56 protein-coding genes and 1 pseudogene are annotated in these 55,117 nt (G+C 63.3%); 29 read left to right on the top strand and 28 right to left on the bottom strand.

All coding sequences use genetic code 11. The features are described from left to right. The first annotated feature begins 105 nt into the window (after nt 1-105). On the top strand, nt 106-1,482 hold the full coding sequence (gene hglS / locus AC07SI_RS19375; RefSeq protein ID WP_495006302.1) for a 2-oxoadipate dioxygenase/decarboxylase HglS: 1,377 nt from the start codon (nt 106-108) through the stop codon (nt 1,480-1,482). Nucleotides 1,483-1,635: 153 nt separating this feature from the next. Here the strand turns inward: hglS and AC07SI_RS19370 are convergent, their stop codons facing one another. Further along, nucleotides 1,636-1,860, bottom strand: a complete 225-nt coding sequence (locus tag AC07SI_RS19370) for a DUF465 domain-containing protein (RefSeq protein WP_495006301.1) — start codon at nt 1,858-1,860, stop codon at nt 1,636-1,638. A 174-nt stretch (nt 1,861-2,034) separates the two neighbouring features. Here AC07SI_RS19370 and tkt point away from each other — a divergent pair, with 174 nt between their 5' ends. Next, complete coding sequence (gene tkt, locus AC07SI_RS19365) at nt 2,035-4,092, top strand: transketolase (protein ID WP_495006300.1); 2,058 nt, start codon at nt 2,035-2,037, stop codon at nt 4,090-4,092. A 38-nt stretch (nt 4,093-4,130) separates the two neighbouring features. On the opposite strand, the gene uvrA is transcribed toward tkt, so the two are convergent. The 8 genes from uvrA to AC07SI_RS19325 all read right to left on the bottom strand — a co-directional run bounded on the left by uvrA (nt 4,131) and on the right by AC07SI_RS19325 (nt 16,424). Then, nucleotides 4,131-6,647, bottom strand: a complete 2,517-nt coding sequence (gene uvrA / locus AC07SI_RS19360) for an excinuclease ABC subunit UvrA (protein WP_495006299.1) — start codon at nt 6,645-6,647, stop codon at nt 4,131-4,133. A gap of 8 nt (nt 6,648-6,655) precedes the next feature. After that, nucleotides 6,656-8,356 (bottom strand): ATP-binding protein, encoded by a 1,701-nt coding sequence (locus tag AC07SI_RS19355; protein ID WP_495006298.1) that lies wholly within the window; start codon nt 8,354-8,356, stop codon nt 6,656-6,658. 125 nt (nt 8,357-8,481) lie between these two features. Continuing rightward, the gene (locus tag AC07SI_RS19350; protein ID WP_495006297.1) at nt 8,482-11,574 is read right to left on the bottom strand and encodes an error-prone DNA polymerase; all 3,093 of its coding nucleotides are present in this window, start codon (nt 11,572-11,574) and stop codon (nt 8,482-8,484) included. Beyond that, a complete protein-coding gene (locus AC07SI_RS19345) occupies nt 11,550-12,962 on the bottom strand; it encodes a Y-family DNA polymerase (RefSeq protein WP_065907694.1) in 1,413 nt (470 codons plus the stop codon). The genes AC07SI_RS19350 and AC07SI_RS19345 overlap by 25 nt, the downstream gene beginning before the upstream one ends. A 7-nt stretch (nt 12,963-12,969) precedes the next feature. Further along, on the bottom strand, nt 12,970-13,584 hold the full coding sequence (gene imuA / locus AC07SI_RS19340; RefSeq protein ID WP_495006296.1) for a translesion DNA synthesis-associated protein ImuA: 615 nt from the start codon (nt 13,582-13,584) through the stop codon (nt 12,970-12,972). Further along, a complete protein-coding gene (lexA, locus tag AC07SI_RS19335; RefSeq protein ID WP_213554380.1) occupies nt 13,584-14,201 on the bottom strand; it encodes a transcriptional repressor LexA in 618 nt (205 codons plus the stop codon). Before lexA ends, imuA begins: the two co-directional genes overlap by 1 nt. Nucleotides 14,202-14,958: 757 nt before the next feature. Continuing rightward, complete coding sequence (locus AC07SI_RS19330) at nt 14,959-15,546, bottom strand: NUDIX domain-containing protein (protein WP_120450760.1); 588 nt, start codon at nt 15,544-15,546, stop codon at nt 14,959-14,961. Nucleotides 15,547-15,578: 32 nt separating this feature from the next. After that, nucleotides 15,579-16,424 carry an SDR family NAD(P)-dependent oxidoreductase gene (locus AC07SI_RS19325; RefSeq protein WP_495006295.1) on the bottom strand — a complete coding sequence of 282 codons (846 nt, stop codon included), beginning with the start codon at nt 16,422-16,424 and terminating at the stop codon, nt 15,579-15,581. A 162-nt stretch (nt 16,425-16,586) separates the two neighbouring features. Between AC07SI_RS19325 and AC07SI_RS19320 the strand changes: the two genes are divergently transcribed. Next, on the top strand, nt 16,587-17,513 hold the full coding sequence (locus tag AC07SI_RS19320; protein ID WP_065907690.1) for an alpha/beta hydrolase: 927 nt from the start codon (nt 16,587-16,589) through the stop codon (nt 17,511-17,513). A gap of 192 nt (nt 17,514-17,705) precedes the next feature. On the opposite strand, the gene AC07SI_RS19315 is transcribed toward AC07SI_RS19320, so the two are convergent. Next, complete coding sequence (locus AC07SI_RS19315) at nt 17,706-18,866, bottom strand: alpha-hydroxy acid oxidase (RefSeq protein ID WP_065907689.1); 1,161 nt, start codon at nt 18,864-18,866, stop codon at nt 17,706-17,708. Between the two features lie 121 nt (nt 18,867-18,987). Here AC07SI_RS19315 and AC07SI_RS19310 point away from each other — a divergent pair, with 121 nt between their 5' ends. Further along, nucleotides 18,988-19,773, top strand: coding sequence for a DeoR/GlpR family DNA-binding transcription regulator (locus AC07SI_RS19310; protein ID WP_495006294.1), 786 nt, complete (start codon nt 18,988-18,990; stop codon nt 19,771-19,773). Here AC07SI_RS19310 and AC07SI_RS19305 read toward each other — a convergent pair. Genes AC07SI_RS19305 through AC07SI_RS19295 form a run of 3 tightly spaced genes read right to left on the bottom strand, consistent with a single transcriptional unit; the run spans nt 19,738 to nt 21,130 of the window. Next, on the bottom strand, nt 19,738-20,475 hold the full coding sequence (locus AC07SI_RS19305) for a DUF72 domain-containing protein (RefSeq protein ID WP_495006293.1): 738 nt from the start codon (nt 20,473-20,475) through the stop codon (nt 19,738-19,740). The genes AC07SI_RS19310 and AC07SI_RS19305 overlap by 36 nt on opposite strands. Beyond that, nucleotides 20,472-20,903, bottom strand: coding sequence for a DNA methylase (locus tag AC07SI_RS19300; RefSeq protein WP_495006292.1), 432 nt, complete (start codon nt 20,901-20,903; stop codon nt 20,472-20,474). The genes AC07SI_RS19305 and AC07SI_RS19300 overlap by 4 nt, the downstream gene beginning before the upstream one ends. 2 nt (nt 20,904-20,905) lie before the next feature. Continuing rightward, nucleotides 20,906-21,130, bottom strand: a complete 225-nt coding sequence (locus AC07SI_RS19295; RefSeq protein WP_106803553.1) for a hypothetical protein — start codon at nt 21,128-21,130, stop codon at nt 20,906-20,908. Between the two features lie 198 nt (nt 21,131-21,328). On the opposite strand from AC07SI_RS19295, the gene AC07SI_RS19290 reads away from it, so the two are divergent. Then, nucleotides 21,329-21,832 (top strand): DUF4142 domain-containing protein, encoded by a 504-nt coding sequence (locus AC07SI_RS19290; RefSeq protein ID WP_065907683.1) that lies wholly within the window; start codon nt 21,329-21,331, stop codon nt 21,830-21,832. A 30-nt stretch (nt 21,833-21,862) separates the two neighbouring features. Further along, a complete protein-coding gene (locus tag AC07SI_RS19285) occupies nt 21,863-22,423 on the top strand; it encodes a type 1 glutamine amidotransferase domain-containing protein (protein WP_106803552.1) in 561 nt (186 codons plus the stop codon). 60 nt (nt 22,424-22,483) lie between these two features. Here AC07SI_RS19285 and AC07SI_RS19280 read toward each other — a convergent pair whose 3' ends face one another. Continuing rightward, the gene (locus AC07SI_RS19280) at nt 22,484-22,690 is read right to left on the bottom strand and encodes a PLDc N-terminal domain-containing protein (protein WP_495006291.1); all 207 of its coding nucleotides are present in this window, start codon (nt 22,688-22,690) and stop codon (nt 22,484-22,486) included. A gap of 139 nt (nt 22,691-22,829) precedes the next feature. On the opposite strand from AC07SI_RS19280, the gene AC07SI_RS19275 reads away from it, so the two are divergent. The 4 genes and pseudogenes from AC07SI_RS19275 (at nt 22,830) to AC07SI_RS19260 (ending at nt 24,690) form a co-directional block, all read left to right on the top strand. After that, on the top strand, nt 22,830-23,387 hold the full coding sequence (locus AC07SI_RS19275; RefSeq protein ID WP_065907679.1) for an ATP-dependent Clp protease proteolytic subunit: 558 nt from the start codon (nt 22,830-22,832) through the stop codon (nt 23,385-23,387). Nucleotides 23,388-23,576: 189 nt separating this feature from the next. Then, nucleotides 23,577-24,053: a PA2171 family ribosome-binding persister protein gene (locus AC07SI_RS19270; protein WP_065907677.1), complete on the top strand. Its 477-nt coding sequence runs from the start codon at nt 23,577-23,579 to the stop codon at nt 24,051-24,053. 170 nt (nt 24,054-24,223) lie between these two features. Continuing rightward, nucleotides 24,224-24,331, top strand: a pseudogene (locus AC07SI_RS19265) (con-10 family general stress protein); the annotation flags it as partial. Between the two features lie 80 nt (nt 24,332-24,411). Beyond that, nucleotides 24,412-24,690 (top strand): hypothetical protein, encoded by a 279-nt coding sequence (locus AC07SI_RS19260; protein ID WP_495006290.1) that lies wholly within the window; start codon nt 24,412-24,414, stop codon nt 24,688-24,690. Nucleotides 24,691-24,694: 4 nt separating this feature from the next. On the opposite strand, the gene AC07SI_RS19255 is transcribed toward AC07SI_RS19260, so the two are convergent. Continuing rightward, complete coding sequence (locus AC07SI_RS19255) at nt 24,695-26,011, bottom strand: OprD family porin (RefSeq protein ID WP_495006289.1); 1,317 nt, start codon at nt 26,009-26,011, stop codon at nt 24,695-24,697. A 203-nt stretch (nt 26,012-26,214) separates the two neighbouring features. Further along, on the bottom strand, nt 26,215-26,610 hold the full coding sequence (locus AC07SI_RS19250; RefSeq protein ID WP_495006288.1) for a winged helix-turn-helix transcriptional regulator: 396 nt from the start codon (nt 26,608-26,610) through the stop codon (nt 26,215-26,217). Between the two features lie 91 nt (nt 26,611-26,701). Between AC07SI_RS19250 and AC07SI_RS19245 the strand changes: the two genes are divergently transcribed. Continuing rightward, nucleotides 26,702-27,604, top strand: a complete 903-nt coding sequence (locus AC07SI_RS19245; RefSeq protein WP_495006287.1) for an aromatic alcohol reductase — start codon at nt 26,702-26,704, stop codon at nt 27,602-27,604. Here AC07SI_RS19245 and AC07SI_RS19240 read toward each other — a convergent pair. Then, nucleotides 27,579-28,124, bottom strand: coding sequence for a putative natural product biosynthesis protein (locus tag AC07SI_RS19240; RefSeq protein ID WP_495006286.1), 546 nt, complete (start codon nt 28,122-28,124; stop codon nt 27,579-27,581). The genes AC07SI_RS19245 and AC07SI_RS19240 overlap by 26 nt on opposite strands. A gap of 62 nt (nt 28,125-28,186) precedes the next feature. Next, the gene (locus AC07SI_RS19235; RefSeq protein WP_065907665.1) at nt 28,187-28,570 is read right to left on the bottom strand and encodes a DUF2946 domain-containing protein; all 384 of its coding nucleotides are present in this window, start codon (nt 28,568-28,570) and stop codon (nt 28,187-28,189) included. A 164-nt stretch (nt 28,571-28,734) separates the two neighbouring features. Here AC07SI_RS19235 and AC07SI_RS19230 point away from each other — a divergent pair, with 164 nt between their 5' ends. The 3 genes from AC07SI_RS19230 (at nt 28,735) to AC07SI_RS19220 (ending at nt 31,856) form a co-directional block, all read left to right on the top strand. Further along, a complete protein-coding gene (locus AC07SI_RS19230) occupies nt 28,735-29,340 on the top strand; it encodes an SCO family protein (RefSeq protein ID WP_065907664.1) in 606 nt (201 codons plus the stop codon). Further along, nucleotides 29,340-29,807 (top strand): copper chaperone PCu(A)C, encoded by a 468-nt coding sequence (locus AC07SI_RS19225; RefSeq protein WP_065907662.1) that lies wholly within the window; start codon nt 29,340-29,342, stop codon nt 29,805-29,807. The genes AC07SI_RS19230 and AC07SI_RS19225 overlap by 1 nt, the downstream gene beginning before the upstream one ends. 426 nt (nt 29,808-30,233) lie before the next feature. Continuing rightward, nucleotides 30,234-31,856 (top strand): argininosuccinate lyase, encoded by a 1,623-nt coding sequence (locus tag AC07SI_RS19220; RefSeq protein ID WP_495006285.1) that lies wholly within the window; start codon nt 30,234-30,236, stop codon nt 31,854-31,856. Nucleotides 31,857-31,888: 32 nt separating this feature from the next. Here the strand turns inward: AC07SI_RS19220 and AC07SI_RS19215 are convergent, their stop codons facing one another. Then, nucleotides 31,889-33,103, bottom strand: a complete 1,215-nt coding sequence (locus AC07SI_RS19215) for a cation:dicarboxylate symporter family transporter (protein WP_495006284.1) — start codon at nt 33,101-33,103, stop codon at nt 31,889-31,891. A gap of 117 nt (nt 33,104-33,220) precedes the next feature. On the opposite strand from AC07SI_RS19215, the gene AC07SI_RS19210 reads away from it, so the two are divergent. Beyond that, nucleotides 33,221-34,150 (top strand): LysR family transcriptional regulator, encoded by a 930-nt coding sequence (locus AC07SI_RS19210; RefSeq protein WP_106803544.1) that lies wholly within the window; start codon nt 33,221-33,223, stop codon nt 34,148-34,150. 98 nt (nt 34,151-34,248) lie between these two features. Here AC07SI_RS19210 and AC07SI_RS19205 read toward each other — a convergent pair whose 3' ends face one another. Continuing rightward, on the bottom strand, nt 34,249-34,719 hold the full coding sequence (locus tag AC07SI_RS19205) for a GNAT family N-acetyltransferase (RefSeq protein WP_495006283.1): 471 nt from the start codon (nt 34,717-34,719) through the stop codon (nt 34,249-34,251). Between the two features lie 174 nt (nt 34,720-34,893). On the opposite strand from AC07SI_RS19205, the gene AC07SI_RS19200 reads away from it, so the two are divergent. Then, a complete protein-coding gene (locus tag AC07SI_RS19200) occupies nt 34,894-35,229 on the top strand; it encodes a hypothetical protein (protein WP_201145036.1) in 336 nt (111 codons plus the stop codon). Here the strand turns inward: AC07SI_RS19200 and AC07SI_RS19195 are convergent. Continuing rightward, nucleotides 35,219-36,832 carry an ATP-binding response regulator gene (locus tag AC07SI_RS19195; RefSeq protein WP_065907650.1) on the bottom strand — a complete coding sequence of 538 codons (1,614 nt, stop codon included), beginning with the start codon at nt 36,830-36,832 and terminating at the stop codon, nt 35,219-35,221. The genes AC07SI_RS19200 and AC07SI_RS19195 overlap by 11 nt on opposite strands. 114 nt (nt 36,833-36,946) lie before the next feature. Between AC07SI_RS19195 and AC07SI_RS19190 the strand changes: the two genes are divergently transcribed. After that, complete coding sequence (locus AC07SI_RS19190) at nt 36,947-37,549, top strand: LuxR C-terminal-related transcriptional regulator (RefSeq protein ID WP_106803541.1); 603 nt, start codon at nt 36,947-36,949, stop codon at nt 37,547-37,549. Here AC07SI_RS19190 and AC07SI_RS19185 read toward each other — a convergent pair. Then, nucleotides 37,546-37,980 carry a GNAT family N-acetyltransferase gene (locus AC07SI_RS19185; RefSeq protein WP_495006282.1) on the bottom strand — a complete coding sequence of 145 codons (435 nt, stop codon included), beginning with the start codon at nt 37,978-37,980 and terminating at the stop codon, nt 37,546-37,548. The two genes, AC07SI_RS19190 and AC07SI_RS19185, sit on opposite strands and share 4 nt — an antisense overlap. Before the next feature lie 216 nt (nt 37,981-38,196). Here AC07SI_RS19185 and AC07SI_RS19180 point away from each other — a divergent pair, with 216 nt between their 5' ends. Genes AC07SI_RS19180 through argE form a run of 4 tightly spaced genes read left to right on the top strand, consistent with a single transcriptional unit; the run spans nt 38,197 to nt 41,793 of the window. Further along, a complete protein-coding gene (locus AC07SI_RS19180) occupies nt 38,197-39,528 on the top strand; it encodes a flavin-containing monooxygenase (RefSeq protein ID WP_495006281.1) in 1,332 nt (443 codons plus the stop codon). Nucleotides 39,529-39,552: 24 nt separating this feature from the next. Then, a complete protein-coding gene (locus AC07SI_RS19175; protein ID WP_010171793.1) occupies nt 39,553-39,963 on the top strand; it encodes a RidA family protein in 411 nt (136 codons plus the stop codon). Between the two features lie 10 nt (nt 39,964-39,973). Further along, the gene (locus AC07SI_RS19170) at nt 39,974-40,651 is read left to right on the top strand and encodes a DUF1028 domain-containing protein (protein ID WP_106803538.1); all 678 of its coding nucleotides are present in this window, start codon (nt 39,974-39,976) and stop codon (nt 40,649-40,651) included. Next, nucleotides 40,648-41,793: an acetylornithine deacetylase gene (gene argE / locus AC07SI_RS19165; protein ID WP_495006280.1), complete on the top strand. Its 1,146-nt coding sequence runs from the start codon at nt 40,648-40,650 to the stop codon at nt 41,791-41,793. The genes AC07SI_RS19170 and argE overlap by 4 nt, the downstream gene beginning before the upstream one ends. Before the next feature lie 405 nt (nt 41,794-42,198). Here argE and AC07SI_RS19160 read toward each other — a convergent pair whose 3' ends face one another. Then, nucleotides 42,199-43,110 (bottom strand): LysR substrate-binding domain-containing protein, encoded by a 912-nt coding sequence (locus AC07SI_RS19160; protein WP_065907639.1) that lies wholly within the window; start codon nt 43,108-43,110, stop codon nt 42,199-42,201. A gap of 218 nt (nt 43,111-43,328) precedes the next feature. Here AC07SI_RS19160 and AC07SI_RS19155 point away from each other — a divergent pair, with 218 nt between their 5' ends. From AC07SI_RS19155 to AC07SI_RS19140, 4 genes are all read left to right on the top strand, one after another. Next, nucleotides 43,329-44,744, top strand: coding sequence for a purine-cytosine permease family protein (locus tag AC07SI_RS19155; protein ID WP_065907637.1), 1,416 nt, complete (start codon nt 43,329-43,331; stop codon nt 44,742-44,744). A 446-nt stretch (nt 44,745-45,190) separates the two neighbouring features. Then, a complete protein-coding gene (locus tag AC07SI_RS19150; protein ID WP_065907635.1) occupies nt 45,191-45,682 on the top strand; it encodes a GNAT family N-acetyltransferase in 492 nt (163 codons plus the stop codon). A 70-nt stretch (nt 45,683-45,752) separates the two neighbouring features. Next, nucleotides 45,753-46,139 carry a hypothetical protein gene (locus AC07SI_RS19145; protein WP_495006279.1) on the top strand — a complete coding sequence of 129 codons (387 nt, stop codon included), beginning with the start codon at nt 45,753-45,755 and terminating at the stop codon, nt 46,137-46,139. Then, nucleotides 46,120-46,542 carry a GNAT family N-acetyltransferase gene (locus AC07SI_RS19140; RefSeq protein ID WP_495006278.1) on the top strand — a complete coding sequence of 141 codons (423 nt, stop codon included), beginning with the start codon at nt 46,120-46,122 and terminating at the stop codon, nt 46,540-46,542. Before AC07SI_RS19145 ends, AC07SI_RS19140 begins: the two co-directional genes overlap by 20 nt. Here AC07SI_RS19140 and AC07SI_RS19135 read toward each other — a convergent pair. Together AC07SI_RS19135 and AC07SI_RS19130 are read right to left on the bottom strand one after the other, a co-directional pair. Further along, nucleotides 46,529-47,059: a GNAT family N-acetyltransferase gene (locus AC07SI_RS19135; RefSeq protein WP_495006277.1), complete on the bottom strand. Its 531-nt coding sequence runs from the start codon at nt 47,057-47,059 to the stop codon at nt 46,529-46,531. The genes AC07SI_RS19140 and AC07SI_RS19135 overlap by 14 nt on opposite strands. A 57-nt stretch (nt 47,060-47,116) precedes the next feature. After that, nucleotides 47,117-47,674: a hypothetical protein gene (locus AC07SI_RS19130; protein ID WP_083221467.1), complete on the bottom strand. Its 558-nt coding sequence runs from the start codon at nt 47,672-47,674 to the stop codon at nt 47,117-47,119. 125 nt (nt 47,675-47,799) lie between these two features. On the opposite strand from AC07SI_RS19130, the gene AC07SI_RS19125 reads away from it, so the two are divergent. Continuing rightward, nucleotides 47,800-48,477 (top strand): class I SAM-dependent methyltransferase, encoded by a 678-nt coding sequence (locus AC07SI_RS19125; protein WP_106803524.1) that lies wholly within the window; start codon nt 47,800-47,802, stop codon nt 48,475-48,477. A gap of 5 nt (nt 48,478-48,482) precedes the next feature. Here the strand turns inward: AC07SI_RS19125 and AC07SI_RS19120 are convergent, their stop codons facing one another. Both AC07SI_RS19120 and dapF read right to left on the bottom strand, forming a co-directional pair. Next, entirely contained in the window at nt 48,483-49,700 is a 1,218-nt protein-coding gene (locus AC07SI_RS19120; RefSeq protein WP_495006276.1) for a TPM domain-containing protein, read from the bottom strand. Between the two features lie 45 nt (nt 49,701-49,745). Beyond that, nucleotides 49,746-50,555, bottom strand: coding sequence for a diaminopimelate epimerase (dapF, locus tag AC07SI_RS19115; protein ID WP_495006275.1), 810 nt, complete (start codon nt 50,553-50,555; stop codon nt 49,746-49,748). Nucleotides 50,556-50,672: 117 nt separating this feature from the next. On the opposite strand from dapF, the gene AC07SI_RS19110 reads away from it, so the two are divergent. Then, the gene (locus AC07SI_RS19110; protein ID WP_495006274.1) at nt 50,673-51,707 is read left to right on the top strand and encodes an alginate lyase family protein; all 1,035 of its coding nucleotides are present in this window, start codon (nt 50,673-50,675) and stop codon (nt 51,705-51,707) included. A gap of 166 nt (nt 51,708-51,873) precedes the next feature. Here AC07SI_RS19110 and AC07SI_RS19105 read toward each other — a convergent pair whose 3' ends face one another. Further along, nucleotides 51,874-53,475, bottom strand: a complete 1,602-nt coding sequence (locus AC07SI_RS19105) for a L,D-transpeptidase family protein (protein WP_495006273.1) — start codon at nt 53,473-53,475, stop codon at nt 51,874-51,876. Between the two features lie 39 nt (nt 53,476-53,514). Between AC07SI_RS19105 and AC07SI_RS19100 the strand changes: the two genes are divergently transcribed. Together AC07SI_RS19100 and AC07SI_RS19095 are read left to right on the top strand one after the other, a co-directional pair. Continuing rightward, a complete protein-coding gene (locus AC07SI_RS19100) occupies nt 53,515-54,228 on the top strand; it encodes a murein L,D-transpeptidase catalytic domain family protein (protein ID WP_065907619.1) in 714 nt (237 codons plus the stop codon). 29 nt (nt 54,229-54,257) lie between these two features. Next, nucleotides 54,258-55,004, top strand: coding sequence for a creatininase family protein (locus AC07SI_RS19095; RefSeq protein ID WP_065907618.1), 747 nt, complete (start codon nt 54,258-54,260; stop codon nt 55,002-55,004). The last annotated feature ends 113 nt before the right edge of the window (nt 55,005-55,117 follow it).

Here is a 55,117-nt window from a genome sequence, read left to right as displayed (position 1 = left end):
TTGCAGAATGAAGTCCAGAGGAATCTTCGTTTGCAACCTCACCTGCAGCTCAACAAAATCCAGCGAACGGTCACCTTCATCGGCAAAGCCATCAGGAATTTTTCTATGCACACCAGCGCACATGTCAGCCCCGACGAGATCCGCAAGGGCTTTTCCAAGGCCATGTCCGATATGTACCGAGATGAAGTTCCGTTGTATGGGGCGCTGATGGAGCTGGTGGCCGAGACCAATACCCGCGTATTCGAGCGCGAACCGGCCCTGGCGCAACAGCTGCAGCGCACCGGCGAAATCCAGCGCCTGGACCAGGAGCGTCACGGCGCCATCCGCCTGGGCACTGCTGCGGAGCTGGCGACCATCAGCCGCCTGTTTGCGGTGATGGGCATGCAACCGGTGGGCTACTACGACCTGACGCCCGCCGGCGTGCCGGTGCATTCCACGGCGTTTCGCGCGGTACATGAAAGCGCGCTGCAAACCAGCCCGTTTCGCGTATTCACCTCGCTGCTGCGCCTGGAGCTGATCGAAAGTCCTGAACTGCGCGCCTTCGCCGAAACGGCCCTGGCCAAGCGGGCGATCTTTACCCCCGGCGCCCTCGCGCTGATCGAACAAGCGGAGCAGGACGGCGGCCTCGACGCCAACGATGCGGAGGCCTTCATCCGCCAGGCCCTGGAGACCTTTCGCTGGCACCACACCGCCACCGTCACCGCCGCGCAGTACCAGCAACTCAGCGACCAGCACCGCCTGATCGCCGACGTGGTGGCCTTCAAGGGCCCGCACATCAACCACCTGACCCCGCGTACGCTGGATATCGATCAGGTGCAGGCCGCCATGCCCGGCAAGGGCATCACGCCCAAGGCCGTGATCGAAGGCCCACCCCGCCGCCGTTGCCCGATCCTGCTGCGCCAGACCAGCTTCAAGGCCCTCGACGAACCCATCGCCTTCACCGACGCCCAAGGCAGCCACAGCGCGCGCTTCGGTGAAATCGAACAACGCGGCGTCGCGCTCACCCCCAAGGGCCGTGCGCTGTACGACCAACTGCTGAACGCCGCTCGCGACGAACTCGGCGCTTTCCCCAATGAGGGCAACGCCGCACGCTATATGCAATTGATGGAGCAACACTTCCAGGCCTTCCCGGATGACCACGCGCAGATGCGCGAACACGACCTGGCGTACTTCCGCTACTTCGCCACGGACAAGGGCCTGGCGGCACGCGGCCACGCTGATCAGCCGCGTACGCTGCCAGCGCTGATTGCGGCCGGTCATGTGGACGTGGAACCGTTGGTGTATGAGGATTTCCTGCCAGTGAGTGCGGCGGGGATATTTCAGTCAAACCTGGGGGACGCGGCGCAGAGCCACTACGCAGCCAATTCGAACAAGGCCGAGTTCGAGAAGGCGCTGGGGCGTCAGACAATCGATGAATTGCAGCTGTACGGCGAGACGCAGCAGCGCTCTATCGATGACTGCACCCGCACGCTGCTGGGGTAAAAAGACCGAGTGCCCACCCGGCTCACCAGCGCCATCCTGGCGCCGCAACAGTCCCCAGAGCCGGGTGGGCGGTCGGCATCATAAGCAGCGAAGTGGAAGATGTCCCCCAGACAATTCTGAACAAAAATTACCGTTTCGTTGCAAGCACACGGCTTATCCCAGCCGCCCCACGATCTCATCTTTGACCACCAAGCGTTTCTTCTTCAGCTTCTCCACGTCCTCATCGCTGGCACTGGCAGACTCCGCCTTGAGCACCGCGGCGTCGGCTGCGTCGTATTGACTGAACAGCGAGTCCAGGCGTTTGTCGCTGGCCCTGCGTTCGTGAACGACTTCCTTGGTAAAACCCAAGTCCTGGTATAGGTCGTGTTTCACTGGCATGGCGTACCTCCGCAAGTTGATCAATGGCTACAGCCTTGAAGCTAGCCCATTCCAAGGGGTCTTGTCATGTCCGGGGTCAAACCATCCCCGTTCGTCGCAACGCCGGCGATGCGATCAAACCTTTGCCGTGCCCTGCCCTCCACTGTAGATCGCACCCTGAGGGAGACCGGTTTCATGACTCACGCTGCCACTGCTGTCGACACCCAATGCATCAATACTATTCGCACCCTGGCCATGGACGCTGTGCAGAAGGCCAATTCCGGCCATCCGGGGACGCCCATGGGCCTGGCGCCGGTGGGATACACGTTGTGGAGCCGCTTCCTGCGCTACCACCCGGACCATCCCGACTGGCCCAACCGTGACCGCTTCGTGCTGTCGGTAGGGCATGCGTCGATGCTGCTGTATTCGCTGTTGCACCTGGCCGGCGTGGTCGAGATCGATGCGCATGGCAAGCGCTCGGGGCAACCGGCGATCAGCCTGGACGACATCAAGCAGTTCCGGCAAATGAGCTCCAAGACCCCGGGCCATCCCGAGTACCGCATGACCACCGGCGTGGAAACCACCACCGGTCCCCTCGGCCAGGGCTGCGCCAACAGTGTCGGCATGGCCATGGCCGAACGCTGGCTGGGCCAACGCTTCAACCGCGATGGCAAGGTGCTGTTCGACTACAACGTCTACACCCTGTGCGGTGACGGCGACATGATGGAAGGCATCAGCAGCGAAGCCGCCTCGATGGCCGGGCACTTGAAGCTGGATAACCTGTGCTGGATCTACGACAACAACACCATCAGCATCGAAGGCCATACCGAACTGGCCTTCAGCGAAGACGTGATCAAGCGCTTCCAGGCCTATGGCTGGCACACCTTGCACGTGACCGACGCAAATGACTTGCAGGCCCTGAGCACCGCCCTGGAGACCTTCAAGGCCAACACCGGCGCACCGACCCTGATCGTGGTCGACAGCGTGATCGGCTACGGCTCGCCCCACAAGCACAACACTGCCGCCGCGCACGGCGAGCCGTTGGGCGACGAGGAAATCCGCCTGACCAAGGCTGCATACGGCTGGCCGCAGGATTCCAGTTTCCTGGTGCCCGATGAAGCGCGCACAGTGCTGCGTGATGCGCTGCTGGAGCGCAGCCGGCCACTGTATGACGCCTGGAAGCAGCACCTGACGCACCTGGAGCAATATGAACCGGAGCTGGCCGATGAACTGCAGCGCATGCGCGCCGGTGAAATGCCCGAGCATTGGCAGGACGGCTTGCCCAGCTTCGACACCGACGCCAAGGGAGTGGCCAGCCGCGCCGCCGGTGGCGAAGTGCTGAACGCGTTTGCCCAGCAGATTCCGTGGTTGCTCGGCGGTTCGGCGGACTTGTCGCCCTCGACCAAGACCAACCTCACCTTCGACGGTGCCGGACGTTTCAGCGCCGACGACTACAGCGGGCGCAACCTGCATTTCGGCATCCGCGAGCATGCGATGGGCGCGATCGCCAATGGCATGGCGCTGTCTTACCTGCGGCCGTACACCTCGACGTTCCTGGTGTTCAGCGACTACATGAAACCGCCGATCCGCCTGGCGGCGATCATGGAGCTTCCGGTGGTGTTCGTGTTCACCCACGACTCGATTGGCGTCGGCGAGGATGGGCCGACGCACCAGCCCATCGAGCATTTGACCCAACTGCGCGCCACACCGGGGTTGCTCACCCTGCGCCCAGGCGATGCAAATGAAACCCTCGAACTGTGGAAAGTTGCCCTGGCACAAACCCATCGTCCGAGTTGCGTGGTGTTGTCGCGCCAGCCGCTGCCGACGCTGGATCGGTCAAAGTACGCGCCCGCATCCGGAGCGGCCAAGGGCGCGTATGTGCTGGCCGGGGCTGAGCAGCCTAAAGTCCTGCTGTTGGCGACGGGCAGCGAAGTCAGCCTGGCCGTGGCGGCCTATGAGCAGCTCAAGGCTGAGGGGATAGCCGCGCAAGTGGTCTCGATGCCGAGCTGGGAACTGTTTGAAGAGCAGGACCAGGCCTACCGCGACAGTGTATTGCCGCCCGCCGTGAAAGCACGCGTGGTGGTCGAACAGGCAGGCCCGCTGGGTTGGGACCGCTATGTCGGCCAGACCGGCACCAAGGTGGTGATGAACAGCTTCGGCGCGTCGGCGCCGTTGGCGAAGCTGCAGGAGAAGTTCGGCTTTACCGTGGAGAATGTGGTGAAGCAGGCCAAGCAACAGATCCAGCAAGCCTGACACGGAAGGCGCCCGGCTTGCCGGGCGCCTACAGGGGGTCAGAGCTCCTTGGCGAGGAAGGCGGCGGTGCGGCTTTTCTTGCTTTTCGCGACCTTCTGCGGCGTGCCGCTGGCAACCACCTTGCCGCCCAAATCCCCGGCCCCGGGCCCGATATCAATCACCCAGTCACTCTGGGCCACCACGCGCATTTCATGCTCCACCACGACCACCGTATGCCCCGCGTCCACCAGATGGTTCAACTGGCTGAGCAGGCGGTCGACATCCCGTGGGTGCAAGCCGGTTGTCGGCTCATCCAGCACATATAACGTGGCGCCGCGCGCATTGCGTTGCAGCTCGGTGGCAAGCTTGATGCGCTGCGCTTCACCCCCCGACAGCTCGGTCGCCGGCTGGCCCAGGCGCAGGTAGCCCAGGCCGATATCGCGCAGTACTTGCAATGAGCGCAGTACGCCAGGCTCCTCGGCAAATACCTCTACCGCCTGTTCCACCGTGAGCCCCAGCACCTGGGCGATGCTCAGGCCTTGCCATTCGATCGCCAGGGTCTCGGGGTTGTAGCGCGCGCCGTGGCAGGTCGGGCATGGCGCGTACACGCTGGGCATGAACAGCAATTCAACGCTGACAAAACCCTCGCCTTCGCAGTTCGGGCAACGGCCCTTGGCGACATTGAAAGAGAACTGCCCGGCATCGTAATGGCGTTTCTTCGCCGCCGGAGTGGCCGCGAACAGTTTGCGCACGTGGTCGAACAATCCGGTGTAGGTCGCCAGGTTGGAACGCGGCGTGCGGCCGATGGGTTTCTGATCGACCTGCACCAGGCGGCGGATCTGCTCCAGCCCGGCACTGATGCGCCCGCCGCTGGTTTGCGGTGCATCGTCTTCCAGGCTGGGTTCCTCGTCGGTTTCCACCCGGCTGCCGAGGCCGCCACTCACCAGCTCCAGCAACGCCTGGCTGACCAGGCTGGATTTGCCCGAGCCGGAGATGCCCGTCACCGCCGTGAAGCAGCCCAACGGAAACTCCACCGCCAGGTCCTTGAGGTTATTGCGCGTCACGCCTTCCAGCTGCAACCAGCCGCTGGGCTGGCGTTGCGCTGCGCTCGACGGGCGCCGTGCGGCGAACAGGTAGTCACGGGTCTGCGAGGCCTCGACCTTGGCCAAACCCGCCGGTGGCCCGCTGTACAGCACGTGGCCGCCATGCTCGCCGGCCGCCGGGCCGACGTCGATCAGCCAGTCGGCGCGGCGCATGGTTTCCAGGTCGTGTTCCACCACAAACAGCGAATTGCCCGCCGCCTTCAAGCGATCCAGCGCAGTGAACAGTGCTTCGCCATCCGCCGGGTGCAAGCCCGCCGAGGGCTCGTCCAGCACATAGATCACACCGAACAACTGCGAGCCCAATTGCGTGGCCAGGCGCAGGCGCTGCAACTCGCCGGACGACAACGTCGGCGTGCTGCGCTCCAGGGACAGGTAACCCAGCCCCAAGTCGGTCAACGTGCTCACGCGTTCGAGCAAATCCTGGGCAATACGCTGGGCGGCCAGGCGCTTTTCCACCGACAGCTTCATCGTGTCCTGCCCCGCCGCTACCGGGCGCAGCACTTCGGCCAGTTGGGTCAGCGAACGTTGCGACAATTCACCGATATCCAGCCCGGCAAACTTCACCGACAGCGCGGCCTTGGTCAGGCGCTTGCCCTCGCACAGCGGGCAGGCGCTGCCCTGCATGAACTGTGACACGCGTTTTTTCATCAGCGCGCTTTGGGTGTGGGTGAAAGTGTGCAGGATATAGCGCCGCGCGCCGCTGAACGTGCCCTGGTAACTCGGCTCCAGTTTGCGTTTCAACGCCTCGCGGGTCTGCTGTGGGGTGAAGCCGGCGTACACCGGCACGGTCGGGGTTTCTTCGGTAAAGAGGATCCAGTCGCGCTGCTTTTTCGGCAGGTCGCGCCATGGAATGTCGACGTCATAGCCGAGGGTCACCAGGATGTCGCGCAGGTTCTGGCCCTGCCACGCCAGCGGCCACGACGCCACGGCGCGCTGGCGGATGGTCAACGAAGGGTCCGGCACCATCAGCGCCTCGGTTACCTCGTACACCCGACCCAGGCCATGGCATTGCGGGCACGCGCCCTGCGGCAGATTCGGTGAGAAATCCTCGGCATACAGCATCGCCTGGCCCGCCGGATAGCTGCCGGCGCGCGAGTACAGCATGCGGATCAGGCTCGACAAGGTCGTGACGCTGCCCACCGAGGACCGCGCGCTCGGCGTGCCGCGCTGCTGTTGCAGGGCCACGGCCGGAGGCAGGCCTTCGATGGAGTCCACATCCGGCACGCCGACCTGATCGATCAGGCGCCTCGCATACGGCGCCACCGATTCGAAATAACGCCGCTGGGCCTCGGCATACACCGTGGAAAACGCCAGCGACGACTTGCCCGAGCCGGACACGCCGGTGAACACCACCAAGGCATCGCGCGGGATGTCCACATCGACGTTCTGCAGGTTGTGTTCGCGGGCGCCGCGCACCCGGACGAAGCCTGGTCGCTGGGCAGTGAGGGCGGGGATGTCGCGCTGTGAAGTCATGGTCAACCTTATCGAGCGGTGAGCACGCTGCGCACCCGTTGCGCCAGGGCTTCGGGGCTGTAGGGCTTGCTCAGCAGATGAATGTCGGGGCTCAGCAGGTGATTCCCGGAAAGAATGTCGCGGGTGTGGCCGGAGGTGAACAGCACCGCGATCGGTGGCTCCTGGGCGCGGGCCCAGTTGGCCAGGTCGGTGCTCTTGACCCGGCCGGGCATCACGACATCGGTGAAGATCAGCTCGGGCAACACGCCCGACTGCAGCAGGTGCATCGCCTGGTCGCCGTCTTCGGCGGTGAGCACGGTGTAGCCCGCCTGTTCGAGCAGCTCGACGACCGTCACGCGCACGTCTTCGTTGTCTTCGACCACCAGCACCGTCTCATGCCCGTTGGCCGGCAGCACCGGTTCGGCGTGGGTGTCCTGGCTCTCTTCACCCAGGTTGCGCGGGAAATACATCTGCACCACGGTGCCCTTGCCCTCTTCGCTCCACACGTCGACATGCCCGCCGCTCTGGCGCACGAAACCGAACACCATGCTCAAGCCAAGGCCGGTGCCGTGGCCACTGCGCTTGGTGGTGAAGAACGGTTCGAACACCCGCGCCAGGATCGCCGGCGGCATGCCCACGCCGATATCCGTGACCGCCAGGCGCACATACTCGCCCGGCTTGATGCTTTTACCCACGCACTCGGCAGGGTTGAGAATGATATTTTCGCCGGTGATGCGAATCACGCCCTCGCCCTGCATGGCATCACGGGCATTGATCGCCAGGTTGAGCAGCGCGTTTTCCAACTGGTTGCGGTCGACATTGATGCACCAGGAATCCTGGGGCAATTGCACGTCGATATGGATGGTTTCGCCCAGCGCGCGCTGCAGCAGCTCGCCCAGGCCTGCGTAGATGCGCTGCGGGTTGTACACCGCCGGTGACAGCGGTTGGCGCCGCGCGAAGGCGAGCAGTTGCGAGGACAGCTTGGCGCCCCGCTCCACCGCCGCAATGGCCGCCGTGACGCGGCGCTGTACCTGGGGATTGTCCGGCTCATGACGGGCCAGCAGGTGCAGGTTGCCGGCGATCACTTGCAAAAGGTTGTTGAAGTCGTGGGCGACGCCGCCGGTCAGCCCGCCGATGGCTTCGAGCTTTTGCGCTTGGCGCAGTTGCTCTTCGGCGGCGGAACGCGCCTGCACTTCGGCGGCGACGCGTTGCTCCAGGTTATGCGTGAGTTCCTGGCGCACTCGTTCGGATTTCACGTGCTCGGTGGTTTCGTTCACGATCACCAGGACCCCGGCAGGTTGCTGGTGGTCATCGGCGATGGGGCTGTAGGTCAGGTCCATCCAGACCTCTTCCGGCACGCCGTTACGCAGCAACTCCAACGGAAAATTGCGGTAGGACAAAGTGCCGCCCGCCAGGCACGTATCCAGCACATGCCGGTTGAAATCGGCGACCTCAGGCCAGCCCAGTTCCACCGCCGTGCCCAGCAGGTAGGGATGCCGGCCGCCGGCAAACACCGAATAGCTGTCGTTGTAAATCATGTAGCCCGCCTGCCCCCACAGCATCACCATCGGCATGGGCGAGGCCAGCAGCATCTGCACGCTGCTGCTCAGGCTGCAGGGCCATTTCTCAATCGGCCCAAGCTCGGTCGAAGACCAGTCGAAGGCGCGGATCCGCTGGGCCATTTCACCGCCCCAACCTTCACAACCGTGGGTATTGGATAAAAACTGCATGGTGGGCTCTTGGCGAACGGCTGGGTGAATGGGTGGGGCGCTAGCCGTGATAAAACCTTGGAGCCCGGCAGCCGTGAAACGTTTCATTGCATATAACGTATCCGCAGCGGCGGCGGCAACTCCCCTCAGTGAAAATCCCGACTCCGCACCGTGATCCCCTCCAGCAGCGGCGTCAGGTCGGTCAGGCGCCCGGCAATCAGGTGCCGGACCTCGCCCACCGCTTCCCAGCGCCCGTCCACCTTGAGCAGCCGCGAGCCGACCAGGGCCTGGCGCTGGCGCTCGGCCAGGTCGCGCCAGACCACCACATTGAGGTTGCCGAACTCATCTTCCAGGGTGACGAACGTGACGCCACTGGCGGTGCCAGGACGCTGGCGACCGGTGACCAGCCCGGCGATGCTGACGTTGCGCCCATGCTCCACCGCAAGCAATTCCTGCGAGCTGCGGCAGCGTCGTCTGCGCAGCTCCGCGCGCAGCAGCGCCAAGGGATGCGGGCCGAGAGTCGTGCCGACGGTGGCGTAATCGGCGTGCAGGTCCTCACCCACCGTGGGTGCAGGCAGCTCCACTTGCGCCTCGTCGGGGCTCGGCAAACCGGCGAACAACCCCAACTGTTTATGCACCCCGGCCACGTCCCAGCGCGCCTTGTGCCGGTTGCCGGCCAGGGCGCGCAAGGCCCCGGAATCCGCCAGCAAGGCCTGGGCGCGGGGATCCAGCCCGGCGCGTTCGTCCAGGTCGGCGATGTCACTGAAGGCCCGACGCTGGCGCGCCGCCTCGATGCGCCGCGCATCCTCTTCGCGAAACCCCGAGATCATGCGCAAGCCCAGGCGAATCGCCGGCTGTTCGCCGTCGCTCGGCTCCAGGCTGCAATCCCAGTCACTGGCCTGCACGTCCACCGCACGGACCTGCAGGCGATGGCGTCGCGCGTCCTGCAGGATCTGGTCCGGGCTGTAGAAACCCATTGGCCAGCTGTTGATCAGCGCGCAGGCGAAGGCCGCCGGCTCATGGCATTTGAGCCAGCAACTGGCGTAGGTCAGCAAGGCAAAACTGGCCGCATGGGACTCGGGAAAGCCATAGCTGCCAAAGCCCTTGATCTGCTCGAAAATCTGCGCGGCAAACGCCTCGCTGTAGCCATTCTTGAGCATGCCGGTACGCAGGCGCTGCTGATGCGGTTCCAGGCCGCCGTGGCGCTTCCAGGCGGCCATCGAGCGGCGCAGTTGGTCGGCCTCGCCGGGGCCGTAGTCGGCGGCGACCATGGCAATCTGCATCACCTGCTCCTGGAACAGCGGGATACCCAGGGTGCGTTTGAGCACCGCTTCGAGCTGCGGCGACGGGTAGGTTTCCGGCTCTTCCTTGTTTCGCCGCCGCAGGTACGGATGCACCATGCCGCCCTGGATCGGCCCCGGCCGCACAATCGCGACTTCGATCACCAGGTCGTAAAAGGTCTTTGGCTTGAGCCTTGGCAACATCGACATCTGCGCCCGCGACTCGATCTGGAACACGCCGATGGTGTCGGCCTTGCTGATCATCGCGTAGGTGGCCGGGTCTTCCTTGGGGATCGTCGCCAGGGCCAGGTCACGATTGCGATGACGGCGCAGCAGATCGAAACAGCGGCGGATCGCGCTGAGCATGCCCAGCGCCAGGATATCCACCTTGAGCAGGCCGACGGCGTCGAGGTCGTCCTTGTCCCACTGGATGATGGTGCGCTCGGCCATGGCGGCGTTTTCCACCGGTACCAGGGTGTCCAGCGGGTACTCGGAAATCACGAAGCCACCAGGGTGCTGGGACAAGTGCCGGGGGAAGCCGATCAGTTGCTGCGTGAGGGTGAGCACGCGGCGCAGGATCGGGCTGTGCGGGTCGAAACCACCTTCGCGCAGGCGTTCCAGTGGCGGTGCATCATCGCTCCAGCGCCCGCAGCATTCGGCCAGGGCGTTGATCTGGTCCGGCGGCAAGCCCAGGGCCTTGGCCACATCGCGCACCGCGCCGGCCGCGTGGTAACTGCTAACCACCGCCGTCAGCGCCGCGCGGGTGCGGCCGTAGCGCTGGAACACGTACTGCAGCACTTCTTCGCGGCGTTCGTGTTCGAAGTCGACGTCGATGTCCGGCGGCTCGTTGCGCTCCTTGGACAGGAAACGCTCGAACAGCATGTCGGTCAGGCTCGGGTCGATCTCGGTGATGCCCAGGGCAAAACACACCGCCGAGTTGGCCGCCGAGCCTCGGCCCTGGCACAGGATCGAACGGCTGCGGGCGAAGCGCACGATGTCGTGCACCGTGAGGAAGTAACTTTCGTAGCCCAGGTCGCTGATCAATTGCAGCTCGTGATTGATCTGCTGCAAGGTCTTGGCGTCTACCCCGTGCGGCCAGCGCTGGGCGATGCCTTCTTCGGTCACGCTGCGCAACCAGGACCTGGCGTCATGGCCCTCGGGCACCAGCTCGCGCGGGTAGTGATAGCGCAGCTGGCTCAAGTCAAAAGTGCAGCGGCGCGCGATGTTGAGGGTTTCATCGCGCAGCGCTGGCGGGTACAGCGCGGCCAGGGCATCGAGGCTGCGCAAATGCCGCTCGCCATTGGGATGCAGGCGCGTGCCGGCTTCGGCTACCGGTACGTGATGACGGATCGCGGTCATGGTGTCTTGCAGGGCGCGGCGACCGCGCGCATGCATGTGCACATCGCCGCAGGCCACTGCCGGGATCTGCAGGCTGGCAGCCAGTTGCAGGCGCTGCTCCAGGTGGCGTGCATCGTCCTGGCCGCAGTGCAGGTGCACCGCCAGCCACAGGCGCTCGGCAAAGGTGCGGCGCAGCCATTGGACCGAGGCCTGGGTGTCCTGGTCGTCGGCGACCCACAGCGCCAGCAGGCCGGGCAGCGGTTGTTCGAAGTCTTCCAGCAGCAGTCGGTACTGGCCCTTTTCGGCCCGGCGCCGCGCCAGGGTAATCAGCCGGCACAGGTGCTGGTAGCCGCTGAGGTCCTCCACCAGCAACACCAGTTTCGGGCCGTTCTCGATGCGCATCTCGCTGCCGATGATCAGCGGCAACTCCACCGCCTTGGCCGCCTGCCAGGCGCGCACGATGCCCGACAAGGTGCACTCGTCGGTAATCGCCAGGGCGCTGTAGCCCTCGCGCTTGGCCCGCTCGAACAACTCCAGCGCACTGGAGGCACCGCGCTGGAAGCTGAAGTTGGACAGGCAATGCAGCTCGGCGTAACTCATGCGAACCAGCCTTGCAGCCACAACCCATCGCTTTGTCCCACGGTGCGATAGGCCCAGCCTTGCTGGCCGGCACGGGTCTGGATCAGGTAGTAGTCGCGGCGAATATCGGCGCCATCCCACCAGCCGGACTCGATGCGTTCCGGGCCCATCAGGATGTGCACCGCCTGCTCAGCCAGCAACGTCGGTTCGTTGAGCAGCCAACCGGGGCGTTGCACCTTGCTCAAGGTCGGGCATGCGCGACTGTCAGCCGCGGCTTGCCAGGCGCACTCGGGGCGATGATCGGCGTGAAAACGCAGGCCTTGCACCGCGTCATCCCCCAGGCGCGCACGCAAGCGTTCGCGCAGTTGCTCCCACGGCAAGGTCTGCTGCGGACGGTCATCGAACAGGTCCTGGCGTTGCGGGACGAAGACCGGCAAGTCCTGGGCCACCAGGCGAAAACCGCGCACCGGTGACGTCACTTGCACCTGCTCCAGGCGCCCGCGGGCCAGTTCGAAGAGCATCGCCGGCTCGCGCTCGGCACTCAGCAGGCCGACCTTGATCACACTGTCGGGCGCCTGGGCATGTTCCAGGTGCAGGTCGAAACGCTGCACGCCACTGTCGCGGCCGCAGAGGAAGGCGGACAGGTCGCCGGTCAAGCGGCGCAATGGAAATAGCAAGGCCTGGTGGGATTGCACGTCGAAATTCAACTCGATGCGCACATCGAACTGGTCCGGCGGCTGATAGAACGCCAGCGCCAAGGGCCGCTGCCCGCTCAACGCATCCAGGTGCTTGAGCAGGCTGGCGTCAAAGCGCCGCGCCAGGGTATGCCGGGGCAGCGCCTGCACCTGGGCCAGGCTGCGCAGGCCCATGCGCGACAAGGCAGTGGCCGCCGCAGGGTCGAAGCCGGCGCGGTCGATAGGCAGCGGCGCCAGGGCCTGCATCAACCCCTCATCGTTGACGGCCAGGCCATCGTAGATATTCGCCAGCACCCGCGCCGCCGCCGGGTTGGGCGCAGCGACGATACGGTGGCGAAAACCCAGCTCGGTCAGCTCCGTGCGCAAGCGTGCCTCGAACTGCGCCCACGGCCCGAACAGCCCCAGGCTCGACTCAATCTCGAACAGCAAGGCGCGTGGGTAATACACACTGACCTGGGAGCTGAAGCGGTAGGCCCAGGCGGCGAGGAACTGTTGCCAGCGTTCTATTTCAGCCGGGTCGTATTCGGCGCAGGTGAAGGTCTTGGCCAGCGCATGCGCGGCCGTCAGGGATTGGCCGGGGCGCAGGCCCAAGGCGCGCGCAGCGTCATTGACGGTCTGCAGCACGCGACGCTGCGGCGTGCCGGCCAGCAGCGCCAGCGGTTGATCCGGTTCGGGATACAGGCGCTGCACCCCGTCCAGCGCCAATTGCGGGAAGACAATACACACCCAGCGCATGGCAACCTCAGTGCCCCGCCAGTGCAATCGGTGCCGGGTGGGCCAGGCCGCCCCGGCATTTGAGCACCCGCACCTGCGCCGGCCTGGCTTCGACGACCAGGCGCAAGGCGGCGGGCGAGGCGTTGATTGCTTCACTCAAGGCACGCCAGGCAAATGCCAGGGTCTGCCCGGTTTCCGCCGCCACCTGCAAGCGGCGCAGCGCGCGATCATCGGCCTTGCGCGGCCAGCACAGCACCGCGCCGCAACTGCCGGAGCGCAGGCATTGCTCCACGGCCCACAGGGCATCGCGTTCCTCGGCCTGGATCACCGAGAGCTGACGCAAATCCACTCCGGCGTTCTGCCAGGCATGCGGATACGGCGTGTAGGGCGGCGCCACCAACACAATACGCTCGCCCGCCGCCGACAGCCGCGCCAGGGTCGGCAGCACCAGCTGCAGCTCGCCTACACCTTCCTTGGCCATGAGGATTTCGCTCAAGGCCGACTCCGGCCAGCCGCCCGTCGGCAACACCGCATCCAACGCCGCCAGCCCGGTGGGCTGCACGCTGGCCGGAGGCGCGGCAGGTCGGCCCTTCCAGACACGGCCGCCATTGAACAGCGTATCCAACGCAACCACGGCGCCCATCAGCCTTGCCTCACCAGGCCGCAAAACACCCCTTCGATGGCCAGGTCCTGATCGGGCCCGACCACGATAGGTTGATACGCAGGATTGCGCGGCAGCAAGCGCACATGCTCGCCGTGACGTTCGAAGCGCTTGATGGTGACTTCGCCGTCCAGGCGCGCCACCACAATCTGCCCATTCAACGCCTCGGCACTGCGCCGTACGCCCACAAGGTCACCGTCGAGAATGCCATCCTCGATCATCGAGTCGCCCTGCACCCGCAACAGATAGTCCGGGGTTTTCGCGAAGGTGGCGGGGTCGAGTTGCAGGCGGCTGTGCACGTCGGCATCGGCACCGATGGGCGAGCCCGCGGCGACTCGGCCGAGGACCGGGATGTCCAGCCACTCGGGGCGTGCCGGTTGGTTGAGCAGGCGAATACCACGGGCCTGGTTGGGATTGACCTCGATAAAACCGGCTTCGGTCAGGGCCAGCACGTGTTTACGCGCCACGCTGCGAGAGGCGAAGCCAAACGCCTCGGCGATCTCGGCGAGGCTCGGAGGCTGGCCTTGCTGCGCGATACGGTCGCGGATAAAGGTCAGGATGGCGGTACGGCGGGGAGTGAGAGTCGTCATGGAGTACATTTGTACTCCTGTGGGAATTTTCTGACAATAGCCGCCAGTCTGAAGGTGGGCTTGCCCGCGAAGGCGCCAGACCAGTCACCCTCTGCAGCAACTGACCCACCGCTTTCGCGGGCAAGCCCGCTCCCACAGTTTTGATCGCTGTTCGGGCTTGGGATTCGGGGTGCTGCACCAGCATTTGAGCGGACGGCACAACCCGGCTCCAACCTTGAAATACACCCCAAGTGTGGGAGCGGGCTTGCCCGCGAATGCGCCAGACCAGCCACCCTCTCCAGCGACTGACCCACCGCTTTCGCGAGCAAGCCCGCTCCCACAGTTTTGATCGCTGTTTGGGCTTGGAATTCGGGGTGCTGCACCGGCATTTGAGCTGAAGGCACAACCCAGCTCTAACCTTGGAATACACCCCAAATGTGGGAGCGGGCTTGCTCGCGAATGCGCCAGACCAGCCACCCTCTCCAGCGACTGACCCACCGCTTTCGCGGGCAAGCCCGCTCCCACAGTTTTGATTGCTGTTCGGGCTGGGATTCGGGGTGCTGCACCGGCAGTTGAGCTGGCAGTACAACTGGGTTCCAACCTTGAAATACATCCCAAATTTGGGAGCGGGCTTGCCCGCGAAGGCGCCAGACCAGCCACCCTCTCCAGCAACTGACCCACCGCTTTCGCGAGCAAGCCCGCTCCCACAGTTTTAACCGAGTTCGACAGACAACACCGAACAACTCCAAGGCCGCCATGTTACTGAAGAAGTGGAAAGCTCACCGCCTCACCAGCCCTCTTTCAACATCCGCAACTCCAGGTGCTGCAGTAGCAGGATGGTCTTCCCATCCACAATCTCCCCGGCCTGCACCATCGCCAGCGCCTGTTCGAATCCCAGCTCCAACACTTCGATATCCTCGCCCTCTTCTTCCAGCCCGCCGCCATCCCCCATCCGGTCACCCGGCTGATATTCGCCGATAAAGAAGTGAATCCGCTCAGTCACCGACCCGGGGCTCATGAACGCCGCATAGACCTTCTCCACCTGCCCCACGCGGTAGCCGGTCTCTTCCTCCGCTTCCAGTCGAATGCGCTCCTCGGGGCTGGCATTGTCCAGCAGCCCGGCCGCCGTCTCGATCAAGTAGCCGGGGTAATCGTTGACGAACGTTGGCATGCGGAACTGGCGAATCAGCAGCACCGTGCGCTGTTCGCGGTTGTACAACAGGATCGTCGCGCCATTGCCCCGGTCATACACCTCACGGGTCTGGGCCTGCCAACTGCCATCACGGCGGCGCAGGTCGAAGCTGTATTTCTTCAGGATGTACCAGTTGTCCGAAAGGGTCTCTTCGGCCGTGATGCGAACGGGGCTGTTGTCCATGGTCAGGTCTTTGCTCAAGGGAGTCATCGGGTTCACGCCTGTTTGATGCGAGGCCACGCGGCGGCGACAGCTTCGGCGCTGTCCGCCTTGATCCGGGCGAGATTGCGCGGGTACTCCACGCCGGGATTTTCAGTGAAGCGCGTGGCAGTGAATTGGCCATTGCTGGCGCGCAGGATGTAGCCCGTGTCCTCGCACTGCGCGGAGGCCAGGAAGACCACGCCCGGCGTCACCCACTCCGGCTTGAGTTCGTCTGGCTCCTCGGTGACACCCCACATGCGCGTCTTGGCCACCGGCGAAATTGCGTTGACGCGGATCCCGGCCTCGGCGCCCTCATGGCTCAACGCGTTCATGATCCCCAGTTGCGCCATCTTGCCAGCGCTGTAGGCCACCAGGCCGGTCTGCTCGTACTGCGCGTACATCGCGCGGTCGGACGTGGTGAGGATGATGCGCGGCGCGGCGGATCGCAGCAGGTGTGGCCACGCGTACTTGCACAGCCACAGCGGCGCGTAGAGGTTGATGTCCATGGCGCGCTGCAGGAACGCGGCATCCAGGTCGGCAATGTTCTGGTAACCGACCCAACCGGCATTGTGGATGAGGATATCGAGCTGCCCGAACGCCTCGATGGCCGAGGCGATCAGTTGCCGGCTGCCTTCTTCGGTGGACAGGTCACCCGCGTGACCGATCACCTGCAAGCCTTCGGCCTGCAAGGTCCTGGCCGCCGACTCGACCACCGTGACGTCGTTGCCGGCGCCGACCGGGTCGGCACCAATGTCGCTGATCACCACGCGCGCCCCGCCCAAGGCCAGCGCCCGTGCATAACTGAGCCCCAATCCGCGGGCACCGCCGGTGACAATCGCGGTTTTGCCTGTGAAATCCATGTGCTTGCTCTCCTGTGTAGCCGCCCACCCTAACAACCGGTGCAGGGGTAATTCAATGCTGTAACACTTTGCAAGCAATCGCCGTGGACGGCTGTCGAATTAATTCCTGCCTGCGCGGGCCATCTGGTAAAACCCGTGCTTCACCTTTGTCCTGGAACCTTCATGTCTTCTCGTTTTCTGTCTCGCCTGGGCCTGCGCTGGTTTCCCCTGCTGTGCATGGCGCTGCTGATCGTCGGCCTGCCGGTGGGGTGCGCCGTGCTGCAACACAAGGAGCGCGAGCTGGTGTTTCGCATAGAGCCGGGGACTGCCAGCTGGTACAGCGGTTTGCCCAAGGCAGTGCAGGAGTTCGAACTCAAGCCTGCCAGTTTCAAGTCCGGGCAGAACATCCATGGCTGGTGGTACCCGGCGGCCAAGGCCGACGCGCCGGCGATCCTCTACCTGCACGGCGTACGCTGGAACCTGACAGGGCAGCTGTTTCGCATTGAGCAGTTGCACGCCCTCGGCTACTCGGTTCTGGCCATCGACTATCGCGGGTTTGGCCAAAGCCACGGCGAGCTGCCATCGGAAACCACCGTGTACGAAGACGCCCGCATCGCGTGGGAGCGTTTCCAGGTGCTGCAACCGGACCCGAGCAAACGCCTGATCTACGGACATTCCCTGGGCGGCGCGGTGGCCATCGACCTGGCCGCCGAACTGGGCAAGCAAACGCCGTTGCCGGTGCGCGGGTTGGTAATTGAATCGACCTTCACCTCCCTGGCGGATGTGGCTACGGCGGTGGCGAATACCTCGTTGCCGGTACGCTGGCTGCTGTCACAGAAGTTCGATTCCATCGACAAGATCGCCGCTATCCATATGCCCCTGCTGGTGGTCCACGGGCTGGCCGATCAATACGTGCCGCCGCGTTTCAGCCAGCAGCTATTTGAAGCCGCCCAAGAACCCAAACGGCTGTTGCTGGTGCCCGGCGCCACGCACAACAACAGCATGAGCCTGGCCGGTCGCAATTATGGCCAGGCACTCGATAGCCTGATGCAAGCGAAGATGCCGCCGCAGGTTGTCACCCACTCCACAGCGCGCAACGGCGACTCATAAAAGCGCTTTTCGGCACTGGGTTCGCGCTTGCGTGTCAAGCGCAAACCCTGCCCATACTGGCCCGCGTCGAAAGTTGATCAAATATTAACCGAGGGTTAAATCACCAACCCTGCCGGGCCTTCGCAAAGTTATCCACAGAGATACCCACGGTTTTCGTGGACAACTCTTTTTATTTTTTTACGATTTTTTTGCTCAGTAAACGTTTTCGGGAAATGTACCGGGCAACAAAATCTCGCGATTCACATCGCGTATATCGTTATAGCCGCACAACGCCATCGACACGTCCAGCTCACGCGCAATGATCTGGAGTGCCTTGGTCACGCCCGCCTCGCCCATCGCGCCCAGGCCATACAGGTGCGGGCGACCGATCATGGTGCCCTTGGCGCCCAATGCCATCGCCTTGAGCACGTCCTGGCCGGAGCGAATGCCGCCGTCGAGCCACACTTCGATGCGCTCGCCTACCGCGTCGACAATCGCCGGCAACTGGCTGATGCTCGACGGTGCACCGTCCAGCTGACGGCCACCGTGGTTGCTCACCACCAGTGCATCGGCACCGGAATTCGCCGCCAGGCGCGCGTCCTCTACATCGAGGATGCCCTTGATGATCAGCTTGCCGCCCCAGCACTTCTTGATCCACTCCACATCGTCCCAGCTCAGGCGCGGGTCGAATTGCTGGGCGGTCCACGACGACAACGAACTCATGTCCGCCACACCCTTCACATGCCCGACAATATTGCCGAAGCCGCGCCGCTGGGTGCCGAGCATGCCCATTACCCAGCGCGGTTTGGTCGCCATGTTGAGGATATTCGGCAGGGTCAGCTTGGGCGGCGCCGACAGTCCGTTGATCAAATCCTTGTGGCGTTGGCCGAGGATCTGCAGGTCGAGGGTCAGCACCAGCGCATCCACGCCAGCGGCCTTGGCGCGCTCGATCAATTGCTCGACAAACGCGCGATCACGCATCACATACAGTTGGAACCAGAATGGCTGGCCGACGTGTTCGGCGATATCTTCCAGCGAACAGATGCTCATGGTCGACAAGGTGTAGCGCAGGCCAAACGCGGCGGCGGCGCGAGCGGTGAGAATCTCGCCATCGGCATGCTGCATACCGGCCAGGCCGGTGGGTGCGAGGGCGACCGGCATGGCCATGTCCTGGCCGATCATGCGGGCGCGGATCGAGCGCTCATCGATATTGCGCGCGACCCGCTGGCGGAATTTGATCCGCGCGAAATCGCTTTCATTCGCCCGGTAGGTGCTCTCAGTCCAGGAGCCGGAATCGGCGTAATCGTAGAACATCCGTGGGACACGTTTTTGCGCCAGCTTGCGTAAATCTTCGATGGTTGTGATCAACGACATCTAGGTCACCTCTCCCTGAACTGAACACAGAGAGTAACCGCCCATCGGCTGCGCAACCAGCCATTGCGTTTAGATGGGCAGGAGACTAATCTCGCACAAACCCGCAAAAAAGCGCAAAAACATGCACACCACTCATCAAGCCATTGACCTGCCTTCGTTGCGCAAACAAAAGATCCTGTTGCTGCTCGAGCGCGATGGCAAAGTCACCGCCGCCGACCTGGTAGAGCATTTCGCCGTGTCCCAGGACACCATCCGCCGCGACCTCGGCGAACTCGCGGCTGCTGGCCTTCTGCAACGCGTGCATGGCGGCGCCCTGCCCCGGCCCAAGGACACCGGCAAGGACTTCTTCACCCGGGTCGGCGAGACCAACGACGCCAAGCGTCACCTTGCCCACCGGGCCGCCAACCTGGTGGAAGATGGCCAGATCGTGTTGTTCGATTCCGGCTCCACCACACTGCAGATTGCCCAGTCGTTGCCGCGCTCGATCCGCCTGACCGTAGTCACGCCGTCGCCGATGATCGCCATCGCGCTGGCCGATCATCCCGAAGTGAAGGTGATCCTGGCCGGTGGCCAACTCAACCCAGCGACCTTGTCCACCACGGGCCAGGACGCCGTGCGCTTGATCCAGAGCGTCAAGGCCGACGTGCTGTTCACCGGCGTATGCGCACTGCATCCGCAGGTGGGTATCAGCTCGCTGCATTTTGATGAAGTGGCGGTCAAACAAGCCCTGCTCGACAGCGCCTCGCACGTGGTGGCAGTGACCATGGCCGACAAGCTCGGTGCGGTGGAGCCGTTTGTGGTGGGGCCATGTGAGCGTATCCACACATTGATTACCGAGTGGCACGTGCCGAGCGTCGAAGCGTACCAACGGTTAGGCCTGGAAGTGCTGCAGGTGGAGGTCGAGTAGGTACAGTGAATCCGCCAGCGCATGACCACTGGCGGTGTTATCGAAGATGCACCAGGTGCAAATACCCTCTTCGACAGAGGCTCTCAGCTGCTGCAAATAGGCCCGGAGCCGTTCCGGCCCATATGCGCTGTGATAGATACGTGGCGACCCATGCAGACGCCAATAGCGCACGCCCTGCCAACCGCCCGGTGCCTCACCGGTGTCGATGACCGGGGGATCTGCAGCCACGCGCCCAATGTGCAGGTCCTGCAACAATGCTTCAGCCTCAAGCCAGCTGGCATGACGCGGCTCCAGCACCACCACGCCCGCATAGCGTTGTCGCAGGGCGCGAAAAAACGTCGCGGCGACAGTGGGCTCATAGCGCAGCGAAGGGGGCAGTTGCACTAGCAGGCAGCCCAAGGTTTCACCCAATTGCAGGCATTGCTGAAGAAACTCATCCAGTGCTGTTTCGCAGTGCTGCAAGCGCAGTTCGTGGGTAATGCGCTTGGGTACCTTGACCGAAAAACGAAAGGTGGCTGGCACGGACTGTGCCCAACGCTGGTAAGTCTTGGGCAAGTGAGGACGATAGAACGAACTGTTGATTTCAACTGCCTTCAGGCGCGAGGCATAACGCTGAAGGTGCGTACCTTCCCCCTCAAATGCAGACCATTGTTCACGGGGCAAACTCCAACCGGCGCACCCCACATACAGAGCTGCTGTCAAAACAGCACCTCAGCCGCATCGCGCATGAAAATCTCAATGGTCTTGGGCCCCACTCCGTCAAATTCCCCCAGGCGTTTTTCGAACGCCTGGCGGTCTTTGCTGGCACTGCGCATGTGGGTGATCTTGCCGGCGTATTCGGCGTTGAGCTTGGCGCTGAGGTCGAGAAGGCGCTGCGCGGTGCTCTCGTCATAACGCACGTAATGCGCACGCCCGAGCATCGAGACCAGCTCACGCGATGTGCAGTGCTGCAACTTGCCCGGCGTGTCGCGGCCCTGCTCTTCGACGATCACCTTATAGGCCTGTGCCGCGATGGGCGCCTGGATGCGCTTGCCCATCAGGAAACTGGCGACAAACCATTTGAACAGGCTGGCGTCATCCGCAGGCTTGAGATCAATCCCCAGTTCCGACGCGGAAATTGCCTTGGCCATGTTCAGTGGCCCAGCTTGCGCTCGGCCTTGGCGGCCTGCTCGTTGATCGCATCGGTCTGACGCTCGGTGTCCTTGATCGAGGTCGGCGTGAGCACCTTGTCGACGGTTTCGGTCTTGGGGTTCGGGCGCTCCAGCGTCTCGCCCTTGGCGGCGGTGCCGGCACCTTTCTGCGCCTGTTCGGAGCTGATGGGGTCAGGGGTTTTATCGGCGGTCTTGTGATCGGTCACGGTGTCTCTCCTGGCAGTTGAAGGCGTGCAAGAAAATCGCACGCACCTGTGCAGCAGAGGCCAACGGATTTCGATAGTTCAAGGAATTTGCCAGTCATGCCCGCTGGTGAGAAAAGCGCGAATTAATTTAAACCTTTTGCAGTTGGGCCGGCTCAACACTCAGGTAACGGCATCCCGCCATGTTCAAGGAGATCCACCATGACCACGCAACTGATCAAACAGATGGGCCTGACTTTCGTGCTGGTTGCCGGCTCGATTTCCACGGCCATGGCCGCGACGTCCAACAGCTTCGTAGAAGACGCGGCACAAGGCGGCATCACTGAAGTCGAGGCCGGCAAACTCGCCCTCGAAAAAAGCAGCTCGGCCGATGTGAAAACCTTTGCCCAGCACATGGTCACCGACCACACCAAGGCCAACCAGGAACTGGCAGCCCTGGCGAAAAAACTCGATATCGAAGTGCCGGACGATGCCGCGCTGACCGACAAGGCCAAGAAAGCCATCCTCGAACTGCGCGATGAATCGTTCGACAAGGCCTACGCCAACAACCAGGTGGCGGCCCATGAAAAAACTGTCGAACTGTTCCAGAAAGAAGCCGCTTCCTCGGACAACGCCGAGCTGAAAGCCTTCGCCACCAAGACCCTGCCGACCCTTGAAGCCCATTTGAAAATGGCCAAGGAACTGCAAGCCAAACACGACCATTAATCTACCCCTGACCCAAGGAGACACTCGACCATGAGCGCGCAACTCAACGGCAAGCACATCCTGATCATCACCTCCAACACCGGCATCGAGCGCGACGAGCTGGTCAAGCCGCTGGAAGCGCTGCGCGGGTTCGGCGCCACCGTAACCCACGCATCCAGCAAGGGCGGCACCACCCAGACGTTTGTCGGCGATACCGAGAAAGACAAGACGGTGGAATCCGACGTGCAACTGTCGGACGTGGTCAGCAGCGAATTCGATGCACTGGTCATCCCTGGCGGCACTGTCAACGCCGACACCCTGCGCCAGGATGCAGCGGCGCTGCGGGTGATCAACGACTTCGTCAAGGCCGGCAAGACCGTGGCCGCGATCTGTCACGGCCCATGGGCGCTGATCGACGCCGGCGTGATCAAGGGCAAGACGCTGACCTCCTACAAAAGCGTGCGCATCGACCTGGAAAACGCCGGTGCCGCCGGTTGGGTGGATGCCGAGGTCAAGGAGTGCAAGGCCAATGGCTGGACCTTGATCACCTCGCGGACACCGGATGACTTGCCGGCATTCAACCAAGCCATCGCCAAGGCCCTGGCGGGTTGATAGCGATGGGCTGAAACGCAAACAGGCGCCTCTCGGCGCCTGTTTTTTTACCTGTGGACCTTAGCTTCTGCGCTGCTGCGCCATCTCTCGCTTGGGACCGAATATCGCCCAGGCAATCAGCCCCAACAGCGGCACGAAAATCAGCACTACCACCCACAGCCCCTTGGTTTCCCAGCCACCGGTGCTGCGCAATACGACGTTGATCGCCCACAATTCCAACAGCAGCAAAATCACCGCCAACGCGATCCAGATATATTCTATTTGCATGGTTCACCTCCTGAGGTCTATGCATTAGGTCAAGCATCTGGCCCGAGGGTTCCATCCGATTTGCACCCGGGCACATCGCGGGCAACCTTCTAGACTCAACCTCAGTCACCCCTCTTGCACTGAATTCCGGAGGTTCAGGATGACCGAGCATGTTATCCACTTTCACTGCCAGATCGACCAAGGCACCACCGAGCGTTTTCGCGACTGCTGCCTGGATGCGATCGACGAAGGCGCCAGTTCGCTGCTGCTGAACCTGTCGACCACGGGCGGCAGCACCAACTTCGGGTTTACCCTCTACACCTTCCTCAAGGCGCTGCCGGTGCCGCTCTGCGCGATCAACGCGGGCAATATCGAATCCATGGGCATCATCATGTTCCTGGCAGCGAACCGGCGTATCACCACGCCGCATTCGCGCTTTCTGATCCATCCGATGAACTGGTACTTCAGCCAGAGTTCGGTGGACCACCAACGGCTGCGCGAGTACCTGTCGAGCCTGGATAACGACCTGGCCCGCTACGTGAAAATCTATGAACTGGAGACGTCCCAAGCCGACACCCAGCTGGATATTTTCAAGTGCCTGTCAGCCGAGGAAAAGGTCATTGCCGCGCACGAATCGCTCGCCTACGGGATTGCCCATGAGGTCAAGCAGGTGGTGTTCGCTGAAGACATCAAGCATTGGAAAGTCAGCGGCGGCTAGGGACGGCGTAATGCAACCCAAACCTTGCACGACCATGCAAGCTGCACGACCGCCACACTCACGATCTCAAGATAAACGACTGATTCATAAAGGATTTATAAATACGTTCAAGTTGGTATAACTGATGCACTACCTAACGGACGAGGCGCGCACTTCGACGCGCCCGCTTGCTATCCGTGAGGTTCCACCATGAATGCCATCGACCTTCTCAAGGCTGACCACGAACGCGTCAAGGCGTTGCTGACCCAACTGAGCGAGTCCACCGAACGCGGCGTCAAGAAGCGCACCGAACTGCTGGCCAAACTCGAGATGGAGATCAGCCTGCACACCAAGCTCGAGGAAGAGATCCTCTACCCGGCCTTCCGCAAAGCCGGCGGCAAGGAGCAAGACATCATGTACCACGAAGCCAAGGAAGAGCATCGCACGGTCGACGCCCTGGTGCTGCCCGACCTGAAGCAGACCGAGCCATCCACCACCGAGTTCTCCGGGCGCGTCAAAGTGGTCAAGGAACTGCTGGAACACCACATCGAAGAAGAGGAAACCGAGATGTTCCCCCAGGCCAGGAAGCTGCTGGGCAAGGCGGTGCTGGAAGAACTCGGCGCTGAAATGGAAGCGATGAAAGCGGCGCACAAGAAATCCATGGGCGCCAAGCCGCTCGCGGCGTGACGTCCATTCGTCGCATGGCGGCGAACTTTTTCAAACTTTGCTTTCGGTTGAGTATTCCCAATTAAGCGACACCATTGATTCACTCATTGATGAGGGATTTGAAAATGGCTACCAGCGGAAAAACCACCACGGGTGCAGGCGGCAAAGCCAAGCCCGACACACAGAAAAAAAGCGGCGGTCAAGGTTCGGGCGGCAACTTTGCCAATGACCGCGAAAAGGCTTCTGAAGCCGGCAAAAAAGGCGGGGCGCACAGCTCCGGCGGCGGCAAGAAGTCTTGATTGAAGCAGTACTGGAGCCCGGATTTTTCGGGCTTCAGTCATGATCAGAGCAACAAGGGGATCGCGTCATGAAGACCAGAATGTCCCAAAGGATTTTGCTTATCGTCGGCCTGTCGGCCCTGCTGGCCAGTCCGGCCTTCGCCGCCTTCGGCGATGATACCGCGCCGTCACCGAATACGCTGAGCGACAGCAGCGCCGCCGGCTCTGCCCTGCCGCCGGGCACCTACCCCAGCAGCCCATCAGACAGCGACAAAAAAACCGAGACTGCTCCCAAGGAAAAAGCCTCGCCGAGCCCTGCGCCGCACAAACAGCCCAGCAGCAAGGCGACGAAAAAGAAAACCCCGCATACCGGCAGTTGACGCGTTACATCAGCGGGATGCTGTAGCTGACAATCAGGCGCGTTTCATCTTTGTCTGCGGTGTCATTCCCGCGCAGCACCGCACCGCGCCAGGTAAACCCCAAGCCCTTCAACGTGCCGGTGGGAATCACATAATCCAGGCGCAGGTCGCGTTCCCATTCGCTGTTATCGCGGCCGGCGGTACGGATATGGCTGCCGTGGATATAAGTCACGCTTGAACGCAGGCCAGGAATGCCCAGGCCGGCAAAGTCATAGGCATAGCTGCCCACCGTCGCCTGCTCGCCAGCATTCACGAACTTCAGTGACTGCGAATTGGTGATCAGGTAGAGCGAGCGGCCCTGACCTTGGTTGATATGCGGGAAGTCACTTTCGCCCGTGGTTTTCTGGTAGCCGAGGCTCAACGCGTGCCCGCTCAGACCATAGGTGAACAGTGCGCTCCACAAGCGGTTGTCGACCTTGCCCGTGTTGATGCCCGGCGCGTAGTAACCCGAGCTGACATACCCTTCGCTGCGCCCCGCCGCGCTGCCATTCTTGCCATCAGCGGTGCTGTAGAAATAGCGCAGGTCGCTCTTGAACTGCCCCACCGGCAACTGCCAGTTGTGCACCAGGCCGAGGAAGTGCTGCTGGTAGAAATTCTCCAGGTTGGCGTAGTAGTACTGCAGCTGCAGCTGCTTGGTGACGCTGTAATCAACCCCGCCGTAATAGAACTGGTTGCTGGATTTGCCTTTGATCGGGTCATTGGCACCGGCAATCGACATGCCCTGGCCGTTGCTGGAATTACGGTCGACAACCTGCTCAAGCTTGCCGGCCACCAGGTTGAAATCCTTGAAGTCCTTGGAATCCAGCTGATAGCCACGAAAGGTCTGGGGCAGCAGGCGCCCGTCTTCGGTGGTCAGCACCGGCAGCTTGGGCATCAGGCTGCCGACTTTCAATTGAGTCTGGGCGATGCGCATTTTGCCGGTGACGCCAGTCTTGCTGAAGTCATGTGCAGCCTTGCCGTCGTCGAGGGGGAAAACGCTGCCAGGGGTGTTGTCTTCACCGGCCTTGCCCGCGCGGCCCGACGCATCCAGGCGCAGGCCATACCATTGTTGCAGGTCCAGGCCCAGGCCGACCACGCCCTCGGTGAAACCGGACTGGTAGTTGAACATGAAGGCCTGGCCCCACTCCTTGTCCGAGGCGCCCCTGGCATTGCGGGTGTCCTGGTTGTAGTAGAAATTGCGCAGGTCGAGGCTGGCTTTGCTGTCATCGATAAAACCGGCGGCAGCCGCCTGCTGCGCCGCGCCGATGGACACGGCGAGCGCCAGGCAAGTGGTGTGCTTCATGAAGGCTCCGAGAAGTGATTGAGGCGACCCCGTCACGGCCCAACCCTGTTCTTTGTCAGTCGGGTCGGTGCCGCATTCAACGGGAGCGCGCACGGTATAGAGTTGAGCGGCACAGAAACAGCCGCCAAAACCGCCAATCACTTTTTCAGTTTGCGTAACAATCCAGGCCTGTCTCCGCTCGCGTCTGCCCGGCTGCTTCCCGATCAAGCCTGATCAAACTGCTCCCGCGCCTGGCGAAACGCCTCGCCGTTTCCCACCACCCAGGTCCACAGCGGAATCATGTGCACCAACAACTGCGTGCCGAGGGGCGACAGGGCGTATTCGACCCTTGGCGGCACTTCCTGAAAGTCATGGCGCAGCACCAGGCCGTCGCGTTCCAACTGGCGCAAGGTGCGGGTCAACATGCGCTGGGTGACGCCCGTCATGCGTCGACCGATCTCGGCATGGCGCAGGCGACCGGACACGCCGAGCACGTGCACGATGCCCAATGACCAGCGGTTGCCGGCGTGGCTCAACACCTCGCGCTTGAGGCCGTCATCGTCGGCGCTGAGTGCGTCGCAGGCGGCCTGCGAGCGGCGGATGATTTCGTCGTTATCCATGGGGGTCTCTCGGTATCACGCGTGTGCCTTCTTATGCGCGGCGTTTAATTCTGCAAGCATGCCACGACTTTCACTGTTGACGGAGAACCCTATGACTTCCCCTTCCATCCTGGTGCTCGGTGCCGGTGAACTGGGCATGGCCGTGCTGCGCGAACTGGTCGCCCTGGCGCCGCAGGGCACCCGCATCGCCGTGCTGTTGCGTGCGCAGTCGACTACTGCGAATGGCTTGAGTGAGCTCGGCGTCGAGCCATTGGCCGGCGACCTGCAGAACGATAGCCAGGACACGCTCGCCGCGCTGTTCGCGCCGTTCGACACGGTGATCAGTTGCATCGGATTTGCCGCAGGCCCAGGCACCCAACGCAAGTTGGCACAGGCGGCGATCCGCAGTGGGGTCAAGCGCTATGTGCCGTGGCAATTTGGCGTGGACTACGACGTGATCGGCCGTGGCAGCCCGCAGGACCTGTTCGACGAGCAACTGGACGTGCGCGACCTGCTGCGCGCCCAACAGACCACCCAGTGGCTGATCATCTCCACCGGGATGTTCACCAGCTTTCTGTTCGAGCCGTCGTTTGGCGTGGTCGACCTCGCGCAAAACACCGTGCATGCCCTGGGCGACTGGGACACAGCCGTCACCGTCACCACGCCCGAGGACATCGGCCGGCTGACGGCGCAGATCGTGCTCGCTGAACCCGCCATCGCCAACCAGGTGGTGTACACCGCTGGCGACACCCTGACCTACGGGCAGTTGGCCGACACCGTCGACGCCGCCTTGGGCATCCAGCTCCAGCGCGAACCCTGGTCGGTGCCGGCGCTACTGGCCGACCTCGCCAGCAGCCCCGACGACAACCTGAAGAAGTACCGCGCGGTGTTCGCCCAGGGCAACGGCGTGGCCTGGGACCCCGCCGTCACGTTCAACGCCCGGCACGGCATCGCCGTGACCGACGTCGACGCGTGGATTCGCCAGCACCTTACGGCACCGGCAACCAGCCGCTGAATTCGCCCCGCGTGTCCAGTGAGCCCCAGACAAAGTCCCCCGCCGGCTCCGGCGTGCGCGGTGGCTCGACGGTCGCTAGCGGGGTGCCCTTCCACTCCAGTACGGTCGAACCTTGCCAGGCCAGGATCACACCCTGTGCCGGGCTGTCGTCGGTATTGATCCAGCGCGCTGCGGCGGCGGCCATGAAGGCTTCGATCGGCTCATCGTCGATCTGCGTGCGATACGGCGAGCCCAGCAGCCAGCGACCGATGTTCAGGTGGTAGGTCCAGTCCTGTGCTGGCTGGTTGCGGTAAGCCCAGGTCATGAAGCTGCGGAACAGGTTCAGGCCCTCGGGTGGGTCGAGCTTGAGCAGCGCCGGGCAGATGTCGAACACGCTGTGCCAATACGGCAACAGGCGCGCATCCAGGTGTACGAAACAACGGGAATTGCTCGGGTAGTCAGGCTGCACAGGTTCCGCGCGCAGGCGACGCGACGCCTTGCGGACCAGGCGGCTGGCGCCGGCAGGCAACAGGTGGTTCATGAAACGCACTCTCAGTCGTGACGATAGAACGCCCCCTGGTTGCAGGGAGCCCAAGGCACACGTCAGAAAGTCGGGGAAGCGCGGGGGTTGGCCGAGGGCCAGGAATAACGCGGTGGCGCCTTGTTGCGCCGCTCATGCGCCGGACGCGGGGTTTGCGCCAGGCCCAACAGCCAGGCGAGACCGATCAGGAACACCAGCGCAACGGTGACGGCGTTGCACACCGGGCAGGCAAAGTAGTTCGAGATGTTGCTGGAAGACGGGCTGCCCAACCCTTTGTCGGAAAGTGGCGCCTGGCTACCGTCCACCGAACAGAACGCCCCGCCGATCCCGTTGAGTTGCTGGCCGAGCATCTGGCCATGCCCCAAACCGCACGCGAACAGGTTCATCAGCACGCAGAAGTACAGGGTCCAGACGATCAGCGGACGGGCGGGATGGCTCGATTTCATGGCTGCGACTCTACCATCAGAGCCGCAAAAGGATGAAGCACGGCATGCCCCTGTGGCAGAACGTCGCAGATTACGTGCGCTTCCCAGGGTTGGTAGACTTGGCACCCTCAAAGCCTGATGTGTAGATCCAGAGCAATGCAGGCGTTTCACAGGATGCACAGTTGATGAGTACGTTATTTACCCGCCGCAAGGTCCTGACCGGCATGGGCCTGCTGGGTCTGGGCCTGCTGGCCGGTTGTGACAACAGCCCCAGGTTGAACTTCAAGTACGGCAAGGACTTGAGCGACAAGATCATGGGCCGCACCTTCAAGCTCAAGAACACCGAGGGCGACACCGTCACCCTCAGCTCCTACCGTGGCCTGATGCCGGTGGTGTTCTTCGGCTTCACCCAGTGCCCGGCCGTGTGCCCGACCACCCTCGCCCGCGCAGCCCAGGCCAAGAAGCTGATGGGCCGCGACGGCGAGATCATGCAGGTGATCTTTATCACCCTGGACCCGGAACGCGACACCCCGGAGATTCTCGACAAGTACGTGAAAGCCTTCGACCCCAGCTTCGAAGCGCTGTATGGCACCCCGGAAGAAATCGCCGTGGCCGCCAAGGAGTTCGGGATCTTTTATGAAAAGATCCCGGCCGGCGACACCTACACGCTGTCTCACACGGCCACCAGTTTCGTGTTCGACACACGCGGCAACCTGCGCCTGGGCCTGCAGGCATCCCTTAACGCTAAAGAGTGCGCAGAAGACCTGCTCACCGTCATGGAGGTCTGCTAATGACTGCCGTTCAACACCTCAAGCGCACCCTGATCGGCCTGTCCCTGCTGGGCCTCGCAGCGCACGCCAGCGCCCAGGTACTGGTCACCGACGCATGGGTACGCGCCTCGGTGCCGGGCCAGCCGTCCAGCGGCGCATTCATGACCCTGACCGCCGACAGCGACAGCCAGTTGCTGAGCGTGGCAACGCCTGCGGCCAAGGACGTGCAGATCCATGAAATGAGCATGAAGGATGACGTGATGCGCATGGGCCCGGTGGATTCCGTCGCCCTGCCGGCAGGCAAGGCCGTCAAGCTCGACCCGGATGGTTATCACGTGATGCTGATGGGCCTGACCAGCCAGATCAAGGAAGGCGACCAGGTGCCGCTGACCCTCACGGTGAAAAACGCCAAGGGTGAGAAACAAGCCATTGAAGTCAAGGCCACCGCACGCGGCCTGGATGGGATGGACCATAGCAAGATGCATTGATCTGTTGCCGCTGGGTTTTCTGGACAGCACCAGGTTTTTGTGGCGAGCGGGCTTGCCCCGCGTTGGGCTGCGCAGCAGCCCTGAAACCTGACAACCCAAATCCACCTGAAGAACTGCAGTGCATGCCCGGGGCCGCTGCGCGCCCCAACGCGGGGCAAGCCCGCTCACCACAATAGCCCCCGCTCACCACAACAATCTTATTCAACACAACAGCCCTCTTCCTACAACAACCTCATTCACCACAACAGCCCCTCACCCAACACCCCCCTTCATTCAACGCAAACCCTCCCAACGCCATACCTAAAACCTCTGCCTTCAACACTTACTATATATTTTCAATCTGCAAACAGACCCGATAGCCTGATCCTGCCGCCTGTGCCCTGCGCCCGGTTGGCCCCCAATTCCAAAAATAAATCGGGTACTCCTGTGAACACATCCCCCCGCGCCCTGAAAAGCCTGCTGCCTCTGGCGGTGGCCTTCGCCCTCTTCAACAGCTTCGGCGCCCAGGCGGCCAACACCGGCGAGTTGCCGTGTACCACCACCGAACAATGCGCGGCCCAGGCGGCGAAAGTCGGCGCCACGCCCGACAGCTCGCAAACCGAACACAAGGCCAAGGCCGATCCGACCCAGACGCAATTCGCCTGGCTGAATCGCATCAACAAAGCCTCGATCGTGATGCTCACCGAAGAAGGCATCGTCAAGCCGGACATGGGCCAAAAGATCGCCGGCGGTGTGCGCTACGCCATTGCCCAGGCCGATCAGCCCGGCGGCACGCGCCCCAGCGATGTGCTGCAACTGGAAAAGATCATGACCGACAAGATCGGTCCCGAGGCCTCACTGATCCACTCCGGGCGCAGCCGCCAGGACATGCTCGCCACCTACCGCCTGGCCGCGTTGCGCAGCCAGGTGCTGGCCTACAGCGAGGCACTCAACGCCACGCGCCTGCGCCTGCTGAACATTGCCGACAAGAACGTCGACACCCTGGTGCCCGCCTACACCAACGGCGTGCAGGCCATGCCGATCAGCTATGCCCACTACCTGCTGGCCTTCGAAGCCGCGTTTGACCGTGATGGCCAGCGCATCCGCGAACTGTACACACGCTTGAACAAGAGCCCGATGGGCACCGCGGTGTTGGCAAACTCGGCCTACCCGCTGAACCGCGAGCGCCTGGCCGAGCTGCTGGGGTTTGATGGCGTGCGCGAGAACTCGCTGGATTCGAGCCAGGTGTCGACCTACGACATCCCGATCGAAGCAGCCAACCTGGCGTCGTCCTCGGCGATTCGTGTCGGCGCCATGATTGGCGACATCCACACCCAGTATCACCAGATCCGCCCGTGGCTGCTGCTCGATGAAGAGGCCACCTACACCAGCAGCGCCATGCCGCAAAAACGCAACCCCGGCTTGCTGATGCGGGCGCGGGAGACCGCCTCGGACGTGGTCGGCCTGGCCCAGGCCGTGACCTTGCGCGCGCATAACGTCACCACTGGCATGACCGACTACAAGTTCGCGTTCGACTCATTGGGCGTGTTCCGATCGACCAAGGAGATGTTCCAGGCCATGGACGCAGTGCTCGACGCGCTGCAGATCAACCCGCAGCGGGCCCTGGAAGAACTGGAATCGGAGTGGACCACGTCGATGGAGCTGGCCGACACCCTGGAGCGTCAATACAAAGTGCCGTTCCGTATCGGTCACAGCTTTGCCTCGCTGATCGTCACCGAAGCACGCAGCAATGGCACCACGCCGAAGACCTTCCCCTACGCCGATGCACAAAAGCTGTATAGCCAGGCGGCGGACAAGTACAAGTGGACTCCCAACACGTTGCCGCTGGACGAGGCCGGTTTTCGCGCGGCGTTGTCGCCGACCACCATGGTCCAAACCCGCAAAGGCACCGGCGGCCCGCAGCCGCAGGAGGTCAAGCGCATGCTGGTGGAGGCGCGCAAGACGCTGGAAGAGGATCAGCAGTGGCTGAAGGAGCGGCGTGAGAAGCTGCAAAGTGCAGAAGGCAACCTCGACAAGGCCTTCGACAAACTGGCCAATACCAAAGGCTGACCCCTCACCAGTAGGAGTCGGCTTGCCGGCTCCTACTGGGTAGGCAGTGCCTGTTTCAACACCTCACGATCAATCGACTTCTGCCACCCGCAAATCGCCAGGCACGCCACGCAGTTGCCGAGCACATTGGTCAGCGAGCGGCACTTCATCAAGCGCTCCACTCCCAGCAGCAGGCCCACCCCTTCCAGAGGGACCAGTTGCAGGATGTTCAAAGTGGCGATCAAGGTGAACAACGCCGACCCCGCCACACTGGTGGAACCCAGTGACGTCACCAGGCAGATCACCAACACCGCGAGCAGCTCCGGCAGGGCAATCTCGACCCCGGCCATATGTGCCAGGAACATGATCGCGGTAGTCAGGTAGAGGTTGGTCCCGGCCAGGTTGAAGGTGTAGCCGGTGGTCAACACCAGGCGCACTAACTGGCGATCGCAGCCCAGGGCTTCGAGTTTATCCACGCAACCGGGAAGTGCCGCCACGGAAGAACCGGTGAATGTCACCAGCAATAACTCTTCTTTCAAATAACCCATCAAACGCGTGAGCTTTATTCCAACTAAACGCGTAATAAAGGCCAATACCACAACCACAAATAACGCACTCACCAGGTATATAACCAGCACGAACTTCAACAGCGGCAAGACCGAACTAACCCCATATTTACCCACCACAAACGCCATCGCCCCAAACGCCGCCAGCGGGGCAAACTTCAAGATTATCCGCAGTACGAAAAACACCCCATGGACGCCCGCCTCCAGCCAGCCCAGGCAGCGATTGCCGAGGCTGCTGCCGCGCCCCAGCAGCAGCCCGCAGAGCACGGCGGCGAACATCACTTGCAGCACCAGGCTCTGGGTAAACACGCGGTACAACGTGGAGGACGCCGACAGCAGCGACAGTTCATGCAGGAAGCTTTCGGGCGGTAACGGCGGCGCCGAGACCGCGCTGGTCTCGAGGTTGAACACCCAGCCCGTGGCCATGCCCAGCATCAGCGCGGCACACGACATCAACTGGAAATACACAATGATGCGCCGTACGACATGGCGGTGCTGCGGCGCGCGCTTGATACCGGCAACACCGGTGGACACCAATACAAACAACAGGAACGGCATCAATAAGCCGACGCACTTGATGAAACCGTCACTCAACACTTTCATTTCAATCGCCAGGCTCGGAGACACCAGGCCCAGCGTCATGCCAAGTGCGATGGCAATCAAAATAGGCAGGGTGGCGTTCTTGGCGTATCGGGTCGGCATCGGTACTCCAGCCTGTTTTTATTTATTGTTATTGTCGCTGCGCGCCGCTTTCGGCATATTGGGCGCCTGGCCGCTGCCGGCCGCAAATAATAAAGTCTTGTCACGGGATATACCACCATGGAACTTCGCCATTTACGCTATTTCATCATGGTGGCTGAAGAGCGACATTTCACCCGTGCCGCTGCGCGCCTGAACATGCAGCAACCGCCCCTCAGCCAGCAGATCCGCGCGCTCGAGCAAGAGCTGGGCTTCGACCTGTTCAAGCGCCACCCCAAGGGCGTCGACCTGACGGCCGGTGGCCTGGTGTTTCTCGATGAAGCGCGGATCATCCTCGCCCGTGTCGAACAAGGCTCGCTCAAGGCGTCCCGCGCCGCCCAAGGCATCGAGGGCACGCTGGTGATCGGCTTTACCAGCTCCGCCGCCGCCCACCCGCTGATCCCACGGATCATTCGCGCGTACCGCGAGCGCTACCCCGGCGTGGAACTGTCGATCAACGAAGGCAGCGCCCGGGAGGTGACCGAGGACAGCGTCGAAAAACGCATCGACATCGGCATCCTCCGCGCGCCGGTCAGCACTCACCAAAGCCTGACTTTCCACCGCCTGCTCAACGAAGAAATGCTGCTGGCGCTGCCCACCGGCCACCCATTGCTGAAAGCCCCCGGCACCGACATCGCGCTCGACGCGCTCAAGGATGAACGTTTCATCCTCGTGCGCCGCCCCGGCGCGCCGGGCATGTACGCCAACCTGATCAAAGCCTGCCAGAACGGCGGCTTCGAACCGAAGATCGCCTTTGAAGTGGAACGCATGCTCACCAATCTCAGCCTGGTGGCCGCCGGTGAAGGCATCTCGGTAGTCCCTGCGTCAATGCGCGACGTACACCGCGAAAGCGTGGTGTATTGCCGGATCAAGGACGCGCGGCCGAAGCTGCTGGCGCCGATTACCCTGGTGCGGCGCACATTCAATCCATCGGCGCCGCTGCAGAACTTTATCGGGCTGGCGCGGGAATTGGCCGGGGTGTATCGCAAGCAGGCACTCAATCCACACTAAACAGCGTCGCACCTACCTGGCGCGGCACGCGATAGACATAGATAGCGGTCGGTCATCCGGCTTGTTTGCCGGCAAGCCGCCCCCTACAAAGTGTGGTGTCAGGGGCTGAGCTGTTTGGTCATCGGGATACATGCCAGCTGCAAACCGGACGGCGAATGGTAAATCGCCTGCTCGTCCCCCACGTACCCACACGCCCGATAGAAACTCGCCGCATTCAACGTCGAGTCCAGGACCAATGCGGTCATGTCCAGCTCGCGTGCCAAGTCTTCCAGAAACGCCAGCATCGCCTTGCCATAACCGTGGCCGGTGTAATCGGGCAACACGAACAGCGCGCCCACTTCGTTATTGCGCGGGTCGAGCATTCCGGTGGCTACCGCCTCGCCGTTGACCCAGCCCAGGTAAAACGGTTGATCCATCAGGGCGTCGTAGCCGTCCTCGGCTTTTCCCCGCGTCCACAGCAGCATTTGCTCGCACGTATAGGCGCCGATGCATTGGCTGCGAATGGCCCGCAAGTGGATGTCGAACGCCACCTGGGCGTGCTCCGGGGTGGCGCGTTTTATCTCCAGCATGTGCATCTCCCTGCATGAAATCATCGTGCCACTAGCACACTTGTGCTAATCGACCGCTTCCCCCAGCGGCGCTATATTCGCCGCCACTTCCAACGTTCCCCACGCACCGCGCATTCATTGCGCGCGGGTTCGTTGTGCGTTGGAAAAACCATAACAACCCAAGGAAGAATCAACATGAAACTGCACGCCTCCATTACCCGTCTCACCCTGCTCGGCGCCCTGATCATCGGCGTCGCCGGCTGCAGCAACGTCAAGCCCAGCGAAGACCACCTCAAGACCCTGTCGGAAACCAACCTGGGCGAACCGGTCAAGCGTATTTCCAATGTGCGCAGCGATTCGATGACCACCTACTACATCGCCAGCGCTGCCTCCGGCGAGTACAACTGCTCGGTGCCCAGCGGCGCCAGCGGTGGCTTGTTCACGGTGGCCAGCTTTGGCTTGATGAAGCCCGCCGCTTACTGCCAGCCCAAGGGCGCACGCGGCAACGCACTGCAAGGGTTCACCCAGTAACCGTCTCCTGGCTCAGGTCCCGCAGGGTGCCGCGCAGTTCAGCGGGACGCACGGGCTTGGAGAGAATGGCGATCTGACGGTCGTGCAAGGCGGCCTGGATTTTCTCCACATCGTGCCCGGTGAGGATCAGGGCCGGGACCGCCCAGCCGCGTTGTTCGCGCAGGGCATCGATGCATTCGATGCCGGTGGCGTGATTCCCCAGGTCGTAGTCGGCGACGATGATGTCGCAATCGCTGACCAGGTCGCGTCCTGATGACTCGGCCTGGACCACGCAGCCCCAGCGCTCCAGCAGGGCCTGGGTGGCGAGCAAGACGTTGTGATCATCTTCCACCAGGCACACTTTCAAACCGGTCAGCAGGCCCGCCTGGCGCGTTTCGTCGCGAGCGGCCGGTGCACGCGGTGCGGTGGCGAGGGTCAGGCCGTAGAGGCTCACGGACGTGCCATGGCCAACCCGTGAACGCAGGCTCACGTGTACCCCCATCAACTGCCCCAGGCGCTTGACGATGGACAGCCCAAGGCCGACGCCTTCGACGTCTTTGTCACGCAGGTGGCGTACCCGATAAAACTCTTCGAAGACCTTTGACAGATGCTCCTCGGCAATCCCCCGACCCCGGTCATGCACCTCCACCGCCAAGCCACCGTCGCGAATGCGCACGCCGATCAACACGGGACGGTGCGCACCGTATTTGAAGCAGTTGGACAGCACGTTCTGCACCATGGTCGCCAACAGCGCCGGGTCGACCAGCACCCAGTATGCGCAAGGCCGCAGGCGCAATTCCACGCCGGCCCAACGCGCCGCCTCGGCGTTCTGGCGCACCAGATCAGCGAGGAATTCACCCAGGTGGATCGCCTGGTATTTGGGCAACAGGCGGCCGTTGTCGAGGGTGTAGAGGTCGAGGATCGAGCGGAACAACTGCGACACGTTGAGCAGCGAACGGTCGATGTTGTCCACCAGCCGCCGCTCTTCATCGCCGAGCCTGGCTTCGCGCAGGCACGCAGTGAACAGGCCGATGGAGTGGATGGGCTGGCGCAGGTCATGACTGGCCTGGGCCAGGAACCGGGACTTTTCCAGGTTGGCCGCGATGGCTTGTTCGGACGCCTTGCGCGTACGTTCCAGGAGGATATGCGCGTACACAGGGATCACCGTGCTGGTGATCATCAGCATCAGCACCATGAAGGGTTGCGCCTGCCATACCGGCGTGAGCCGGTACACCACCAACAACGCCAGCAACGCCAATGCCGTGGCAATCGCCAGGTAGCGCGAGCCATAGCGCATGCCGTTGCCCAGGTTGACCCACACCATCACCGCATACAGCGGCAACGCCGCTTCACCGCCGATGACCATGCCGAACGAGGTGCCGGTGTAGTCGTGGAGCATGCCGAAAATCCGTCGCGCCGGGTAATGCCCGGGCCACCGCGCGATGACCTGGCGCAAGACGATGGAGGCCAGCAGGAACAGCACGATGTACAGGATTACCGGCAGGTAGGTGTCCAGCGACTGTCCGGGCAGGAAGCCCAGCGCGCCGATATACACGATAGCAATGGCGGCCACCACGATGCGCAGGTTGGCCTGGTCGAGTTCGGAGTTGGTCTCAAGACTCATGGGTTACGTCCTTGTGCGGCAGTCAACAAATCCATCATGCACCCCAGGCAGACCCTGGGCGCGGTGGTAAGGTAGCATGCCAGCGCACAACCTTGCCCCAGGGAGGAGCACGCCATGACCGATCGCATCATCATCGCCGACGACCATCCGATGTTCCGTGAAGGCATGCGGCGCACCGTACAGCGCTTGCTGCCCGAAGCCGTGGTGCAAGAGGCCGGCGACCTGGACACGGTGCTCGCGCTGATCGGCGACGGCCACGACGTCGATACGCTGATCCTCGACCTGCGCTTTCCCGGCCTGACCTGCATGAGCCAGCTGGTCGAGCTGCGCCAGCGACTGCGGCGCACCACCCTGGTCGTGGTGTCGATGGTCGATGACCCGGCGCTGATCGATCAAGTGATGGCCCTGGGTGCCGACGGGTTTATCGGCAAGAACATCGCCCCCGACGAGATCGGCCAGGCGCTGCTGGCGATTCGCGAAGGCGAGGTGCTGGTCAAGTTCGCGCCCTCCGGCCTGCTGCCCCTCGACACTCACACCCTCACCACCCGCCAGCAGGAAGTGCTGCGCCTGATCGCCCAGGGCAAGACCAACAAGGAAATCGCCAAGGCCCTGGATATCTCGCCGTTTACCGTGCGCATCCATGTGTCGTCGCTGCTGCGCACCTTGGACGTACCCTCGCGGGCAGCGGCAGCGGTGAAGTATTCCGGCGAGTTCTAGGCGTTTTCATTGCCCGCGCGCGTGAAGGAATACCGGTCGATATCGGTGCGCAGCTTCCAGCCTTGGCCCTGCCAATACTGGGCGGCGTGGGTGTTGGTCTTGAACACGTCGAGGTGGCATTTGTGGATACCCAACTGTTCCAACGCCTCAAGGCAGCGCCGGGTCAACGCCTGCGCGAGGCCTTGGCGACGGTAGTCCGGCAGCACCAGCAAATGCTGCAGATACCCGCGACGCCCGTCGTGGCCGCACATGACGCACGCGATCAATTGGCCTTCGACTTGCGCGACAAAACTCATCCCGGGGTTGCGCGCCAGGTAGCGCTCGGTAGCCTCGCGGGAGTCGGCATCACGCAGGGAGATGCCGGGGGTGTTTTGCATGAGGGTAAGCACGGCGTCGTAGTCGGACGCGGTCATGACGCGGATGTCAGGCATGGCGAAAACCTTGTGGAAGCGGGCGTGCCCGCGCTGTCGGTGAGTCAGATGGAACGCTATCGCCGGGCAGATTGCAATCGCGGGCAAGCCCGCTCCCACACCGAAAGGAGGAGGCCCGGTAACGCCGCGGGCGACGGCTCTGCATCCGATATTTATGCTCACTTCCCAGCTTAATAATATTTTATTAATAACCGCCCTCCCCCTAGCCTTGAAGTCATGCCCGAGCTGAATCCAACTGCATTACGGAAGGACAGACACATGACTGTAGCGATAACAAAAATAGATACCCTGGTGGTGGGAGCCGGTCAGGCTGGCGTGGCCATGAGCGAGCATTTGAGCAAGCAAGGCGTGCCCCACCTGGTGCTGGAACGCAGCCGGATTGCCGAGCGCTGGCGCACCGGGCGCTGGGATTCGCTGGTCGCCAACGGGCCGGCCTGGCACGACCGCTTCCCTGGCCTGGAATTCGATGACGTCGCCGCCGATGGCTTTGCGCCAAAAGAACGGGTGGCGGATTACTTCGAGGCCTATGCACGCAAATTCAACGCGCCGATCCGTACCGGCGTGGACGTGACCTCAGTGGTGCGCAATGTCGGCCGCCCAGGCTTCACCGTGCACACCAGCGAAGGCGTGATCGAAGCCAACCGCGTGGTGGCCGCGACCGGGCCTTTCCAGAAGCCGGTGATCCCGGCGATTGCGCCCAAGGACACCGCGCTGCACCAGCTGCATTCCGCCGACTACCGCAACCCCGCGCAACTGCCGGCCGGCGCCGTGCTGGTGGTGGGCGCCGGCTCGTCCGGTGTACAGATCGCCGATGAACTGCAGCGCTCCGGTCGCCAGGTGTACCTCTCAGTCGGCGCCCACGACCGCCCGCCGCGCGCTTACCGCAACCGTGATTTCTGCTGGTGGCTGGGCGTGTTGGGCGAGTGGGACCAGGCGGCGATGAAACCTGGCCGCGAGCACGTGACCATTGCGGTGAGCGGCGCCCATGGCGGCAAGACCATCGATTTTCGCAAGTTGGCCCAGCAAGGCATGACCCTGGTCGGCTTGACCCAAGCCTTCAACGGCAGTGTCGCCACCTTCCAGCCCAATCTGGTCGAGAACCTGGCGCGCGGTGACGAGAATTACCTGGCCCTGCTGGATGCGGCCGATGCCTATATCGAGCGCAACGGCCTGGACCTGCCGCTGGAGCCTGAGGCGCGCCGTGTCTTCCCCGATGCAGACTGCATCCGCCAGCCAATCCTGGAACTGGACCTGGCCAAGGCCGGCATCACCTCGATCATCTGGGCCACCGGGTTTGCCGTGGATTACAGCTGGCTGCAAGTCGACGCATTCGACGCTGCCGGCAAGCCGCAACACCAGCGCGGCGTGTCCAGCGAAGCCGGAATCTACTTCCTTGGCTTGCCCTGGCAGTCACGTCGCGGCTCGTCGTTTATCTGGGGCGTGTGGCACGACGCCAAGTACGTGGCCGACCACATCGCCATCCAGCGCCAATACCTCGAATACCGCGACGCCGCCCCGGTGGCTCACAAAACACCTGTCAGTGCCTGACCCTTATTTTTCGGAGTTTTCCAGATGCCTACCCACACTCGCATCCGCATGTTCAACACCAAGGAAACCTACCCCAACCAGAGCCTGGACAATGACCTGTGCCAGGCCGTGCGCGCCGGCAATACCGTGTACGTGCGCGGCCAGGTCGGCACCGATTTCGACGGTAACCTGGTCGGGCTCGGCGACCCACGCGCCCAGGCGGAACAGGCCATGCGCAACGTCAAGCAACTGCTCGAAGAAGCCGGCAGCGACCTCAGCCATATCGTCAAGACCACCACTTACCTGATCGACCCGCGCTACCGCGAGCCGGTGTACCAGGAAGTCGGCAAGTGGCTCAAGGGCGTGTTCCCGATCTCCACCGGGTTGGTCGTCTCGGCCCTGGGCCAGCCGCAGTGGCTGATGGAAATCGATGTGATCGCGGTTATTCCCGAATAAGGAGCTGCCCATGACGTTTTCCATCGTCGCCCGATGCGCCGACACCGGCCAGTTGGGTATTGCCATCAGTTCCTCAAGCATTGCCGTGGGCGCCCGTTGCCCGTGGCTGCGGCCCGGCGTGGGTGCGGTGTCGACCCAGAACATCACGCTGCCGGCGCTGGGCCCGGACGTGCTCGATTTGCTCGAACAAGGCCTCGCCCCTGCCGAGGCCATCGACACCGCGTTGACGCGCAATGGCTACAGCCAGTACCGACAGCTCACGGCCATTGATCACCTGGGCCGCAGCGTGCATTTCAGCGGCAGCGAAACCCTCGGCACCCACAACGCCGTGTCGGGCGAGCAATGCGTGGCAGCGGGCAATATGCTCGCCGACCGCGCGGTGATCGACGCGATGGTCACCGCCTTTGAACAGGCCGAAGGGCAGTTGGCGGATCGACTCCTGGCCGCCATGCACGCCGCCATCGCCGCCGGTGGCGAAGCCGGCCCGGTGCACTCCGCCGCACTGGTGGTGGTGGGCGAACTGACCTGGCCGATCATCAACCTGCGGGTCGATTGGGCGGACGAGGCGCCAATCGGCGCGCTGCAAAAACTCTGGGACGCCTACCGCCCGCAAGTGCAGGACTACATCGACCGCGCCCTCGCCCCCGACCGTTCGCCCGGCTACGGCGTGGCCGGAGACGAGCGATGAGCCAGAGCCAGGCGTTGCTGCGCACGCTGGTGGGGTTCGACACCACCAGCCGCGAATCCAACCTGCAGTTGATCGAGTTTGTGCACGATTACCTGGCGAGCTTCGGCGTGGCCAGCGAGCGGATCTACAACGAGGACCGCAGCAAGGCCAACCTGTTTGCCAGCATCGGCCCGGTGCAATTGCCCGGCATTGTGCTGTCCGGGCATACCGACGTGGTGCCGGTGGACGGCCAGCCCTGGACGGTGCCGGCGTTCGAGTTGACCGCACGCGACGGCAAATTGTTTGGGCGTGGCACGGCAGACATGAAGGGATATATCGCCTGTGTGCTGGCGCTGGTGCCGGGGTTGGTCGAGGCGCCGTTGCGGATGCCGGTGCATATCGCCCTGTCGTATGACGAAGAGGTCGGCTGCCTCGGCGTGCGCTCGTTGCTCAAGGTGCTGGAGCAACGACCGGTGAAACCGATGCTGTGCATTATCGGCGAACCCACCGAGCTCAAGCCGGTGCTGGGCCACAAGGGCAAGCTGGCGATGCGCTGCGACGTGCATGGCGAGGCCTGCCATTCGGCCTACGCGCCGTACGGGGTGAATGCGATTGAACATGCCGCCGAGTTGATCGGTGAACTGGGCCGCATCGGACAGCAGCTGCGCGGCACCCAGGACGCGCGGTTCGATCCGCCGTTCAGCACCGTGCAGACCGGCGTGATCAGTGGCGGCAAGGCACTCAACATCGTGCCCGCCGATTGCCGCTTCGACTTCGAGATTCGCGCGTTACCGTCGCAAGACCCAGGCGAGGTGGCCGACGCGTTGAAGGCCTATGCCACGCAGCAGGTGCTGCCGCGCATGCAGGCGGTCAGCGCGCAGAGTGCGATTCACTTTACCGAGCTGTCGGCCTATCCGGGGTTGGTCACCGACGAACGCAGCCAGGCCGCGGAGTTGATTGCCGCGTTCAGTGGTTCACGTGAGTTCGGCACCGTGGCCTTTGGCACCGAGGGTGGCTTGTTCGATGCGGTGGGCATCCCCACCGTGGTATGCGGGCCGGGGAGCATGGACCAGGGGCATAAGCCGGATGAGTTTGTGAGTGTCGACCAACTGGCGGGGTGTGATGCCATGCTGTGGCGGATGCTCGATTCAATCCGTGCGTGAACCGCCTATCTGCAGGCAACACAGGTTACCAATGTGGGAGCTGGCTTGCCTGCGAAAGCGGTACATCAGCCACACCTGGGGCAACTGACCCACCGCTTTCGCGAGCAAGCCCGCTCCCACATTTTTGCCCTGCGCTCACTCCAGTAAGCGCGCGCTCTTCCGGCAGCCCCCCTCTACTGTGGGAGCTGGCTTGCCTGCGATAGCGTCACATCAGCCACACCCGGGGCGACTGACCCACCGCCATCGCGGGCAAGCCCGGCTCCCACATTGATCTCCTCTACTGTGGGAGCTGGCTTGCCTGCGATAGCGGTACATCCGCCACACCCGGGGCAACTGACCCACCGCCATCGCGGGCAAGCCCGGCTCCCACATTGTCTCCAGTGTTTGCCGGAAAACCGTGCAGACTCACCCCAGCAAGCGCGCCAGTTCTTCGCGGCAGTAATCCACAAACAACTGCACCGGCTTGGTCAGCGGCGCCCGGCGCAACCACACTGCCGACAACCCCGACCCGGTCACCGTCTCCGCCAGCGGTACGCACGCGACTTTCTGCCCATCATAGGTGTACTCGGTAAATGGCTTGGTCACCAGGATCGAAAAGCCAAAGCCCCGCCCCACCATGCCCCGCACCATCTCGATCGACGGCGAGCTGAACACGATATTCGGCGTCAGCCCGCGCTCTTCAAAGATGCTCACGAAGTACGTGCGGCTCGGCAGCACGTCCAACAAGATCATCGGCTCCAGCACCAAATCCGCCAGGGATACCTTGGCCTGCTGCGCAAAGCGGTGATCCGCCGGCAGCAACGCGTACGGCTGCTGCGGCGGCATCAGCGGCGTGGTCTCGATGGTCGCGCCCAGGTCATGTTCGAAGAGCATCGCCACATCGATACTGCCCGCCGTCAGCGCCTGTACCAGTTCTTGCTGCTCGCCGTCACGGATGCGGATTTCCACCCCCGGCCAGCGCGCCTTGAAACCGGCGATCAAGCGCGGCAAGTACAGCGGCGCCACCGTTTCAAAACAGCCGATATCGATCTGCCCCGCGACCACGTCATTGTCGGCCAGGGCGTTCTGTTCGAATTCATGGGCCACCCGCAGCAGCTCCAGGGCCTTGCGATAGAAGCGCGCGCCGCTGGGGGTGAGTGACACGCCCTGGGCGTGATGGCGGATAAACAACTGCACACCAAAGCTGTCTTCGAGCTGCTTGATCGCAGTGGACACCGACGGCTGCGCGATATACAGCTTGCGCGACGCCTCGGCGACGCTGCCGCACTCGGCCGTGGTGACAAAATATCTGAGTTGGCGCAAGTTGTAGGCAGCCATCGGGACCTCCAGAAACGTGGGACTTCGCCCGCAAAACAGGTACAGGCAACATACCGGAGCGCGGCAAAGCGCGAGCGATATTTTTTAAGGTCTATAGCAACAAACTTACTAATTTACCTCCCTGCGCCCATTGCAGATGATCACTCCAACAACAAAGCGCCGCGCAGGCGGCGCACAGCGAAGTACGTCCACGTACTCACCTTGCCTTGGAGCTCGTCATGGTTACCACTGCAACATCCTCCGCCCCGCTTATCGAAAAACACACGATTGGATACGTGCCCCCGGAAGATCGCCACGGAAAGGTAAGAGACCTGTTCACCCTGTGGTTCGGCGGCAACATCGCGCCGTTGCCGATCGTCACCGGCGCGCTGGGTGTGCAACTGTTCCACCTCAACCTGATCTGGGGCATCGTCGCTATCCTCGTCGGCCACCTGGTCGGCGGCGTGCTGATGGCGCTGCACTCGGCCCAAGGCCCGCAAATGGGCATCCCGCAAATGATCCAGAGCCGCGCGCAGTTCGGCTCCCTCGGCGCGCTGCTGGTGGTGGTGATCGCCGGCGTCATGTACATCGGCTTCTTCGCCTCCAACATCGTGCTCGCGGGTAAATCCCTGCACGGCGTGGTCGATGCCGTGCCCGTGCCGGTGGGCATCGTGATCGGCGCCATTGGCTCCGGGATCATCGGCATCATCGGCTACCGCTTCATCCATGTGCTCAACCGCATCGGCACCTGGGTGCTCGGCGCCGGCATCGTGCTGGGCTTCGGCTACATCTTCACGCATGTGCAGACCACCGACTTCCTGACACGCGGCAGCTTCAACATCTCCGGCTGGCTGGCTACCGTGTCCCTCGCAGCGCTGTGGCAGATCGCCTTCGCGCCCTACGTGTCGGACTACTCGCGCTACCTGCCGGCCGACGTGCCGGTGGCCTCGACCTTCTGGACCACCTACCTCGGCTCCGCCCTGGGCTCCAGCCTGTCGTTCATCTTCGGCGCCGTCGCCGTCCTCGCCACCCCGGTGGGCATGGACACCATGGACGCGGTCAAACTCGCCACCGGCGCCATCGGCCCGCTGATGCTCGTGCTGTTCTTGCTCAGCGTGATCAGCCACAACGCCCTCAACCTCTACGGCGCCGTGCTGTCGATCATCACCCTGGTCCAGACCTTCGCCTACCGCTGGATCCCCACGGCCAAAAGCCGCGCGGTAATCTCCATCCTGGTGCTCGCCGCCTGCGCGATTGCCGCCGTGTTCGCCTCCAAAGACTTCATCGGCCACTTCGTCGACATGGTGCTGGTGCTGCTCGTGGTGCTGGTGCCGTGGACGGCGATCAACCTGATCGACTTCTACGCGATTCACAAAGGTCAATACGACATCGCCTCGATCTTCCGCGTCGATGGCGGGATTTACGGCCGCTACAACCCCCAGGCGCTGCTGGCCTACGCGGTCGGGATCGCGGTGCAGATTCCGTTCATGAACACGCCGCTGTATGTAGGGCCGATTTCCGAACACATCAACGGCGCGGATCTGTCCTGGGTGGTGGGGTTGGTGGTGACGTCGCCGTTGTATTTCTGGTTGGCGAGTCGCGACAGTGCCTATAAACGCCGTATGCATGGCGGGAAATTGGTGGAAGGGGTGTGAGCTGACGGCTTGAAGTGATTCGATGGTGATGTCTGGAACCCTCTATATCGTGGCATCGAGGCCAGGGTGTGGAGGGTTTTTTCATTTTTCAGCGACGTCGCGCATTGAGTGTCGTGCCACCGCCCGCAGGGGGCTGATGACGTAGTGAGGTGTGATCCGAGGGTGCCTAACTGAAAATAAGGCCGGCACCGCAAGTACCTCTGTGGGATTGAAAATAAGGTCGACACCGCAATTCCCCTGTGGGAGCTGCCGAGCTTCAGCGAGGCTGCGAAAGCGGTGTGTCAGCCGAAGAAAATGCCAGCAATGCCGCCGCCGTCGCCGCCTCGCTGGGCCTCGACAGTTGCTCCCAGATTTTGCTTGTGTGCTCGCCGCAGCCCCCCGCCATGGCGATGGCTGGGGCACGCCGTTATCATGGGGCCTTTCGCTCAACCCTCCAGGAAACGCCCATGCCCGCCCTCACCTTCCGCAACGCCCTCCCCGCCGACGCTGCCCGTTGCTTCGAGATTGAAATCACCGCCTACGAAGGCGACGAGGCGGCGACTCTGGAGAAGATCGCCACGCGCATTGCGCAGTACCCGCAGGGCTTCTTGATTCTGGAAGCCGATGGTGAGGTGGTGGGTTTCATCAACTCGGGTTGCGCCCATGACGTGGTGATGTCGGACGAAGCGTTCAAGGAGTTGGTGGGCCATTCGGCCGAGGCACCGAATGTGGTGATCATGTCGGTGGTGGTCGACCCGGCGCATCAGGGCCAGGGCTATTCCAAGCGGCTGATGACCGAGTTTGTGCAGCGCATGCAGGCGCTGGGCAAGCAGACGATTCACTTGATGTGCAAGGAACAGCATGTGCCGTTGTACACCCGCATGGGCTACACCTACGTGCGCCCATCGCCTTCGGATCATGGCGGGATGGCGTGGCATGAAATGGTGATGGCTTTTTAATAGCAACGCTTGGAACTTATGCTGTTGGCGACGTCCAACAAGGCACCACGAATTGACTCGGAGTGCCTTGATGTCCAGGAATCGGATTAGCCGCGTTACCGCTGTGTTGTTCGCCGCCACCTTGATCTCGACCGTGCCGTTGGCCTTCGGCGCCACGGCCCAGGACATTGAACACCTACGCAACGGTTCCTTCGCACAGTTTCAGCGCGAAGCCAGCCAACGAGCCGATGAGCAAGCGCGGCAGAACCGCGAGCAGATGCGTCAGTTTGCCGAGCAGAATCGCCAGCAGATGAAGGACATGGAAGCGCAAATGCACCGCGACCAACAGGCGCGTGAAGAGGCCGACAACAAAGCACGCCTGGCGGCCCGGGAGAAGCAATTGGAAGAGGAGGCAATGCAGGCTAAAGTGCCTGCCTCCTCGACTGAGATACCCGACGATGACGCCACCGTCCATTGAAATCAGCGACCACGCCAACCCCGACGCCGAGCGCCTCCTCGGCAACGGCCTCGCCGCCTTCAATACGGCCGCCACCGGCGGCAACGACCGCCGGCCGCTGAACGTGCTGATCAAGGATGCCAGCGGGCAAATCCTCGGTGGCATCACCGGCAAGACCACCCTGGGCACCGCCTTCCTCGACCTCTTCCACCTGCCCGAGGCCCTGCGCGGCAGCGGCCTGGGCAGCCAGTTGCTGCACGCCTTCGAAGACGAAGCACGGCGGCGCGGTTGTGCGAATGCGGTGCTCTACACCCTCAGCTTCCAGGCACCGGGTTTCTACGAGCGGCATGGTTGGCTGCGCTTTGGTGAGATCCCGTGTGAACCGGCTGGCAGCTGCCGCGTATTTCTATCTAAGCGGCTGTAGCGTCCAGGGCTTTGCCGAACAAGCGGTTCTCATGGGTTTCGCCCTGGAACGTGTACGTCGGCGCGCCCAGCACGGCGTAGCCGCGCCGAGGATAGAACCCCAGCGCCCGCGCATTCCCCGCCCACACCGTCGCCCACAACAACGCAGCACCCGCCGATGCCGCGCGCTGCTCCGCCGCGTGCAGCAATTGATTGCCGATACCCCGCCCGGTGAATCGCTCCTGGATGTACAGGCGTTGCAGTTCGGCGACGTTGGCCGCGTCGATCATCGCGTGGCCGGCCTCGAGTTGGATCTGGGCAAAGCCAACCAAGTGGTTATTCACCTCGGCCACGATCAATGCCGTGCCCGGTTCGGCGATCAGTTGGGCGATGGATTCCGGTGCAAAGGCGTGCAGCGCTTCCTTGGCAATGGCGCTGCGGATGCCTTCGGTGGCGTAGGTGTCGAGGAACACCTGCATGCCCAGCACGCCGATGCACAGGGCGTCCTGGGGGATCGCGTCGCGAATCAGGCAGGTCATGGCAGGCGGGCCCTCGGCACGTGATGGCCGGCCGTTTCCGCACACAGGCCGTGGGCATCAATCATTGGAGATCAAGGTGCCGGTGCCGGCGCTGGGATAGATGATCTCCTGGGAGTCGAGGTCCTTGATGCTCGAATAGGTGCGGTATTGAGTGCTGTAGTTCGGCCCCACACCGCGGGTGCTGGCGGTCAGGCGGTAGCTGACCAGGTAGCGTCTGCCGGCCTTGAACTCCACGTCGTCCGCGCCTTCGTTGCAGAACGCGCCGCCGGTGCCGAGGGCGTTCATCGACACGTTGCACCAGCGCAGCGAGTGTTTGCCTGGGCTGAGCTTGAGGGCCTGTTCGCCGCTCACGTTGAGAATCGACTGGCGACCCGCCCCCGGCAACGTCACGCCGTCGACCTCCACCGCAAGTGCCAGGCGGTGAAACGGCACGCCCAGTTCGCGTTCGCGCCAGGTGTCGAAGTACACCAGCACCGCGTCCGGCGCGTTGTTGGAGAGGTCGACAGGGTGGAGTTTTTCCGGCGCCCAGTCGCCCTGGTAGTTCTTGTAGTGGTAGTCGGAGCAGGCGCCGAGCAGTGGCAGGGTCAAGATGGCAGCGAGTTTCAGCAGTTTCATCGGGGGGAACGGTCCTTGTGGTCGATGAGATCCTATCGACATCATCGTGGATTTCTTGAACCGATTGCCACTGCCGATTTGCCACAGTAGGGTTTAGCCCTCGCCAACCCCGCAGGAGCCCTGCCATGAGCTTTTTTTCCGACCCCGACGCCGTCGCCCGTTACGCCGAAGGCCCTGTGCGCCTGGTGCCGGGCTTCGATGGCCTGCAGCGCATGACCACCCTGCTGCTGCGCGAAAGCGTGCCGGCTACCGGCACGGTCCTGGTACTCGGCGCGGGTGGCGGCCTGGAGTTGAAGCGCTTTGCCGACGCCGAGCCGGGTTGGCGCTTTGTGGGGGTGGACCCGGCGGCCGAGATGTTGAAACTGGCGCAGGCGACATTGGGCCCGCTGAATGAGCGCGTCGACTTGCACGAGGGTTACATCGACACGGCGCCGCTGGGGCCGTTCGATGGGGCCACGTGCTTGCTGACCTTGCACTTCATCCCGCAGGAGCAGCGCCTGCAAACCCTCAAGGCATTGTGGCAGCGCTTGCTGCCAGGGGCACCGTTGATTGTGGCGCACCACAGCTTCCCGCAGGCCGCGCAGGACAAGGCCCGTTGGTTGCAGCGCTATGCGGCGTTCGCGGTGGATTCGGGGGTGCCGGCGGCGGACGCCGAGCGGGCGATTACCGCGATCAGCGCGCAGCTGCCGGTACTATCGCCCGAGACGGATGAAGCCTTGATGCGCGAGGCCGGGTTTGAAGGGGTGGAGCTGTTTTATGCCGGCTTCAGCTTCAAGGGCTGGGTCGGCTACACGCCGCGCTAGCGGCTTTACCAGCTCCCTGAAGCGCCGCCGCCACCACTGGAGCCGCCGCCACCGGACGAACTGCTGCTGGAGCTGGAGCTGCTGGAGCTTGAACCGGATGAACTGCCGCCCGAACCGGAACCCGAGCCGGCGGCGGTCTTGCCAAAGATGAACAGCGCCACGAACGAAGCAATCGGAAACGCCACCAGCCAGCCGTCACGCCCGGCGTCGGCGATCAACCCGGCGGCCACGTACACGGCGATCGCCGCCAGCAGCCTCACGGCAAACCCCACGGGGCTGGTCTTCCAGGCGTCTCTCATGACCACCCACAGCGCCAGGTACGCCCCCAGGACGGCCAGCGCGCCCAATGGCAAGGCCAGCCAATGGACAAAGCTGACCGCCACGAAACGGTCCGCCACCAGCAAGGCCGCGATGTAGGCCAGCAACCCGATCACGCAGTAAAACACCGTGCGCGCCAGCCACAAAGCGCCGAAGGTCGCGCCGCCGATCAGGATCGTCAATGGCAACAACAGCAGGTACATCGGCCAATCCCGCCCACCGGCCAGTGCCGCCAGCGCCACCGTGACCCCGACGGTGAGCATCAAGGCCTGGCGCCAAGGCAGCTTGCCGGCGGCCATCAGCACGCCGCCGATGCCGCCGACGATAAACGCCAGCAACACCGCCACCGCCTGGGGATTGATGCCGGGGCCGGCGACCTTGGGCAAGTCGCCGCCGTCCACCAGCACCACCAGGTCGTTCACGCCCTGGGCCACGCCGCCGGCGAAGTCGCCCTGGCGAAATGCCGGAGTGATGTGCTCTTCGATGATGCGGTGGGCGAGCACGTCGGTGACGGTGCCTTCCAGGCCGTAGCCGACCTCGATGCGCACCTTGCGGTCCTCCTTGGCCACCACCAGCAGGATGCCGTCGTTGACATCCTTGCGCCCCAGTTTCCAGGCGCGAAACAGCTGGTTGGCATAATCCTCGATGCTGCTGCCGCCCGTGGTGGGCACCAGCAGCACGGCCACCTGCGCGCCTTTGCGTTGTTCAAGGGCGGCAAGTTGCTCCTTCAGGCGGGTGGTGGTGCCAGGGTCGAGGGTGTTGGTGAGGTCGATGACCCGTTGGTCGATGACCCGTTGGTCGAGGGCCACGCCGATCGGCGAAGTGTCGGCCTGGGCGCTGATGAACAGGCTGCAGGCCATCAACACCAGCAGACTCAAGACGGATTGCTGCAACCACCGCATCATGATTGTTACCTGAAGTTTCTTCCTGAAGGCGCCGACTGTACCTGATCAACACTCGAACGCGTAGGCGCTGCCCTGCATCACCGGCGCCACACTGCCGGTCAGCACGACACCGCCCTGCCCGTCCCAGTGCACCGTGACCGTACCGCCATCGCACTGCACCTGCACGGTGGCGTCGAGCAGCCCACGCCGGATGCCATTGACCACCGCCCCGCAGCAGCACGAGCCGGACCCCAGCGGCACGCCGCCACCGCGCTCCCAGATGCGCAGGCGGATATGCCCGCGATCGAGCACCTGCACAAAATGCACATTGGTCTTGGCCGGGAACAACGGATGGATTTCCAGCGCCGGCCCCAGCGCCGCGACGTCGACGGCGGCGATGTCCTGCACAAAAAACGTGCAATGCGGGTTACCCATGCTGCACGCAGCAGGACCTCCCTCGATGGGCAACGTGCGCGTATCCATGGCCTCGGCAAGCGGCACCGCGGCCCAGTCCAGCGATGGCGCGCCCATGTCCACCGACACTCGCCGCCCCGCCTCGCGCACGCACGTCAGCAGGCCGCGATCGGTGCGCAGTACCACCGAATCGGCGCCGGCTTCATGCATCAACCGATCAGCCACGCCACGGGTGGCGCTGCCGCACGTGGCCAAAGGCGTGCCGTTGGGGTTCCAGAACTTGATGCGAGCGGCGGCGTCTTCGCAATCGAGCACCACCGCCAGCTGGTTGAAGCCGATGCCGGTGTGACGGTTGCCGAGGCGGCGGGCGACTTCGGGGGTGATCGGGTCATCGAGGCCACGGCGGTCGATGATGATGAAGTCGTCGCCATGGGCGTGCATCTTCACAAAGGGCAAGGTCATGGCGCGTCCTGGGATCGACCGGTGGGGGGCGCAAGCATACTGAGTTGACGGGAGTTTCATCAAACGCTCGCCGGCTGCGTGCTAGCGTGACGGGGTTCGCGTCCGGCAGAGCCTTTCATGAAAAAAACCATCTTGACCCTGGCCGCCATGCTGGCGGCGTTTACCCATGCGGCCTCGGCGGCAAGCCTTTGCCAACCCGTCGCGACAAATCCTGCGTCCCCCGCGCTGCTGGCGGCGGCCCAACGTCACTTGGGTGACCTGCCCCAGCCCCTGGCGCATGTGCACACCGAAGGCACCCTGCCGCACCACGGCATTCGCGAGCAGAGCATCGCGGCCGAGCAGGACTGGCCGGTGATGCGCCAGGCGGCACTGGCCTGGCGCTTGAGCGGCGATGCGCGTTACCTCAAGCAGGTCGATGCCTACCTCGCCGCGTGGGCCGGGGTGTACCAACCGGACTTCAACCCCATCGACGAGACCAACCTCGACATGCTGATCAGCGCCTACGCGCTGACCGCCGACCATCTGAACCCGGCTACCCGCGAGGCCAGTCGCCGCTTGATCAGCCAACTGGGCAATGGCTACATCGCGCGTATCGAGCAGTTTCACCCGCCGAAAAAAGGCACGCAGACCAATAACTGGCAGAGCCACCGCGTCAAGTTGGTCAGCGTGGCGGCGGCCGCCTTGGGGGACCGGGTGATGCTGGAGCAGGCCTCTCACCTGTTCCAGCAGCAGGTCGCCGACAATATCCTGCCTGACGGCTCGGTGACCGACTTCCAGGACCGCGACGCCCTGCATTACGTGGTCTACGACCTTGAGCCGCTGGTACAGGCCGCGCTGGCAGCCAAGCCCTACGGGGTGGGTGGCAACTGGCTGACCACCACCGCCAATGGCGCATCCCTGGGTGCCGCCCTCGATTGGCTGGTGCCGTACGCCACGGGTGAGCGCAGCCATCAGGAGTTCGTACACACCCATGTTCAATTCGACAAGGACCGCGCCGGCGTTGGCGAGGCTGGCTACAGCGGCGCCTGGCAGCCGAGGAGCAGCGCAAGCCTGTTCTGGCTGGCAGCGCAACTGGACCCGCGCTACCGACCCATGGCAATGCAGCTCTCGGCCAAGCCGGCAGACTGGATCAGCGCCTGCTATTTGAAATAGGGCATCTGGATGTGCTGCCGTCGGGGCGGGAGCAGTTGCAGGGATGCACGGTGGTCGGCGTCAGCCATCAGGCGGGACCGGATGTTGGGGGTGTGATGGGGCTGCTGCGCAGCCCAACGCGCAAGCCCGCTCGCCACAGGAGCCCAGGGGCCAGGGTTTGGGTGGGTTAGAGGACGCTGCCCATCGCCTTCATTAATACCGGGTCACGCGCGTAGATGTCCGGCGCGTAGACCAGGTCGCCCTGGCCGTCGACCTGCACGGTCCAGTAGCCCAACAACACCGGTACCGGCGTGGCCAGGCGGAATTCGTGGGTCAGGCCGGTAGCCAGCAGTTCGTCGGTGCGCGCGCGTTCGGCCGGGCTCACCAGCAGGTCGCGCAGCAGCAACGGCTGCTCGACCCTCACGCACCCCGAACTGAACGCCCGTGGCCCTTTGGTAAACAGCGGCTGGCTCGGGGTGTCATGCAGGTACACCGAGTAGGGATTGGGGAAGCGCATCACGATCTTGCCCAGCGGATTGCGCGGGCCGGCTTCCTGGCGCAGGAGGATATTGCCGGGGCGCGCCCAGTCGACCTGGTCGGGCGCCAGCGGGTGGCCTTGGGCGTCGAGCACCTGCAGGTTCTGCTGGCGCAGGTATTCGGGGTTGAGGCGGATCGCTGGCAACTTGTCCTCGCGCATGATGGTCGGCGGGATGGTCCAGGTGGGATTGAGGGTCAGGCGGGTAATGCGTGACTTGAGCAGCGGCGTCTGGCGTTCGGCGCGGCCCACTTGCAGGCGGGTTTGCCACACCGGGATGCCGCTCTGGTACACGCTCAGTTGCGCGGCCGCCACGTTGACGAGCACGCCTTCGGGTTCCAGGTCCTGGGCCAGCCAGCGGAAACGCTCGAGGTTGATGCGCAGTTGTTCGCGGCGCACGGCCGGGCTGACGTTGAGTTCGGCCACGGTGCCGGTGCCGATCACGCCGTCGGCCTGCAGCGAGTGGCTGAGCTGGAAGGCCTTGACCGCCTTGACCAACTCGTCGCGATATTGCCTGCTGTTGCCGGTCGGTGCCTTGGCCAGGTAGCCGCCGCTGTACAGGCGCCGCGCGAGTTCGGGCACGCGCGGGTCATCCATGCCCGGGCGCAGCAGCGGGCCGGTGGCGACCGGGTCCCAATGCGGCAACGGTCGTTGGCGCACGGCGGAATAGGCGTTGCGCAAGCTGCGATAAAGATCGGCGCTGGGGCGCGCCTGGTCGAAGGCCTGGGCCATGTCCTGCAGGCCGGCGGCGGCAAAGGCCAGCACTTCGGTATCCGGGTCATGGGCCGGCGGCTGCGAGTGCCACAAGGGCTCGAAACGCGACTGCTGCAGACGCCCGTAATGCAGATCCTGCAGGGCTTGCAGGTACTGCCGGCTGCTGTCGATATCGCTGCACAGCACGTTAGCCGTGGCGTCCGCCGCAGGCAGGCTATAGTGGGTGGGGTCCAGGCCGTCGTCGGCGAGCATCAGCAACTGCGCGTGCAACGCTTGCCGGCGCTCATCGGCGGTCCACACAGGCACATCGCCCTGCTGCTGGTAGAAGGCTTGCAGACGGGCTTGCACGGCGGCATCGATCTGCGGCGCCAGGCTGGGGCAAACACTGGCCAGTTGCGCCAGGGCCTGCTGCACCGGTGCCGTGGCGACCAACGTCGGCGGCGCGACGGGTAACGCGGCGTCCGGCAGCGCATCGGCTGTCGCGACCAATGGTGCAACGAGCAGGCAAATGCTCAAGTAACATGCGTGTTTTTTGAACAATGGCTTTGCTCCAATCCACAGTGGGGGGATGTACTGTAGATGCTGACTTTTTTCTGCCGCCTCGGTTTGATAGCCGTAAGCCTGGCCGCGTTGAGCAATACTGCTCTCGCCGCCAATGGCAACCCTCCTTCCTTGTATAGCAGCCTGGCGCGCTCGGCTCCAGAACTCAATCCCACTGTGCTCAAAAGCGCCCTGAGCGCGGTGCAGTGCGCGGTCAACAACGGCGAGGAACGCTCAGAGCGCCTGGCCGTCATTGACTATTCGCAGCCATCGACCGCTCGTCGGCTGTGGATCTTCGACTTGCGCAAAAAGACCCTGGTACTGCGCGACCTGGTGGCCCATGGTGCCAAGTCCGGGGAAAACTTCGCCACCCAGTTTTCCAACCAGGAAGGCAGCCACCAATCCAGCCTGGGCCTGTTTCGAACCCAGGAAAGCTACCTCGGCGCCCACGGCTACTCGCTGCGCATGGACGGCCTGGAGCCGGGCTTCAACGACCAGGCCCGCGACCGCGCCCTGGTGATTCATGCCGCCGACTACGTCAGCCCCTTGTGGAGCAAGCGCGAAGGCCGTATCGGCCGCAGCCAGGGTTGCCCGGCCGTGCGCCCGCAGGTGGCACGCCAGGTGGTGGATAAGCTCAAGGATGGGCAGTTCATGTTTTCGTGGTACCCCGACCAGCGCTGGCTGAAGTCCTCGACGTACCTCAATTGCAAACCCCAACAGGTGGCGAGTAGTCGTACAATCCGTGGCGGATAGCCTGTCCCACAGATAAAAGAGAGCATCGCATGCTGCTACACAAATCCACCTGGATCGAGATCGGACAGTTTCTGGAACGCAGCCGCACGGTGGTGATCCCCATCGGCTCCAACGAACAGCATGGCCCAACCGGCCTGCTCGGCACCGACTGGATGTGTCCGGAAATCATCGCCCATGAGGCGCAGAAAAACGCCGACATCCTGATTGGCCCCACTTTCAATATCGGCATGGCCCAGCATCACCTGGGTTTCCCCGGCACCATTTCGCTGCGCCCTTCCACCTTCATTGCCGCGATTGGCGACTGGGTGCGCTCGCTGGCGGGGCATGGTTTCGAAAAGATCCTGTTCCTCAACGGCCATGGCGGCAATATCGCCACGATTGAAGCGGCGTTTTCCGAACTGTACGCCGAGGCGAGCTTCGGCCGTCGCCCCGCCGGGTTTGCGCTGAAGTTGGTGAACTGGTGGGATCTGGAAGGCGTCAACGAGTTGGCTCACCGCCAATTCCCGGTGGGCCATGGCAGCCATGCCACGCCGTCGGAGATTGCCGTGACGCAATGGGCGTACCCGGAATCGATCAAGTCTGCCGACTACTCGCCGCAAATCGCCAACACCGGGCCGATCCGCGAAGCCCTCGACTTCCGCGCACGCTTCCCCGACGGACGCATGGGCTCCGACCCCGCGCTGGCGACCGTGGAAAAAGGCGGTGAACTGGTGGCATTGGCGGCGCAAGGGCTGGTCAAGACAGTCAACACCTTCAGCAACGAAGCCAAGCCCTAGGTCCTGCACCGACTAAAAATGTGGGAGCGGGCTTGCTCGCGAAGGCGGTGTGCCAGTTGATGCATTCGCTGGCTGATCCACCGCTTTCGCAGGCAAGCCAGCTCCCACATTTG

This window comes from Pseudomonas sp. GW821-FHT05D12, assembly GCF_059419825.1.
Note: the sequence above shows the minus strand (reverse complement) of the source record. Positions and strands in the feature narration are given on the sequence as shown.

Coding starts and splice junctions, on each gene's coding strand:
- hglS (WP_495006302.1), top strand. CDS start 106: ATGCACACCAGCGCACATGTCAGCCCCGACGAGATCCGCAAGGGCTTT.
- AC07SI_RS19370 (WP_495006301.1), bottom strand. CDS start 1,860: ATGCCAGTGAAACACGACCTATACCAGGACTTGGGTTTTACCAAGGAA.
- tkt (WP_495006300.1), top strand. CDS start 2,035: ATGACTCACGCTGCCACTGCTGTCGACACCCAATGCATCAATACTATT.
- uvrA (WP_495006299.1), bottom strand. CDS start 6,647: ATGACTTCACAGCGCGACATCCCCGCCCTCACTGCCCAGCGACCAGGC.
- AC07SI_RS19355 (WP_495006298.1), bottom strand. CDS start 8,356: ATGCAGTTTTTATCCAATACCCACGGTTGTGAAGGTTGGGGCGGTGAA.
- AC07SI_RS19345 (WP_065907694.1), bottom strand. CDS start 12,962: ATGCGCTGGGTGTGTATTGTCTTCCCGCAATTGGCGCTGGACGGGGTG.
- imuA (WP_495006296.1), bottom strand. CDS start 13,584: ATGGGCGCCGTGGTTGCGTTGGATACGCTGTTCAATGGCGGCCGTGTC.
- lexA (WP_213554380.1), bottom strand. CDS start 14,201: ATGTACTCCATGACGACTCTCACTCCCCGCCGTACCGCCATCCTGACC.
- AC07SI_RS19330 (WP_120450760.1), bottom strand. CDS start 15,546: ATGGACAACAGCCCCGTTCGCATCACGGCCGAAGAGACCCTTTCGGAC.
- AC07SI_RS19325 (WP_495006295.1), bottom strand. CDS start 16,424: ATGGATTTCACAGGCAAAACCGCGATTGTCACCGGCGGTGCCCGCGGA.
- AC07SI_RS19320 (WP_065907690.1), top strand. CDS start 16,587: ATGTCTTCTCGTTTTCTGTCTCGCCTGGGCCTGCGCTGGTTTCCCCTG.
- AC07SI_RS19315 (WP_065907689.1), bottom strand. CDS start 18,866: ATGTCGTTGATCACAACCATCGAAGATTTACGCAAGCTGGCGCAAAAA.
- AC07SI_RS19310 (WP_495006294.1), top strand. CDS start 18,988: ATGCACACCACTCATCAAGCCATTGACCTGCCTTCGTTGCGCAAACAA.
- AC07SI_RS19300 (WP_495006292.1), bottom strand. CDS start 20,903: ATGGCCAAGGCAATTTCCGCGTCGGAACTGGGGATTGATCTCAAGCCT.
- AC07SI_RS19290 (WP_065907683.1), top strand. CDS start 21,329: ATGACCACGCAACTGATCAAACAGATGGGCCTGACTTTCGTGCTGGTT.
- AC07SI_RS19285 (WP_106803552.1), top strand. CDS start 21,863: ATGAGCGCGCAACTCAACGGCAAGCACATCCTGATCATCACCTCCAAC.
- AC07SI_RS19280 (WP_495006291.1), bottom strand. CDS start 22,690: ATGCAAATAGAATATATCTGGATCGCGTTGGCGGTGATTTTGCTGCTG.
- AC07SI_RS19275 (WP_065907679.1), top strand. CDS start 22,830: ATGACCGAGCATGTTATCCACTTTCACTGCCAGATCGACCAAGGCACC.
- AC07SI_RS19270 (WP_065907677.1), top strand. CDS start 23,577: ATGAATGCCATCGACCTTCTCAAGGCTGACCACGAACGCGTCAAGGCG.
- AC07SI_RS19260 (WP_495006290.1), top strand. CDS start 24,412: ATGTCCCAAAGGATTTTGCTTATCGTCGGCCTGTCGGCCCTGCTGGCC.
- AC07SI_RS19255 (WP_495006289.1), bottom strand. CDS start 26,011: ATGAAGCACACCACTTGCCTGGCGCTCGCCGTGTCCATCGGCGCGGCG.
- AC07SI_RS19250 (WP_495006288.1), bottom strand. CDS start 26,610: ATGGATAACGACGAAATCATCCGCCGCTCGCAGGCCGCCTGCGACGCA.
- AC07SI_RS19245 (WP_495006287.1), top strand. CDS start 26,702: ATGACTTCCCCTTCCATCCTGGTGCTCGGTGCCGGTGAACTGGGCATG.
- AC07SI_RS19240 (WP_495006286.1), bottom strand. CDS start 28,124: ATGAACCACCTGTTGCCTGCCGGCGCCAGCCGCCTGGTCCGCAAGGCG.
- AC07SI_RS19235 (WP_065907665.1), bottom strand. CDS start 28,570: ATGAAATCGAGCCATCCCGCCCGTCCGCTGATCGTCTGGACCCTGTAC.
- AC07SI_RS19230 (WP_065907664.1), top strand. CDS start 28,735: ATGAGTACGTTATTTACCCGCCGCAAGGTCCTGACCGGCATGGGCCTG.
- AC07SI_RS19225 (WP_065907662.1), top strand. CDS start 29,340: ATGACTGCCGTTCAACACCTCAAGCGCACCCTGATCGGCCTGTCCCTG.
- AC07SI_RS19215 (WP_495006284.1), bottom strand. CDS start 33,103: ATGCCGACCCGATACGCCAAGAACGCCACCCTGCCTATTTTGATTGCC.
- AC07SI_RS19210 (WP_106803544.1), top strand. CDS start 33,221: ATGGAACTTCGCCATTTACGCTATTTCATCATGGTGGCTGAAGAGCGA.
- AC07SI_RS19205 (WP_495006283.1), bottom strand. CDS start 34,719: ATGCTGGAGATAAAACGCGCCACCCCGGAGCACGCCCAGGTGGCGTTC.
- AC07SI_RS19200 (WP_201145036.1), top strand. CDS start 34,894: ATGAAACTGCACGCCTCCATTACCCGTCTCACCCTGCTCGGCGCCCTG.
- AC07SI_RS19195 (WP_065907650.1), bottom strand. CDS start 36,832: ATGAGTCTTGAGACCAACTCCGAACTCGACCAGGCCAACCTGCGCATC.
- AC07SI_RS19190 (WP_106803541.1), top strand. CDS start 36,947: ATGACCGATCGCATCATCATCGCCGACGACCATCCGATGTTCCGTGAA.
- AC07SI_RS19185 (WP_495006282.1), bottom strand. CDS start 37,980: ATGCCTGACATCCGCGTCATGACCGCGTCCGACTACGACGCCGTGCTT.
- AC07SI_RS19180 (WP_495006281.1), top strand. CDS start 38,197: ATGCCCGAGCTGAATCCAACTGCATTACGGAAGGACAGACACATGACT.
- AC07SI_RS19175 (WP_010171793.1), top strand. CDS start 39,553: ATGCCTACCCACACTCGCATCCGCATGTTCAACACCAAGGAAACCTAC.
- AC07SI_RS19170 (WP_106803538.1), top strand. CDS start 39,974: ATGACGTTTTCCATCGTCGCCCGATGCGCCGACACCGGCCAGTTGGGT.
- argE (WP_495006280.1), top strand. CDS start 40,648: ATGAGCCAGAGCCAGGCGTTGCTGCGCACGCTGGTGGGGTTCGACACC.
- AC07SI_RS19160 (WP_065907639.1), bottom strand. CDS start 43,110: ATGGCTGCCTACAACTTGCGCCAACTCAGATATTTTGTCACCACGGCC.
- AC07SI_RS19155 (WP_065907637.1), top strand. CDS start 43,329: ATGGTTACCACTGCAACATCCTCCGCCCCGCTTATCGAAAAACACACG.
- AC07SI_RS19150 (WP_065907635.1), top strand. CDS start 45,191: ATGCCCGCCCTCACCTTCCGCAACGCCCTCCCCGCCGACGCTGCCCGT.
- AC07SI_RS19145 (WP_495006279.1), top strand. CDS start 45,753: ATGTCCAGGAATCGGATTAGCCGCGTTACCGCTGTGTTGTTCGCCGCC.
- AC07SI_RS19140 (WP_495006278.1), top strand. CDS start 46,120: ATGACGCCACCGTCCATTGAAATCAGCGACCACGCCAACCCCGACGCC.
- AC07SI_RS19135 (WP_495006277.1), bottom strand. CDS start 47,059: ATGACCTGCCTGATTCGCGACGCGATCCCCCAGGACGCCCTGTGCATC.
- AC07SI_RS19130 (WP_083221467.1), bottom strand. CDS start 47,674: ATGAAACTGCTGAAACTCGCTGCCATCTTGACCCTGCCACTGCTCGGC.
- AC07SI_RS19125 (WP_106803524.1), top strand. CDS start 47,800: ATGAGCTTTTTTTCCGACCCCGACGCCGTCGCCCGTTACGCCGAAGGC.
- AC07SI_RS19120 (WP_495006276.1), bottom strand. CDS start 49,700: ATGATGCGGTGGTTGCAGCAATCCGTCTTGAGTCTGCTGGTGTTGATG.
- dapF (WP_495006275.1), bottom strand. CDS start 50,555: ATGACCTTGCCCTTTGTGAAGATGCACGCCCATGGCGACGACTTCATC.
- AC07SI_RS19110 (WP_495006274.1), top strand. CDS start 50,673: ATGAAAAAAACCATCTTGACCCTGGCCGCCATGCTGGCGGCGTTTACC.
- AC07SI_RS19100 (WP_065907619.1), top strand. CDS start 53,515: ATGCTGACTTTTTTCTGCCGCCTCGGTTTGATAGCCGTAAGCCTGGCC.
- AC07SI_RS19095 (WP_065907618.1), top strand. CDS start 54,258: ATGCTGCTACACAAATCCACCTGGATCGAGATCGGACAGTTTCTGGAA.